Origin of the sequence: Virgibacillus sp. JSM 102003, from assembly GCF_041949995.1 — a bacterium.
In the GTDB taxonomy this organism is placed as follows: Bacteria; Bacillota; Bacilli; order Bacillales; family Amphibacillaceae; genus Lentibacillus.
On sequence record NZ_JBHFQH010000009.1, the window covers coordinates 57,672 to 115,342 of the forward strand.

Here is a 57,671-nt window from a genome sequence, read left to right on the forward strand (position 1 = left end):
CAATAATATCTTCATCTTCATGGACAATACGCATACCAATTAATGCGCTCTCTTTAACGGAAGCCTTATTTTTTAAAATAGTAACAGATTGTCCTGGGTGAAGTGCATAATTATACTGTGTTTCCATATGCTCATCGACAGTCACCTGGCCACGCGCTAGAATTGACTTAACCGAGTTCCTGCTGCGGTTGGGCATGACTTTTATCAAAAATTTTAAAAGCTCAATCGGCTCCTCCACTGTGTATACAAGTGATTTCTCGTCTTTCGTGGTTTGCTGGTTATTAGGCATATACATATGCTCCTCTAATGTAATTAATAGCTAATCTTCATCCTTCACATCGGGATCTTCCGGAAGTGGCTCATTCAGGTAATCCTGGAGCATCTTTCGGTATCTATCCATTTGCTCGAGATGTGTACTAAATTGTTCCTTGTTGATAAGGTATCTGTCTCCATCATAAACAGAACGTATCCTGCCTTGCAGTACGAACGTTTTAACCTTTGATTCTTCGATTGATAAATACTCGGCTGTTTCTTCGATGGTTAAGTACATATTATAATTTCCTTTTCAGTGATTTTATTTTTGATTAATCTTTTCATATGATATATTGAGCTCGTCCAGCCAATTGAAAATGGCTTCTTTTGCATCATTTTGTTCAAAGGTATACCATTCATCTTCAATTCCAAGTTCAATAATCTTGTCCTTAAAATTTCGAAATGGCTTTCTACGGTTCAGTACATCAATCAATTTCTCAGCTGCAGCGGTTTCCTGTTTTTTTGCAAATCTAACCATTGAATCATATGCTTCATCCGATTTAATCTGCGGGATTGGAAAAAGACTATCCGTTGCGTCCTCATCATCCCAGTCAATCTCTGGTTCTCCTGTTATTGATTCAGGGGCATCCATTAAAACTTGTCCGTTATTTGTATCCAATACATATCTAATTTCAAAGTCGTTATGCAAATACGCATCAATTAATTCGTCAATTAAATCCATGCTTTCTTCTCCTAACCCGCCAGCACATCATGATATTCAGGCGTTTTCTCCAATTTATCTTTGGCATATGAGCATGTTGGTTTAATTTTCTTTCCCTCTTCCCTTGCATACCTAACTACTCTATCTACAAGTTTCCCCGCCATACCTTGTCCGCGGAGCTCATCTGCTACATACGTATGGTCAATTATTAATACATTATCACCTGATGGCTCAAATGTGATTTCACCTAATGGATTCTGTTCATCTTCGCCAACAAAAAATTTATTACCACCTTTATTAATTGCAGTCATTAATTAGCCTCCTCTGAGTTATGTTCTTGTGATACTGATGGCTTCCTTTTTTTAAAATTATTAAATAGTATTTCTATCTTATTAAATGCCCACTGCAGTGCTAAACCTTGTATTGCAATCCCTATTATGGATATTCCTGTTAGGATCCATATTGAAACCTGACCTTCGATTTCAAAAACACGATTACCAAAAAACAGCAGATATCCAATAATTACATAAAGTGAGTCATAGTACGCGACAACCGAGCTCTCCAGATTCCAAATAACAAAAGATGCTGCAACCATTAATGAAAGGAGTATGGATACAATTACTGATTTGGATTGAAAAGTCAGCTTTTCGACAAATGGCGCAATGTAGTACTTTGCAATAGTTTTGATTCGGAATAAGTAGATGACCCTTACCACCCGGGCTACCTGGAAAAATTGATCAAATGGGATAATAGCTATTAGAAGAAATGGATTTTGTTTAATGAAGTCCCACTTCCTTTTTGCAGTCAGTAATCGAAAAAAGAAGTCAATAAAAAATACACCCCATACAATCCAATTGATTGTTGAACTATATGTGTTTTCAGTCCATAATGTGATGATTGTCAGCATAACAAGCAGGATCATAATACTCTCATATGCTATCTTCGCCATTTTCTGCATAACATATCCCTCTTCAAATTTCCTCTTAACCTATTATATTAGAAAAAACAAAGAAGTGTAACCCTGACAACTTTATGATGACAAACCTCAGGTCATAATAGAAAAAAACTTCAGTAAAACCTCCAGCAAAAACTGGATGCTTACCGAAGAATGAGCTCATCGCTGACATGTTGATGCTTTAAAATAAACGGAATCAGGATTGCTGTACCGCTCGTCCATTCCGAGTTGCTGGCATTTTTTATAATGCTTGAAACCAATCTCCGAAACCTCCAGTGTCCTACAAATAGTATCTAAAGAATATTGACCCTGAAGAGCATCAACCGCTTGATACCGTTCTTCAATACTATGGTGAGACATACCAATAAACTTTCTCAGTATGTCTAATTCTGACGATAACTCTTCAATTAATTTATCCGGTGATGCCGAACTTTGCTCGTTATGAGATTGACCAATATTCCGATCGAATGCAGAGGCACCTTCCTTATGGTACTTCTTAATCCAAACATAAATATTATCTCTGTGACGAATTCCTAAATCGTTCAACACTGCCTGAACAGGTTCATCTTTTTCAAGTACACGCCGAACTGCTTCAAGTTTAGTTTTCTTTGTATACCGCTGATATTTTTCCTGCTTTCCCATAGCTTCTACCTCCATACTATATAAGCAATTTGTACGTCTATATACTCATTCTAGTATGTATGGTATGCATTAAATTGTATAGCTTTAACCAAACGAAGGGACAGTAACGATGATCATAACAACAAAGATAATCATCAAATAATTCACGGAATACAAAAACATCTTGTTGGCCCAATTCAAATCGTCCCTGGTAAAAAAACCACTAATCCCAAGCGTCAGCCACCCAATATTTAACAAGGTTGCAATCACCATAAACGTTGTTCCCAATGAGGCAAGATAAAATGGTAACGGAAGTAAACAGGCAATGTAAATAACTGTTTGCCGCTTCGTGATAGCGAGTCCATGTACCACCGGAAGCATTGCCACCCCAGCAGCCTTATATTCATCATATTTTCGTATGGCGATAACAAACGTATGGGGGATTTGCCAGATAAACAAAATAAGAAACATGATAATAGGTACAGTATGATTAGCAGGTTCTAATGCAGCCCAGCCGATTAAAGGTGTTACTGCGCCAGAAAAACTCCCAATTACAGTATTAAGCGTATATTTACGTTTCGACCATATCGTATACAGAAACACATATATAAACCAGCCAATGAAGGCATATAAGACTGCTTCTATCGTTGTAAACAGTAACAGGATAAAACCAACTACCGAAAAAATAATTCCCATCGTCAAAACAGCTTTTAACGAAAGGTTCCCCGTTACTGTAGGGCGATTCTTTGTTCTTTCCATGATCGTATCAATGTCCACATCGTACCAGTTATTAAGAATAAGTGCGCCAGCCATCACGCATGTACTGCCAGCCATTGTTAACAGGAATACATCCCAATTTGCAGTAAATGTCGAGTTCGTAAAATAAAGTGCAAGCCAGAACCCAGCAAAAACAGGGAGTACATTGAAAATTAACACTACCGCCTTAAAAAGTTCTTTCAAATCAGACAGAAGAGTATTGGGATTTTGTTGAGGCGATATAACAGTCTTCTCATCTTTTTTCATTTGCAGTTTCCTCCCAAGCCTTCAATTACATCTAATTTATTTTAACATGTATCATAACCAATCACATGGATGAAAACTGTAATTTAAAAAACAGACAGGAATTCTGTCTGTTTCAGTATTTATAGTATTAAACCTAGTTTGATACCATCAAGCATTTTTTTGCAGATTAATACACAGCTGCTGATAGGCGTCCGATTCGTGATTTAAGCCTTTGTCCCGATAGACTTTAGATAACCATTGAAGTGGTTTTGGCTGAGTAGGTTTAAGTTCCATTTCCCAGCTAAAACATTCAATCGCCTTATCCAGTAGATTAAATTCATAATACAACTCTCCAAGCGTTTGCATTTGGTCCAGATCATCACTTAGCCTTTCCATGGTATCAATTTTTCTAATTATCTCCAGACTTCCATGACTTTCTTTAAAAGGTTTTAGTAATTCTTTTATATACGCTACTTCATGGTTTTCCAATAACGAGACAACGTATTTATTAAGAAGTTTTTCTGCTTTTTCAGGGGATGCGTTAATAACTGACTCTAATATAGTATTAAGCATTTCTGGATGTGAAGAATATGTTCTTGAATCAAGATGCTCAAGCAATTTTCCAAAGGTTTGAATCTGATCATTACTTAGTTTAAATTCACGATTCTGCATTATATGGAAAACTTTTTCGATTTGGTGGGTTTTTACATATTTATTAAATAAATCTTGCTGTAGTGGGAGGAAAGCTGGTAACTGGCTGTCTAAACGTTCTAAAATGAATTCTGCCTCATTTTCGTTTAAATGCTGCTCCAGTAAATTTGCAAGAATATTGTAGTAGTCAGTTGCAGGGGATATAGATAATTTGTAACAATACAAGGCAATCATATCCGTCCATCGTGATTCTTTTTCCAAATGGGCGATTAACTGCTGAAACCGCTGATCATCATCTTTTTGTGAGTAGAGCGTTTTTTCAGCAAAGATTAAGTCCTTCACTAATAGATCATCTGGCTGGCCGTTATACTGATCTTCATATTTTTTTAAAATAGGGTCATTGGAAATTTGTGTCACGAAACTGTGCTTCGGTGCAAAATCCATTAAAACACGAATAATCCGGTAACCCAGGAATCCTTGGCCATTACGGCGATAAACATAAAATATTGATTTAATTTCTTCAAACAGATGTTTTTTTGGAATAAATGATTCAAAGAAGGTGAGAATAAAAGCTTTTTCTTGCGGAGTATAGTTTGTTTCAAGTTTCTGTAGCAATGGTTTAAAACCGATAATTTTACATGGGTGATTGGATGAAAGCAGCTTGTTGATAAATGGGTGTGGGGCGTTATAAACAATACCTTTTGTAAATGCGCTCTCGATGAAGGATTGTCGACGCAGCCTCTTTGCTTTTGCTGCAGTGAGGAAATTGTTTTTATAAAAGAACAAGTAATACATCTCATTGTTCTCACTTATTGCTTCAATAATTTCACTTTGCATATATAACGAGATTCTTTCCGGCTGCACTCGGACCTGTTTCTGCTGATCATAAATTAAAAATTGATCCCTATCCATATCGCACACTCCCCTAATCGCTTTTTCCAATTATAACATATGAAGAGATTGAGGGACAGGTTCATCGTCCCAGGTTGTTGACACTTCAAACATGCCGCAACAACTTAAGCGACCACCCTTAGGATGATCGCCTGTTTATTTTACTTTTTGCCATCGTTTAATTTTTTGACTTCTTCAGGGCTTGCCATTTTTGTTGAGCCTTTATATCGAGTACCTACATCCCTGTCTGATTCGACACGTCCGCTTTGTTTCAACTTTTTTTCTTGACGGTCTCTTCCCATTTTTAAGCACCTCCTATACTTAAAATGAGATTAGTAAAGAAGATTTATTCATACGATTTAGCTCACAAAAATCAGTACTGTTTTCTCCTTCTGTTCTCTGACACCATCTCAGAAGCGATATCATACATCCTCTCAACACCCTTTTCGGAAGCTTCAAAGTTATATGCATTTTGTTCAACAATTCCAATATTATTTGCTTCTTTTGCAGCATCAATATTCGCACCCATAAAAATAAATTCCCAATTGTATTTATCCTGCTGGTGTTTTATCAGTTCTTTTACTTTTTTATAAGAAAACTCACGGCTTGCATTTTCCATGCCATCGGTTGTAATAACTACTATAACATTGTCCGGTTCCTGCTCTTTACAGGATCTCGATAACCTGTAACCCACATCTAAAATTGTCTTTCCCACTGCGTCCAATAACGCTGTCGTCCCTCTTACATAATACTCGTTCTCTGTAAGCCTTACGTTTTTGGCATCAACACCATTCCACAATACTTCATACTTGTTATCAAATAAGACTGAAGTGAGAATCGTTTCCCCTTCAAGTTTACTCTGCTTCTCAATGAAAGCATTAAACCCACCAATTGTATCACTTTCAAGCCCGGCCATTGACCCACTTCTATCCAACAGGAAAATAATTTCTGTTACATACCCATTCACACTTATCATCCCCTCAAATTTTTAATCTGTTATAATATTAACTGAGATTATCCGTGTTTTGGTCGCCTAATAAGCGACATATTTGGGAGGTGGACAGTGTGCTTGATGAAAAGTTCTTTCTGGAAATGCAGAAGTATGTAGAGGATCATATAGATATAACTCCAGTTGATGTTTGTGAATCCTCTGAGAAGATTGACTACAGTATTCATAAAGAAATAGAACTCGTTGAATTGGAAGATTTTATTGAAGATAACCGTAAGCCTACACTCAAAGAAGTATTGTTTAACTTAATTGATGAAAAAGATACTAGTGACGCTGAAATCTATAAAAAAGCCGGAATTGATCGCAGGCATTTTTCAAAAATTCGATCCAATCCCGAATATCAAGTAGGAAAAAACACCGTTATCGCCCTTGCTTTAGCACTTGAACTGAATAAAAAAGAAACCGACAAGCTATTAAGCTCTGCCGGGTACTCATTGTCCGAAAGTGACACCTACGATCTGGTTATTCAGTTCTGTCTTGAGAAAAAGGTATACAATATCCACGATGTTAATCAAGCATTAGACTATTTTAGTTTAAAACCATTAACGGGTTTGCACGCGTAGAAAGGACAAACAAAATGGGCTTATTTACGAAATATGGACAGGAACTTACCCAAAGTTCCTGCAGGTTTTTTCATCGATTCTTCTAAACGTTTATTAAAATCATTTTGTGATCGCCATTCTTTTTTCTGTTCATCCCGCATATTTTGTATTTCTTTTTGTAAGTATTCGGTTTTTTCTTTTTCCTGTTGCAGCAATGTCTCATAGTGGTTATTCTGTTGTTCAGTTAATTTTTCAATTCGTGCAGTTCTTTGTGCTGAGTTTCCGATACCAGAACTTATAACATGATGATCTTGCTGGAGCTGGGAAACCGTAGTTTTAAGTTGAGACATATCATTTGTCAGCTGGACATTCATTTCACGTGTAGCCGCTAGTTCATTGGCTAAAAACATTAAAGACTCTTTTAACTGATCGAGATCTTGGGGTGAACTCCCAGGTGAATCAGGTACCGCTATCTCTGTTTCATTGAATCCATCTAATCTTAATTTTTGTTGATTTACAAGGTATGTAGCTGTCTCGTCTAAGGGCTTGTCCGTATCGCGTATCGCTATAAGCGCTTCGATGTCAGAACGAACGAAAATACGCCGGTCACCATCTTTGAAAAACTCATATCCATTTCGTTCTAAAACTTGGCCATACTTTCTAACAGTAGGTGTTGCGATTTCCAATTCATCTGCTACTTCCTTCGAGGTGAAAGATCGTTCATTTGGCTGTATATCATGTCGCATATCGGATCTCCTTTCTAGTAGAATATGAAGTTTTTCGATAAAATTCAAAGGTATATCGCCTGGCGATATGCAGCACACACACGACAGGCTAATACATAAAGAGCATAATAAAGACTAACGCTATACTTAGCAGCTCCGACTCACATTTTTCTTGTCCATATCGCGTGCCGCTATAAGCGATACGAAGATATTGAACTTCCTATATATCATATATCGCCCTCAGATTCAACCAGATTTCTAGCAAATAAGGACTGTAACGACTAAATAACCACTTATACTAACGTATATATCATGTATTAAAATGAATCTCCTTATCTATCAAATATGAAGGTTTTTCGAAAAATTTGCAAGTATATCGCCTAGCGATATGGAGGGACAATAGGGACAGGTTCATTGTCCCAGATGATTAGTTTCGGGTGCATATATCGTGTTATATATCGGATATTAAATTATGAAGTTTTCTAAGAACTTATGTACCATATCGCCCGGCGATACGATACATATAAAAAATCAATTTACAAATTTCTTGAGGAATTTTAGAATTCAATCTTATTTTTCAAAGAGTCTGAACCACTCAGAACTCTTGCTTTACAGATGGATAAACTCATCCATATCGTGTGCCGCTATATGCGTTACCCCAGATGGTTACTTTCGAGTTTATCTAATTTGTTATATATCAGACTCCCTTATCTATTAAATTATGAGGTTTTTGAAGAGTTTGTATTCATATCGGGCAGCGATACGATAAAATTAGTCAATCAGTACGTTACTCCAGAAATTTGGAAACAATTTAACTTTGTCCATGAGTCCAGATCTTCCCGCACCTAAGGTTTACAAGGGGATAAACTCTTCCATATCGCATGCCGCTATACGCGATACGGTAAGGGACAAGAGGGAAAGGTTCGTCGTCTCAGATAATTAGTTTCGAGTGTAACTATCGTGTATATCGGATTTCCTTAATCATTAAATTTTGAGATTTTCGAAGAGTTGAAGTATCATATCGCCCGGCGATACGACACATATAAAAAGAATCAACCAGCACTTTTCTTGAGGAATTTTTAGAAGTCAGTCTTGTTTTGACCAAGAGTCTGACTTCCCCGCATCAAGGCGTTACAAAAGGATAGACTCATCTGTATCGCGGGTCGCTATAAGCGATACGATAAGGGCAAAAGATACAAGTTAATTGTCTTAGATGGTTATTTTCGGGTGTATCTACCATGTTATATATCGGATTGCCTTATCTATCAATTCATAAGGTTTTCAAAGAGCTTATGTACCATATCGCCCGGCGATACGATACAAGTTAATTAACACATTTCCTGAGGAATTTTAGAAATCAATCATGTTTCATCCAAGAGTCTATCCTTTGTAAAGCCTTGCGCTCAGGCTTTACAAAAGGATAGACTCTTCCGTATCGCATGCCGCTATAAGCAATACGGAGGGACAGGAGAGATATGTTCATCGTCCCAAATTGTTGTTTTGGAATGTGATATTCCCTTTCCACATGTCCCTTCTATTTTCCACAGCATTTTTTATACTTTTTGCCACTCCCACATGTACATGGCTCATTACGGCCAACTTTAATATTCTTTCTTATCGGGACCACATTTGACTCCTTGTCACTTCCTGAGGATTCAGACTTTAAATGCTTATGTTCTACTGGAGATAAGTCACTAGGTGTGTTACCTTTTAAAACCCACATAGGAGTGTTGTTATGTAATTTCATTAACTTCTGCATTAACTGATTCACAAAAGCAGCAGAAGTAAACTCGAGTTTACTTTCTAAATAATGAATCAACATCTCCGGCTTTTTATCTTCTTTAATCATATCTGTAATCTTTATAGCAATTTCATTCAATTCATCATTTGGTAAGTCATAGTAATCCAAAAGAAATTGAGTGAAACTGTCCATAGCCTGGGATCTGTGTATATACCCCAATTCCCCCGCAGCCACCAACTGTTTCTTAGTAAAAGGATAATAATCTATATCTTGTCTTTTTTCCTGTTCCGTTATTATCTCTTCGGCATTTAAAACTTTTTGATGCTTTAGCCCAAAACTGGAAAAAGAAAGTTGACGGTAATAATTTTTGGAATGGGAGATTACATTGATAAATTCTGATACCGCTACCTTTTGTCCTATTAATTCTTCTACCTTGTCAATCACAGCATATAAATCCATAACACCATAATAATAAAGTAGCCCTTGGGTTAAGCGTATCCATTCAGTATTCCGCTCTACAATATTTTGAATTTCATTTCTATCAATTTGGTCAAAAACAGTGATCAACTCCGAAGGCATGGACAGAACATACTGATTTTTATGAACACCGGGAAATAAAATACCATAGTCTCTTAGCGACTCTATCTTTCTAAACGGAAATGTATTATCTACCATGAATGCCCCTGAATTATTTATAGCTTCCGTAATAATATCGTAGCGTTCTTTATCCAGTATGTATAAGACATGCTCAAACCGTGATGGTATTAACTGAACTAACTCTTTGGCTAGTTCGCCTTTTTTCAAGGAACTTAAATTTTTAAGAACAAGATTTTTACGAATTTGATCCATCTCATGCTTCTTTAAATTTACTAGTGCATCAGTAAGTGTGCATGGAACCTCAATATTCTTCCAAACTTCTTTTTTCCTTTTATATTCACGCTCTTTTCCATGAGCCTGCATACTTTCTAGAGCTTGCAGTAAAGCTTTGCCCACCTTGTCATTATCCATTTAAAATCTCCTCTCAAGGAACGAATTAACAGTTTGGTCATCGCCTCAATCATTAATTATAAAACTGGATATATTCCCAATGCCCAGCCATTATTTCTGCCCCGAACAATTCTTTTAACCTTCTATTCTTTCAGTTATTATCTCGGATTTTAAATGCCGACTCTTCTTCATTCACAGCTACTTTTTGAGGGTATTTTCTATTAGAAGCAATCTCTTCATTAGTTGAAGGACAAGAGGGACAGGATATCGTCCCAGGTTGTGGTTATGAATGGGATATATCCCTTGCCCTCGTGTCTCAATGTTTTTTAATTCTTCACCCCTTTTGATAACCCTTTCTCCATTAACCGATAAAATAAGTTTCATATACTCATCATTCTAAGAATCGAGTGAAGCAAATATCTTTTCATATGTTGTTCTAAATTATCTATACAGCTTTTAAAGTACTCACTACCATAAGCTTCTAAGAGGGGCTCATTAGTGTACTAATTTCCAGAGGATTCACGGTTAGTTTTTTTCACTCTTGAACCCCCGTCACCTCAACATTTTTTCGTTCAAAGGCATTGAGCAATGCACGCACTTCATCTGTTGACTCTGTACTCATCAATTGATTTCTCAACTCACCAGCCCCTCGAATCCCACGGACATATACCTTGAAAAAGCGACGAAGAGGCTTGATCGGCCGTTGTTCTAATTCTGAATATTTATCATGAAAGTCCAGATGTAACCTTAAAAGATCAAGTAATTCCTTACTACTGTGATCTTTTGGCTGCTTCTCAAAAGCAAATGGATTTGTAAAAATACCACGCCCGATCATAACCCCATCAACTCCGTATTGATGAACAAGCTTTAAGCCGGTTTGACGGTCAGGAATATCCCCATTGATTGTCAAAAGTGTATCCGGTGCCACCTCGTCACGAAGTTTCTTAATCTCTGGGATTAGTTCCCAATGAGCATCTACATCACTCATTTCCTTTTTTGTACGTAGATGAATAGAAAGATTAACAATATCTTGTTTCAAGATGTGTGTTAGCCAGTCGCGCCATTCGTCTACATCTGTGTATCCAAGTCTTGTCTTCACACTCACGGGCAATCCACCCGCTTTTGCTGCTTGTACTATATCTGCAGCAACTTCTGGACGACGGATTAGGCCACATCCTTTCCCCTTCTTTGCCACATTATGCACAGGGCAGCCCATATTAATATCTACACCTTTAAATCCTTGTTTCGCCATACCAATACTCATTTGCCGAAAGTATTCAGGCTTATCTCCCCATATATGAGCTACAATTGGTTGTTCATCCTCTGTAAAAGTCAAACGCCCACGAACACTCTGGATCCCCTCTGGGTGACAATAACTATCTGTATTTGTAAACTCTGTAAAAAACACATCTGGCCTGGCTGCCGAGCTTACTACATGACGAAACACAACATCTGTCACATCTTCCATTGGTGCCAATATAAAAAACGGTCGTGGTAGATCCCGCCAAAAATTATCTTTCATATCTTAATTCAAATCCTTTCACTATGGAATACTAAGTCAAACCCTTATCCTGCAAAATTAAAAAGCTAAAAAGTCCTTACTTCTTTTATACTTATATCATGCTTAAGCACTTTATATCAAACTGATAAGAAATGTATATTTTAACCAGACACGTGCTGTTCACTAAATTAAACTCTCCCGAATCTCCATCTAAATATCTGCCTTTGGCGATAAAATAGAGTTTTCCAAATACCTATTTTAACACTTTTCTTTGTTAAAAAAATTGCCGATTATAAAATAACAAGAAAAGGAAATTAGAGAAAATCCTGATAAGACATTATTTGGGCACAAAAAGACCCGAATTCGTAAATGATCATTACTACGAAATTAGGGTCGGACTAGCAATTATTAATTTTTTTCAGCCAAATGTTTATTTGGTTACACTATTTCTGTTCCAACACTGTCATAAACTCCATGGAGTGGTGATCGCAAACATATTGATTATTTCCAATTTCCATCAGATTTGTGACACCGAGATGGCATAAATTAATCACTTAAATCAAGCTTTTTTATCCTCGCTCTGATTGCACTTTCTTTTCTACCATGTAATCTGGCTATCTCTTTTATTGGTACATTCTCATTTAACCGTTGGGTCAGCAATTTTTCTTCTTCTCGTGTCCACTGTAAATGTGAATTAACAGGTCGACCCAATTCTTCATTTCTTTTAGCTATTTTTTCATCAAAGGCGCCTAATGAATTTGAATTACTTCCTGCTTTAACATTATATTTATGATGACTTTTTTCACTCACTTTTAGTAAATCATTAGGTATTTCATCATAATAGATTCTCTTTTTCTTTTGAAAAGAATTTATTTCATTAGAGTTTATATTATGATTAGATTCTAATCGATTATTTAATTCCTGCGAAGTACTTTCGGATAACCATGATCCGCCTGCAAAACCCTTATTATTACTTTCAAATTCATCATGATTCTTATTTCTTTGATTCAATAATTCTCTATATTTCTGTTCATTCAAAATATCATATTGTTCAAGTTCTTTTAATTCAATTTTGTAAAGTAAAGTACTTCTTTCACTTTGTAATACTTCATGTTTAGCTAAGCCTTTCTCTAAACGTTTTTTCCTGATGAATTCTTTTATTTTTATGAACGGTTTATCAACATTTAACCGTTTGCCTTCCATCTCAGGATATTTCTCTTTTAACTCAGTAATAGAATCATCATACATGTGGAGCTCAGATTTTAGCACATTTATTTCAGTATCAATGTTATTTTGAAATTCGTTTAATTCATGACTTCCTACTTCTTTAAATTCAGGGTTCAAAAAATATTCTCTAACGAAATGTGAAATTTCCCCCGCTTGTGATGTAATTAATAATGAAGATTTTGGTCGTGTTACACCCACATATGCGACGCGTCTTTCTTCTTCCATTTCATCTTCAGATAGCCTTTCGTTTACTTTTCTAGACATATTAAAAATAGCTGCGTGTAGAAATTCATTTCCTTTAGTCTTATGAATGCTATTTAAAGTAACCAGATCTTGTACTTCCTCTAAATCATCTGTTTGTCCAGGTATATCATCACCATCATTTAACTGTTTATTTGTCCAAAAACTGTAAAATTCTTCAACCGTATCAAACTGTGCTGATAGAGTTAATATGATTTGAATAATTTGACTATCAGATGAAGAGTCTACTTGTGATATATGACTTGATTGATTATTATAGAAATCGATTAATCCAAACCCATCAACAATGGATGACACTAACTCATATGCACTGTGTTTTTCCACATTTTGATTCAATGCTTTAATTTTTAGTACAAAATTTTTATAGCGCTCTTTATTCATCTCTTTTATTCTATTCAATGATGTCTCAAGATCTATAAAGTCATCCCATGTATTTATGGTTGTAATGAATGAGTTTCTTATATATTTATTCGGTATATTTATAATCCGTTTAAAAGTGTCATTGTTACATTGATCAGGTTTGTAAATCGTTGTTAGATATGCAAAAATACATTTTCCCACTGATGAATTTAATATTTTATTATCGTTGAATGGAACTGGGATTCCCATTTTTGAAAGTTCAACATACAAATTAATTTCATATTCGTTGTATCTATACAAAACAGCAAAGTCTGACCATTTATTATTTTTATTTTTTAGCGCTAATATCCACCTGCCTATTTCTTCACACTGTTTTTTCAAATCTTGACCTACATAAAATGAAATATTTCCTTTATCATTAGCATCAGGTGTTATTTCTTTATATACCCTCGCAACGTTATGATCAATCAACCACTTGGAATGTCTTACTAAACTTCCTGTAGATCTATAATTAATATTAAGAACCTGATCCGTATTTATAGTGTAACGATGATTGAATTCCAAAATGTGTTTGATTTCAGCCCCACGAAATCCGTATATCATTTGATCATCATCACCAACAATAAATAAATTGTTCTCTGGTAAAGACAAAATTTGTAAAATCAATAATTGAACCTTATTCAAGTCTTGAAATTCATCCACTAAAATATATTTGTATTGACCTTGAATACTCTGTCGTAAAAACTTGTCTTCTAATAATATTCTTGAAGCTAGATAAAGCATGTCATCATAATTATGAAAATTATGGTTCTTCATTCCTGCTAGATAATCATCAAAAATCGGTTTGAAATCAATAACTTTGTCTTCATCTTCAACAAAAAATTCATCATAAGGTAACAACTCATTTTTAATTTTACTCAGCTTCTCTAAATAGGAGCCTAATGGATCTTTATTACGTATATGTTTTAACGTTACGTGATTCTTTATAGCTGATTCCAATAAAGACCTAGTGAGGTTTTTTTCTTTTTTTGAGTCAAATCTCCAGTTTAATTTTTCTTTAATGACTTGATTACCAAAAGAGTGAAAAGTTCTTACATTCACATTAGAAATACCAAATAAATTTTGAAGTCTATCTTTCATTTCTTCACTGGCCCTTTTATTGAAAGCTAAAGCTAAAATTTCGTCTGGGTTAACCCCACTGTTAATTAAGTTGGCGATCCTATTTATAAGAGTTTTTGTTTTACCTGATCCAGCTGGAGCTAGTAAACGCATAGGACCATCAATATGATTAGTAGCGTTTTTCTGTTCTTCATTTAATTCTTCTAATACATGTCGAGTTCGTGTGAATTTTTTAGAATTTAATATTAAGATTTCTATACATTTTTCAACATTGTTGTATAATTCTGAACCAGTGAACCTGAAGATTCTATAGCCTTCTACCTCCAATTCTTTATCTCTTTCCTTATCTTTCTCAAGTGAGTGGTAATCACGACCATCGCATTCTACAATAACTTTTTGTCCATTTATTGTGACTAAAAAGTCAACATAAAATCTTCCCAATTTAACCTGGGGTTCAAATGGAATGTTTTTCTCGATTAATTTATCTCGAAGTATAAGTTCAATTGGAGTATAAAGAACCCGCTCATCATATAAAGAAATCATATTAAAATCATGTATGTTTATATTGATTAAATCTAAAATATTTTCAAGTTGCTCTAAAGAAAGCAATTTTATCACTTTATTGTAATCAGAGTGAATTAATGTGGAAGAGATATCGTAAACACTGTTTTCTTTCTTTTCAAATGTACTTATATAAATGATAGTATTTTTATGGAACCAAGTAGGATAAATCAATTTATTTACTAACGGATCAACAACCTTTAGCATTTCTGCTCGATTAATATCTTGATAAATCACTAAAGGAGTTTCACCATTAACTTCATTTGTTGAATCATATTCAGATAAACGTATATATGTAACTTCATCAGATCCAAATGCTTTTTTAACCATCTTGTTTATGTTATTAAGATCATTTTCTGAAACATTATATACAGAAAAACCTTTTCCTCTTTGAACACATGATTCAAGCCCCAATAATGCTTTTTGAAAGTCAATATTCATATTTACTTCTCTATTACTTGATTCCATAAATAACACCTCATTAAGTATTTCATCAGTAGCATCTTCTATTTAAATTCAAGTTCTTAATAGAAATTTTCACTTTTTCTCCAACCAACAAACATTCTCAACATGCCCAGTCTGCGGAAACATATCAACTGGCTGAACCTCTTGTGTAGCGTATCCTCTATCCTCCAGCACACGTAAATCCCGTGCTAATGTTGATGGGTTACAGGATACATACACAATTCGCTTTGGCTGCATTTCAGTCATTGCTTTAAGAAGCTCTTCATCACAGCCTTTACGTGGTGGGTCAACTACGATGACATCCGGGTTTAGGCCTTGCATCTTCCACCATGGCATGACTTTTTCTGCTTCGCCGACGTAAAATTCTGCGTTTGTAATTCCATTAAGCATTGCGTTCTTCTTGGCGTCGCTGATTGCTTCTGGCACAACTTCGACACCATATACCTTTCTCGCTTTTTGGGCCATAAATAACGAGATGGTTCCGATACCGCAATAAGCATCGATTACAGTATCCTTCGTTCCAATATCAGCATATTCCAGTGCCTTATCATACAGTTTCTTCGTTTGTGACGGGTTTACTTGATAAAAGGATTTTGCTGAAATGGCAAATGTGATCTCACCAATCTTATCGTGAATATATTCATCGCCCCAGATTACTTTTGTTTTATCTCCCATGATGACATTAGTCCTTTTATGATTAACATTATGAACGACAGATTTTATATGTGGAAACTCACTCGTAAGCTCCTTCACCAACTCATCCTGATGTGGCAATTTATCTGTCCGCGTTACAAGGACAACCATAATATCCTTCGTTTCCTCACCTATTCGGACCATGATATGGCGAAGTACTCCTTTATGCTCTTGCTCGTTATAAGCTTGGATGCCAAGTCTATTAGCAATGTCTCTTACAGTCTTCACAACGTCATTTATCACTTCATTATGTGTCACACATGTTTCCGTGTTTTCGATGATCCGGTGGCTGCGTTTTTGATAAAATCCTGTAATGAGTTCACCATTTTTTTCGCCAACTGGAATTTGCACTTTGTTTCGATAATGTAATGGGTTCTCCATGCCGATAATTGGTAATACTTGCACATGTTCAAGGTGTGCAATTTTTTTCATCGCATTTTTCACTTGGTTTTGTTTCATTTCAAGCTGAAGCGAATAGCTCATATGCTGAAGACCGCATCCATTGCAATGGACATGACAGACAGGTTCGATCCGTTCTGAACTCTCTTTTGTCAGTTCAAGTAATTTTCCAAAACCGAAATTTTTATTTGCCTTAACAACTTTTACTTTCCCTTCTTCTCCTGGTAAAGCCTGCGGAACAAACAATGGATAGCCATTTATTTTTCCGACACCATTCCCTTCATGGGTGAGATCCTCGAAGTTGAGCGTAATTGTTTCATTCTTTTCCACTGGAGCATTTTGTTTAGCCATTGGTACCTTCCTTTACGTTCATGTATGTGGTTATTATCTTATCATATCCTGATTGCACTTTTACATTATAAAACCCTTGACGTCTTCAAAGGACATCAAGGGTCTAACCTTTTTTACTCAGTCTGTGATTCTACAAATTTATCCGGTACAAAAAACTCAATATGCTGTTGGAGATTCTTAAATTCCCCTGGCAGCATTCCACCAAATTCACCGTCTATATTTAATTGCATTTTTTCATCCGTATCGACTTTTACTTCTTTTGCCTTCACGTAAATTACATGGCTGTCCTCAAGGTGTGCACCGCGCAGGGCCAGGCTCGCAATCCGAATAAACTCCGCCAAGTTCGCCTTTTTCAAGATCAGCAAGTCAAAATAGCCATCGTCAAGCTTTGCGTCTGGGGCAAGCTTTTCGAAGCCAGCAACTGAATTGGAGTTGGAAATTAGAAACAGCATAATTTCTTCGTCAATAACATTTCCATCATATTCTATTTTTGCCCGTATCGGCTTCAAAGAAGGAAGCATCTCGATTCCCTTCATATAATAGGCCATCTGACCGAGCATCGTTTTTAATTTGCTTGGAACCTCATAGGTTAATTCAGTAAGCTTACCGCCACCTGCAATATTCATGAAGTATTGATCGTTTACACGACCAATGTCCAGCAGCATGGATTGATCGTTCAAAATAACTTCAACTGCTTTTTTGATATCACGAGGGATGCACAATGCCCTGGCAAAGTCATTTGTCGTACCCATCGGTATAATTCCAAGCTTTGGACGATATTCCTGTTCTGCCATTCCGTTTATGACTTCATTTATGGTACCGTCACCGCCTGCAGCTACAATTAAGTCATAGCCTCGTTCTACAGCAGTTCTTGCTGCTTTTATAGCATCACCCTCACTAGTTGTAGCGTGTGTGGATGTTTCATAGCCAGCGACTTCAAAGCGTTCTAATACTGGCGCTAATTCTTTTTTAAATGCTTCACGTCCTGATGTTGGATTATAAATGATTCGGGCTGTCTTCATTGTGGATCCCTCCCCCCTGCTGTTCCATAACTTATCTATATTTATGAGTACATTTTTAAAATACATCAACATTTATCATAGCCTTTTTTTACATTTTTGAAAAGGGGTTTAACGAAATATTATAGACTACTGTCACCCATTTGACAGTAGTCTATATGCAAATCGTATTATCTTTTATCCAATTCGGCTGCCAGAATTTTATTGACCATAGGTGGATTTGCCTGTCCTTTGGTAGCTTTCATTACCTGTCCAACAAGGAATCCCTTTGCACGTTCTTTACCGTTCTTATAGTCAATAATTGACTGTTCATTTTCATCGAGAATTTTCGTGATAATCTCAGTTAACTGACCTTCATCGGATATCTGTACAAGACCTTTCTCTTTTACAATCTTCTCTGGATCGCCGCCATTTTCAACTAACTCCGCAAAAACTTTCTTGGCGATTTTAGATGAAATCGTTCCATCCTTTATGAGTTCAATCATTTTAGCTAACGATTCTGGTGTTAAGGCAAGTTCACTTAATTCTTTTGCATGTTTATTCATATATCCTGACACTTCGCCCATCAACCAATTTGATGCTTGTTTAACATCTGCATTATGATCGACTGTTACCTGAAAGAAATCGGACATTTCCTTGGAATTGGTCAACACTTCAGCATCGTATTCCGGTAATCCAAGCTCATCTATATAGCGCTTTTTCCGTGCGCCTGGAAGCTCAGGAATCTCCTTTCGAATCCGTTCTTTCCATGCTTCATCAATATATAGTGGTACAAGATCTGGCTCTGGAAAATAACGATAATCATCCGAACCTTCTTTAACCCGCATCAGGACTGTTTCTTTTGATTTTTCATCATAGCGGCGTGTTTCCTGTAAAATTTCACCACCAGCTAAAAGAACCTTTTCCTGACGCTTTTCTTCAAATTCCAGTCCTTTTTGTACAAAGTTAAAAGAGTTCAGGTTTTTCAATTCTGATTTTGTACCGAATTCCTCCTGCCCTATTGGACGGATGGATAAATTGGCATCGCACCTTAGTGACCCTTCTTCCATTTTACAATCGGAAACACCAGTATATTGAATAATGTTTTTCAATTTTTCCAAGTATGCATACGCCTCTTCCGGTGATTGCATATCTGGCTCTGACACAATCTCTACTAATGGAGTACCTTGACGGTTAAAGTCAACCAATGAGTAGCCGTCATCCTGGTGATTTAGTTTACCCGCATCCTCCTCAATATGAAGTCGGGTAATTCCAATCCGTTTCTTTTCTCCATTTACTTCAATCTCAATCCAGCCATTTTCACCGATTGGCTTATCGAACTGAGAAATCTGATATGCTTTTGGATTGTCAGGGTAAAAGTAGTTCTTACGATCAAACTTTGTATCAGTTGCAATTTCACAATTAAGTGCAAGTGCAGCCTTCATAGCAAAATTTACCACTTCTTCATTTAAGACGGGTAGAACACCTGGATACCCAAGATCAATTGGATTAACATTTGAATTTGGCTCTGCACCAAAAGCATTTGGGCTTGGACTGAAAATTTTGGAATCTGTTTTTAATTCAACGTGTACTTCTAGGCCGATAATCGTTTCGAAATTCATTATTTTGCACCTCCAAGTTGAGGTCGTTTTGTGTGATGGTCTGTTGCTTGTTCATATGCATGTGCTGCACGATAAACGGTGCTTTCATCAAAATGCTTCCCTATAATTTGTAAGCCAAATGGAAGTCCTTTTTCCGAGAATCCACATGGTACAGAAATTCCGGGAACACCAGCAAGGTTTACTGGTATAGTCAGAATATCATTTGCGTACATTGTTAATGGATCATGGACATTTTCACCAATTTTAAAAGCAGGTGTTGGCGTAGTTGGTCCAATAACAACATCATAGTCTTCAAAAATCTTATCAAAATCATTTTTGATTAATGTACGTACTTTTTGTGCTTTTTTATAGTATGCATCATAATAGCCTGAGCTTAATGCAAATGTTCCAAGCATTATACGGCGTTTCACTTCTTCTCCAAAACCTTCACTACGGGAATTCTTGAACATATCAATCATATTATCAGCATTCTCAGAGCGTACACCGTACCTGACACCATCGAAGCGTGCAAGGTTTGCGGATGCTTCTGATGATGCTATTAGGTAATAAGTCGCAACTGCATATTTAGAATGTGGTAATGATACCTCTTCCCACTTTGCACCTAAGGATTCATATACTTTCAATGCGTTCATGACAGATTCCTTCACTTCAGGTTCAACGCCTTCAGCAAGGTATTCTTTAGGCACAGCGATTTTAAGTCCCTTCACATCACCGGTAAGTGCCTTGGTGTATTCAGGAACATCAATATCAGCGCTGGTTGAATCCTTCTTGTCGTGCCCAGAAATAACTTCCAGTACGCGTGCATTATCTTCAACATTTCGCGTGATTGGTCCGATCTGGTCAAGTGACGATGCAAACGCCACCAATCCGAACCGCGATACTCTTCCATATGTTGGCTTTAATCCAACAACCCCACAAAATGCAGCAGGCTGACGAATCGAACCACCTGTGTCAGATCCTAAAGAGAACAACACTTCTCCAGCAGCTACAGATGCTGCAGATCCGCCACTTGAACCACCTGGAACATGATCAGTGTTCCAAGGATTGCGAGTTGCCATGTAGCTGGAATTTTCATTTGATGAACCCATCGCGAATTCATCCATATTGAGCTTACCGACTGTAACGGTCTTTTCATTATTCAACTTTTCAACTACATTTGCATTATAAAGCGGATCATCAAAGTTTTTCAAAAATTGACTTCCACATGTTGTACGTAATCCTTTGGTCACAATATTATCTTTAATACCGCTTGGAATACCAAACAAACGCGCTCCGTCATCCGGGGCAGCATCCAATTGCTTTGCCTGACTGCGTGCATGCTCTTCATCCAACGTCAAGAATGCCTGTACCTTGTCATCGACCTCATTGATGCGATCAAACGATGTGTCAACGAGATCTTCTACTGAAATTTCTTTGTTATGTAACATTGATTCTAATTCTTTTATGCTATGGTCAAATAACGACATGCTGTTCCCTCCCTACTCCAAAATCGATGGTACACGAAAGTAACCATTCTGCTTATCAGGAGCATTCTTTAATGCATCCTCTTTTGAAATCCATTCTTTAGGCTCGTCCTTACGAAGAACATTTTTCAAATCCATAACATGTGTCGTAGGCTCCACACCTTCTGTATCCAATTCATTTAATTGTTCAGCATAATCTATGATTGAACTGAGCTGATCCGTAAACAGATCTGCCTCATCTTCTGTAACTGCAAGTCTTGCTAAGTGGGCAACATGCTTAACCTGATCCTTTGAAATATCCGCCATAATTGACACCTCCATAAAGGGTAGTTTTTATTATTTTAATCGATTTTATATTTTAAAAGACACTATTGATAATAGCAGAAATAGTCTTGTGTAATCAACCAAACAGAAAAACCACTTCCCTCATTAAGGAGGAAAGTGGTTTTTGACCTAATCAATTATTCGTTTAGTGTTGCCTCAGCTTTATCGAAATCAGCTTCAATTTCTGGTGAAGGCTTTCCTAATTTACTAACCAATACTGCAACAATTAAGTTGAGTATGAAACCAGGAACGATTTCATAAAGACCAAAGATATTAGCCATGTCAGCTGTCAGGAATTCACCCCAGATAACAACTGTAACAGCACCAACAATAATACCTGCTAATGCACCGTTTCGAGTAAATCCTTTCCAGAATAATGCCAGTATAACAGTTGGTCCGAAAGCTGCACCAAATCCAGCCCATGCATAACTAACGAGTTCTAATACAGAACTGTCAGGATTCATAGCAATGAGTGCTGCGATTAAAGCAATTCCAAGCGTGGCGAATCTGCCAATCCATACAAGTTCTTTGTCAGAAGCTTCACGACGGAAAAGCGCTCTGTAAACATCTTCTGCAACAGCAGATGATGATACTAATAACTGCGAGTCAATTGTACTCATAATAGCTGAAAGGATCGCAGCTAATAAGATACCAGCAATAATTGGGTTGAATAAAATTTGAGAAAATGCGATGAAGATTTTTTCTGGATCCTCAAGCATCTGGAATCCATTTTCAGTAATGACACTAATCCCAAATTCAGATAAAACCCCAACGTCTTGTGTTTGAATAAATGCCAATCCGACAAAACCTGTAAATATTGCGCCATAAAGCCCAAGGATCATCCATGTTGTCCCGATAAAACGTGCCTTTGGAACATCCTTATGTGAACGCAATGCCATAAAACGAACGAGTATATGTGGTTGACCAAAATAACCAAGTCCCCAAGCTAGAGAAGATATAATTGCCATAATACCTACACCTTGAACCATTGTTAAATGATCAGGGCTGATTTGTCCTACTGCATTCACTGCTGCATCCCAGCCGCCCATTTCATTAAGAGCAACAATCGGAACCAAAATTAGTGCTAAGAACATTAAGATACCTTGAATAAAGTCAGTCCAAGTAACAGCTAGGAAACCACCCAATAATGTATATGAAACAACTACTATTGTTCCTATCCATAATGCTGAATTGTATGATAAACCAAATGATGCTTCAAAAAGTTTAGCTCCGGCCACCATTCCTGATGAAGTATAAAAAGTGAAGAATAATAAAATGACTAAAGCAGAGATAACGCGTAGTACGTGAGACTTGTCTTTAAAGCGATTCTCTAAGAAGTCTGGAACTGTAATAGAGTCATTGGAAACCTCTGTATAAATTCGAAGACGTTTCGCAACAAATTGCCAGTTTAAGTAAGCACCAATTGCCAACCCGACTGCAATCCACGCTGATCCCATTCCTGATGCATAAACAGCACCCGGCAGTCCAAGCAATAACCAGCCACTCATATCCGAGGCACCCGCACTTAATGCTGCAACACCAGGGCCAAGTGAACGTCCGCCTAGTACATAGTCAGATAAATCGTTTGTCATACGGTACATGACAATACCAATAACTAGCATACCTATTAAATAAACAATAAACGTAATCAGTGTTTCAAGACCCATCTACTTTTTCCCCCCCTTCTGTAAACAAAGTAATAATTGATAGTAAAATTAGAATTGGCATAGGTATAAATAACCAAAGCCATGATGCACCCGAAATAGCATATTCCATTTCGTCCATTGGCGCACTCCCCTTTCTGAATTTTTTTAATTATGCCACATTTTAATAATAGCACAAATATAATACTTTCACACCATTATATTTTTTACAACAGTGCTAGGTTAATTCTAAACCTTTAGATAATTGTGTTATCTTTTTAATGCACTGCTACTATAGGACTTATAGAGCATTTTAAAATATGAAAAAATTACAGTTTTCGGATTGTTAAATACACGTTTTTTACGGAAAAAAGGGATTGATTGGGATACTTTGGGGTTATTTATTGTAGAATTTTATTGGCATGGTGAAGATGATGTTTCTTTTTTCTGTATTACTGTTTTCGAGCTAAATTTAATACCATCCCCCTTTCTGTAGATGTTTAGATGGGTTGTTTTCTAATGATATTCCTTGTCTCATGCAAATATGTTCAAATTCTTTGCAAACCAGAAAAACTTGGCTTATCGCGAAGCTCTATTATCGATAAGTATTAGTTTTTACTTTTATAGCAAGGTGGCTTCTTAACTGCAAAAAAAAGACCTGAAATAGCTTCCACACTATTTCAGGCAAGTTCATCATATAGTAATAGGGTAAAAAAATTACTTGCAATTCTTCAAAAATTTAGAAGAGACTTGAGTCATGGCTGATTGATAGTATACTAGGTTCTCTTTCCATAGTAGTGTCTGCTGGACTATCTTGTGCTACAGCGAAGCCCGCAACTAAGAGAGCCCCAAAAGCAACAGTTGCCATTAGCTTTTTCATTTTATCCCCTCCTTTATAAGCTTACTAACTCTTCATATGTTATATTAGCTAGTTTATAATACTTCACAGCATCTTTATACCTGTTATGCCCCTCGAAATGTTTTGCAACCATATTAGTATAAATTACTAAGTTGGCATAGTCTTTATGTTTCTTTAAGTAAGGTATAAATTCATCGATTACCAAAGATTCAAATTTATCCTTTTCCTTTTTAAGCGCATAATCGTATGTGTAAATAATGTAATAGAATAATTTATATTCTTCATTATTATTTTTTTCTTCAAGTAAATCTAAGCTTCTACCAATCATACGTTTAGCCTGATCAAAGTTGTATACATTATAGTACTCTTTAATTAAAGAAGTTGCTGCAGCTACCCTCTCTACTAAAACAACTTCCTGATCATCCACAACCTCTTCATAAAAATGAATTGCTTCTTTTGTGTCACCTTTTGTAGAGTGAAGATAGCCTAAATTTTGGTTAGCCAGTTGAATAATCTGCTTGTTTTGGCTAAGCTGACCTAAATGTTTAGCCAGGTTATAGTTTTTAATAGCCTTATCATACATTCTTATTCTGCGGTATGATATTCCCAAAACAATATGGCATTGGGCACAGCGGATAAAATTATACTGTTTACGAAATATATCAATAGCTTTCTCTGCATATTCAATTACCTCAAGGGTATTTCTTAATTTACTATGAGTTACGGCAATAGTATATAGTAAATCTGCAATTTTTTCTTCAGATAATTCAAGCTGATTCAATTTTTCCTCTGCAATCCGGTACATTCGCATTGCCTGGCTAAACTCACCATTTAGAGAACTGTAATTCCCTTTAAACTTATACCAATAGAACTGATGTAAACTATCAAAGGTTCCAGACATATCTGCAAGCCTATTAATCTGAGTTAATGCTTCTTCAAATTCTCCTAAGATTAAAAAATACCTTATCTTGTGAATTTCAAACAAAATTAAACTGTCTGAATGGTGTTCATACATTAAACTATTTAATTCTTTATATGTTTTAATGATTTCCTCTTTGTCATTAACCTCAAACAGCATTTCATACCATTGCTGGCACTTGTCCCTAATTGTCTCGTCTGTATCGTTGTTGAGCTGAATTCCAAGACGGGTACACAAAAGGCTTATTACATTTGAGCTTGCCTCTGTTTTTTGGTTCTCTATTTTTGATAAATATGCAAAAGAGACAATTCCCTCAGCTAGCTCTGCTTGGGTCATTTCCTGTTTAATGCGGTGTAATTTGATATATGGACCTATTTCCATCTTTATACCCACCTCACTAGCTGAATTTAATCACATTTTATTTAAAGTTTCTATATTTATATAATAACATATTTTCAAATAATTCATATTGGGAAAGTTGAGGGGATTTTATAGCATTAAACACCTAAAAAACTTGCTGACTTTCCTGAAATTAGGAAAGTTTGATATAAAAAGCCCTTTTTTGCACATCTAAGCGCAAAAAAGGGCTTTGTCGAAATTTGTAAGACTAATTACTTAGAACATTTCTGATGTAGTCTTACCTTGCATATGGTGGATTAGGTAGTCCGGACCACCTGCTTTTGAGTCTGTACCTGACATGTTGAAGCCGCCAAATGGCTGGTATCCAACAATAGCAGCTGTACAGCCACGGTTGAAGTAAAGGTTACCGACATGGAAGTCTTCACGTGCCTTCTCTTGGTGAACGCGGTTGTTGGTAATTACCGCACCAGTTAGTCCGTATTCTGTGTTATTTGCAATTTCAATTGCATGATCGAAGTTCTTTGCTTTTGTTAATCCAACAACTGGTCCAAAGATTTCCTCCTGCATAATGCGTGCTTCTGGATCAAGATCAGCAAATACGGTTGGATTTACAAACCAGCCTTTGCTATCATCGCCATCACCGCCAGCAAGAAGTTCACCTTCTTTTTTACCAATTTCAATATAACTCATAATTTTATCATATGCACCCTGGTCAATTACTGGACCCATAAAGTGTGAGTTATCATGCGGATCACCAGCAGACTTTTCTTTTGTTAATGCTGCTACACGATCTTTCACCTGATCATATACATCTTCATGTATTACAGCACGTGAACATGCTGAACATTTTTGGCCAGAGAAACCAAATGCTGATTGAACAATCGATTGTGCAGCAAGTTCAAGATCTGCTTCATTATCCACAACGATTGTATCCTTACCGCCCATTTCGATGATGGTACGCTTAAGCCACTTTTGGCCTGGCTGTACTTTTGCGGCACGTTCAAAGATACGGGTACCAACATCGCGAGAACCAGTAAAGCTTATGAAACGAGTTCGTGGATGATCTACAAGATAGTCACCAACTTCGCTTCCTGGTCCAGGAATATAGTTGATTACACCTGCTGGCATCCCTGCTTCTTCAAGTACTTCCATCAATTTATATGCAATAACAGGTGTTGAGCTGGCTGGTTTCAATAATACAGTATTACCTGAAACCATCGAAGCAACAGTTGTACCTGCCATAATTGCGAAAAGGAAATTCCATGGTGAAATTACCACGCCAACGCCTAATGGGATATAATTATATTGGTTATACTCGATTGGGCGGCTATTAATTTCAACGCCATCTTTAAATTTGAGCATCTGACGGCCGTAATATTCCATGAAATCAATTGCTTCTGCTGTATCAGCATCCGCTTCTTTCCATGGTTTTCCACCCTCTTTTACTAAGTGTGCAGTAAATTCGTGCTTGCGTCGTCTAACAATTGCTGCCGAACGAAACAGAATATCTGCACGAAATTTCGGATCTGACTTTCTCCAAGTTTCAAATGTTGTATCAGCAACTTTCATTGCCTGTTCAGCCAGTTCCTGATTAGCCTTTGAAACATAACCCACAACTTCATCTTTTTTTGCAGGGTTAACCGATTTAATCTTATCATTTGTTGTAATGCGCTCCCCACCAATGATCAGTGGGTATTCTTTACCAAGATCAGCTTCAACCTTTTTAAGTGCTTCCAGCATCGCACTTCTATTTTCTTCTACGGTAAAGTCTGTAAAAGGTTCATGCTTGTACGGTACTACCATGAAAAAACCTCCTTAAGATTCTGCATTTACTCCATGATTGCGTTTTCATATTTTATACAAAATAAGGGATGGAGCTTTCCCATCCCTTATTTTAACCGAATCACCTAAACACTTCAATGAATCTAGTTTATTTATCGAAAATGTGAACTTTCGGTTCTTCTGCTCCTGCATTCCGGTATATAACGCTTTCCATTTTACTATTTGACTTTATTTTGATTTCAAGATCATAATAGTTCGAAAACATTTCTGAAACTAACTGGTACGTATATTGGGTAAAACCAATAACCTCACCTTTCCCATAAAACTCAAGCGGAATTTCCAATGTTAATTTCTTCAGTTCTTCATTAATGTAGAAACCTTCACCGATAACACCAACATAATTCGGAAAATATTCTTCTATTTTACTACCGAAGTCTTGTACTAGTTGTTGCTGATCATAATATTTTTCTTTGCCTTCATCTGAAGGGAAAAGGATATTTTCTTCATTTACTGTTTCCCATTCACCTATGGACATGTCACTACCTTTTACACTTGTTTTTGCAACAAAGCTTCCAGGTACAGGTGATCCTTGGTCTTCTTCTCTGTACAAGGTGATAAGAATGGGGATTTCACTTAGACCCTCCATTTTACGAATTCGTTCAAGAACTGTTTGCGCAATTTTCTTTCCTTTTTTAATCATCGTTGACTTTGGGATTTCATGATGATAACTTGGCCCGCCAGTTTCTGTTTGAAATGTATACTCTGATTTCATTGCTATACCAATGGACATCCCTACTAGTTCAACAGAATTATCTTCATTTTTTTTCAGAAAGTTCTGCTCCAGAATATGGGTTAGATATTTTGGATTGTCTTTTTGCTGTTTTACTGATTTTTTATTTTTAATTGGTGGGTTAAGTGCCAACGTATTCTCATGTCTCATTTCTTCGATCTTACTCTTAGGTGCGTTCGGAAAACTTTCTTTATAGTTTGCGATTGTATCCTCTAACTGTTGTTCTGTCATTTCTCGCTCAAGCCAGTTGTACATCATATCCTTTTCTAAATACTGACCTTCTTCAAAAAAGTACTTCTCCGGGTCATAATATTCTTTAGAAAGTCGTCTTAAACCTTGTTCCATTTCATCTATATCCAGCCTGTTACCCATTTGGTTGACGATAACTCCGCGGGATGCGCTTGGTCGATATGGAAGTATTGTTCGGTAATTCTCTTTAGAGAATTGGTTGCTTGAGACGATTGATGTATTCTGTTCTGGTTCATCCTCTTGTTTGACAACCTCATCATCATTGATGCTTGGGCTGCAGCTCGTTAAGAACAATAGTGTGCCTAACAACCAAGCAATAATTTTTTTCACAACGTTCCACTCCCTTAACCATCTAAGACATCTTTAAGTTGCTGTTCATTCCAGATCGTGATATCGAGCTTTTGTGCTTTTTCTAATTTCGACCCGGCATCTTCCCCTGCTATAACAATGTCTGTTTTTTTACTTACACTACCAGTCACAGATCCGCCAAGTTGCTCAATAGCACTCTTTGCATCTGATCGTGTAAATAGTTCCATCTTTCCTGTGAGGACTACCGTTTTTCCAGAAAAAGGTGTGTCTTCTGCGATATCCTGTTTCTTCGGTCCTTTGTATTCCATATTTACACCGAGCGTATTTAATTCACGAAGGAGATCATTGACTTCTTCCTCGGCAAAATAACGGACAATCGAGTCAGCCATCACTTCGCCCATTTCATTTATTTCAATGATATCATCAAACGTTGCCTGTTGTAAGCCTTCCATCGTTTCAAAATGGGCTGCAAGTGTTTTTGCTGCTTTCGAACCAACGAAACGAATTCCAAGTCCAAATAGCAAACGTTCCAGCGAGTTATCCTTTGATGCCTCGATTGCTTTTAATAAATTATCAACTGATTTCTCACCCATCCGTTCCAATTCCAGCAGGTCAGCTCGCTCTAGACGATAGAGATCAGCAATCGTTTGGATCAATTCTTCCTGAAATAGTTGAATGATTACCTTTTCCCCTAGTCCATCAATATTCATTGCATTCCGGGAGACAAAATGGATTAGTCCTTCTTTTAACTGTGCAGGGCAGTTAGGATTAATACAGCGTAATGCTACTTCCTCTTCCAAGCGTACAAGTTCACTGCCACATGCCAGACATTCATCCGGCATATGAAATTCCTGTTCATGACCTGTTCGTTTATCTGCAACAGCACGAATAACTTCCGGGATAATGTCTCCAGCTTTTTTTATAACGACGGTGTCTCCGATGCGAATGTCCTTTTCACGAATTAAGTCTTCGTTATGTAACGATGCCCGCTTTACGGTTGTCCCTGCTACTTTAACTGGTTCCAATATTGCTGTAGGAGTAATCACACCAGTGCGCCCAACACTTAATTCAATATTATGAAGAGTTGTTACAGCTTCTTCTGCAGGAAATTTATATGCAATTGCCCACCGTGGACTTTTTGCTGTAAATCCAAGTTCCTCTTGTTGTGTCAGATTATCTACTTTTACCACAATGCCATCTATTTCATAATTTAAATTTGGCCGCTCATTTTCCCAATGCTCGACATATTCAATAACTTCATCGATGGTTTCGCACTTTTTCCATTCTGGATTTGTTTTAAATCCAAGCTTCTTTAAGTAATCAAGCCGCTCACTATGGGATTCTAATGTACCTGCATCCCACTCACCTACACCATATAAAAATATATCCAGATTCCGCTTTGCTGCTATTTTTGGATCAAGCTGCCGCAATGAACCCGCAGCAGCATTTCGTGGGTTTGCAAAGGGTTCTTCTTCCTTTTCATTGCGTTCATTATTTAATGCGATGAATGACTTATGGGGCATAAATGCTTCACCGCGCACCTCGATTGTTTCTTTTTCCTTAATCGTAAGCGGGATACTGCCTATTGTTTTAAGGTTACTTGTAATATCTTCACCAATTGTTCCATCACCGCGAGTAGCACCGCGAACAAACCTGCCATCTTCATATAATAATGAAATGGCAAGTCCATCTATTTTAAGCTCACATACATAAGCTATAGTTTCGTCCGTTCCCTGACTTGCACGTCGGGCGAAGTCACGCAAATCACTCGCATTAAAGGCATTACCCAGGCTCAGCATTGGCACATTATGCTGGACTTTCTGAAAAGCATCCAACGGTTCACCGCCAATACGCTGTGTAGGTGATTCAGGTGAAATTAGTTCAGGAAACTCTTCCTCCAAGTTACGCAGCTCCTGCATTTTTTGGTCATATTCTGCATCAGAAACACTTGGGTTATCGAGTACATGATATTCATGATTATATTGATGCAGTACTTCTGTCAGCTCATTAATTCTTTTTTGTGCTTGTGGTTTATCCATTGGCAAGCACCTCCTTATTCTTTCGTAATTGGAGCAAATTTGGCTAACACACGTTTAATTCCTGTCGGTGCTGGAAAGGCGATATCCATTTCCATTGCTTCTCCTTCACCTTGCACCTTAACAACAGTACCAACACCCCATTTGTTGTGTTTCGCTTTGTCACCTGGTCCCCATGATTCACTCTCGGCACCAGTTGTGCTCTGCATTTTTTCGGCACGTCGTTTTTTTACAGGTGATGGTTTATCTGGTGTTTTAGAAATAGAACCATACATCGTAGCACGTGCCTGCTCAATGCCGTCGATGAGCTCTTCCGGAATTTCATTGATGAATCGGCTGATTGGATTCATATTTGTCCGTCCGTACAGGGTACGCATTTTGGCGTGTGTTAAGTACAGCTGTTGTTCAGCTCGTGTAATTCCAACATATGCTAAACGTCGCTCTTCTTCCATTTCTTCATTATCAAACATCGACCTGCTGTGTGGAAACACATTCTCTTCCAAGCCAATTAAAAAGACAACAGGAAATTCCAGTCCTTTGGCAGCATGCAAGGTCATCATAGTAATTTTTTCTTCATTTTCGGAGTCCTCGTCATCATCAACACGATCTAAATCGGCAATCAAGGCCAAGTCAGTCAAAAATGCAACAAGTGTTTTATCTTCACTTATTTTCTCGAAGTCCTGTGTTACGGTTTTGAATTCTTCGAGGTTTTCGATACGGCTTTGTGATTCGATTGTTCGTTCATTTTTCAGCGCCTGTTCATAACCTGTACGTTGTAAAATTGCTTCAACCATATCTGTTGCCGTTAAAAACTCCTGTTGCTGGGTGAGTGTTTTAATTAAATTACCAAATTCAGCTAACGCGTTTGCAGCCTTTTTAGGTACACCGGTAAAATCCACTTCTTTTACCGCCTGATAAAATGATATATCATGCTGTGCAGAATAGGCACGCAATCTTTCTACCGAAGTTTTTCCAATACCGCGTTTTGGTGCATTAACCACACGTTCAAAGCTTAAATCATCATCAGGATTTGTAATTAGCCGTAAGTAAGCAACCATATCCTTAATTTCTTTCCGATCATAGAACTTTGTTCCGCCCACCATTTGATAGGCAATATTCGACTTCATAAAAGTGTCCTCAACAGCACGTGATTGGGCATTTGTCCGGTATAATATGGATATATCATTTGCTGAATAGCCTTCCTCACGTATTAACTCCTGGATTTTATCCGTTATGAACAATGCTTCCTCTTGTTCGGTTGCACCTTGGAAATAATGGATGTTCTTTCCCTCTGCATTTTCTGTCCAGAGGTTCTTCGGCTTCCTTCCTGAATTATGCTCAATTACTTTATTAGCTGCAGAAAGAATCGATTTAGTCGAACGGTAATTTTGTTCAAGGAAAACAGTTCTTGCTGACGGATAATCTTTTTCAAAGGACAGGATATTCGCAATGTCAGCTCCACGCCAGCCATAAATAGACTGATCAGAATCTCCAACAACACATAGGTTCTGAAAACGGTTTGCCAGCTGCTGTACTAAATAGTATTGAGCATGATTCGTATCCTGATACTCATCCACATGAATATACTGGAATCTGCGCTGGTAATATTCCAATACTTCCGGAACTCTTTTGAATAAATGGATTGTCTGCATTATCAAATCATCAAAATCGAGTGATTGGTTCTTTTGCAGGGTTTTCTGATACTTGTCATAGACCTGTGAGACTTGCCGTTCAAAAAAATCACCGACATTCCTGCTGTATTCCTCTGGCGTTATTAATTCATTTTTTGCTGAACTAATTGATCCTAGCATTGCACGCGGTTCGAATTTTTTCGGGTCAATATTTAAGTCTTTTAGTATTTGTTTGATAACTGATAGTTGGTCGCTGCTATCAAGAATCGTGAAGTTTCGGCTATACCCAATCCGGTCAATATCTCTTCGCAAAATACGCACACACATCGAGTGGAAGGTTGATACCCAAATCTGACCGCTGCCCATTCCAACAAGTTTATGTACACGTTCCTTCATTTCGCGTGCTGCTTTATTTGTAAATGTAATCGCCAGAACACTTTTTGGCGAAACTTCCTTTTCACGAAGCAAATAGGCTATACGGTGTGTAAGCACTCGTGTTTTGCCACTTCCCGCTCCTGCCATAATTAGTAAAGGTCCTTCTGTATGTTTAACTGCCTGTTGCTGTTCCTTGTTTAATCCACTTAGTAAGTCACCCATCATTTGACTCACAATGACACCACCTTAATCCATATCGTTAACTGCTTTAACAGTTTTTAATGCTTTTTTTATGTCTGTATAAATACCGTTTCCAACTATTATTGTATCTGCATGCTCTTTCATTTCACGAGCCTGAAAGTTGTTTTCAATGCCTCCACCGTAAAAGAGCTTTGTGTTGCTCAATTGATCCTTCACTTTTTTCACTAGTGACGGATCGCCATATATGCCGCTGTATTCCATATAAAAGATTGGCAAATGGAAAACACGCTCAGCCATGTAAGCATATGCTGTCACATCATCTTCATCCGGCATTTCGCAGTTTGTTTTCGAAAAAGCTTTGGATTCCTGATTTAAAATACAATAGCCTTCCACGAACATTTCATTCCAGTCCATAATATCCTTATATTCTTTAATTGCTTGATGCTGTAAATCCATCATCCATTTTTTCTCGGTACTGTTCACAACCATTGGTATAAAATAAAAGTCAAATCCTGGTGTGACAGCATCCATGTTGGATATTTCCAGTGCACATGGAACTGTATGACGGCGAATTCGTGAGAGTAAATCCAGCACTCCATCCAATGTAACATTATCAGTCCCACCTACAATAACCGCATCAGTCCCTGATTCACAAATCATGTCAAGATGCTCATCCGATATTTCTTTGGCAGGATCCAGTTTAAATAAATGCTTCCATTCGTTCAATGTATGATTCAACGTTAATCCTCCATTTTCAAAAATTGGATCGGTTCATTTAGCGTTATATTATTTCATTCTTAAAGTATACCAAAAATCAGGCAGGGAAATTAGGATAAAGTTTACTGTTTTTGGGGTTTTTTTAAGAAGAGGCTGATCATGGGGAATCTTGATTTGAAAAGACTCTTTTATTATAACTGTTTTTTTGATTACAATTTCATAATAAATAGCGGACGGGCGGGTTTTCTTTAACTTCTATAAAAGGTTAGCAGAATCTTAAATATATTTTTGCGGACACAGGAGACGCTATTTCTATAAATAAGTGACCTTTTCGAACTTATCCGGACACAGAAGCCCTTATTTTACATATATCATGGTATATGGGGACATTTGTGCCAAATAGGGTCCCTGGTGTCCGCCAACACTTCCATTTCGTGGATTTCCGCCAAATAAGGGCTCTGGTGTCCGCAAAATCTCAAATTGGATAAGTGAAAGCTCTAATTCGATTACAAATCTTTCATGATAGATGGTGACTGCACATTCTGTAGCCAAGTTGGTTTCTTACTATATAACTGCAGCTAAAGCTTGTACTCCTAAGTATAAGGAGTTTAGAGAAAAATGCCGCTACCTCAACGAGATAGCGACATTGTTATTCTTCCTCGTCCATAATGCGATCCAAAACAAGCTTATAACCATCACTGCCAAAGTTAATACATCGCCTGACACGTGATATAGTGGCGGTAGAGGCATTCGTTTCATTTTCGATAACATTATATGTGTGACCTTCTGTTAACATTTTTGCAACTTGCAATCGCTGGGAAATAGAGTGTATCTCTGACATTGTTGCAATATCATCAAAAAATTTATAGCATTCCTCACGATCTTTAAGTGACAGAATAGCATCAAACATTTGATCTAACTGTTTTCCGCGTAGTTTATCAATTTGCACAACGAACCCCCCTGATTCATACTAATTCGAAATAGTTACAGATTGCCCAATTCCCGGACTTGACGGCACAACATTTATCCATGTTTTACCAGGGACAAATTTAACTGGCTTCCCATCCTTCACAGGGATTATTCTCCCGTCACGGTTCTCCCATTTGACTTGCTGAACCTTTCCCTTTTGAATCAGGTATCCATTTCCTCCTGAAGTTATATCAATTTCACGTCGCCCTGCACTATCAATAACTTCATGATGCGTCTCTACAATAAATATATTGTCTACCTGTATCGGTTCTTCAGAGTTCAATTCGACTGTTTTTTCCTGATCGCTGTATCGTGTATATTTTTCACTTGTTTCGTCATATTCATATTCGACAATTTCCATCGGGCTGTTGTCAGAATACACGATTTCAACATGTTTTGCTGCATCACCTGAGATGTTTTTTGCTTCATCTTCTGATAAAAATGGCAGTGGCTCATAAGAATGTTTGACTTCATATCCTTTTTGAGATGCAACATCATATACTGCACCAAATTGCAAGTATGAGTTATGTGGTGCATTGCGGAAAGATTCACGTTTAAATAAGTGGCCATCGTTATCATAAATGGAGCCATTTAAGTGTTCAATACCGCGGTTCTTAACCATATCATTTATAAAGTTTGCTGCACCATGATAAATATATAACGCATCATACCCGTCTGCAATTTCAAAATAGTACTCACGTGCACTTCTTACTGGACCAACAACATCCGGTTTCTCACTTTGAAACATAGCCAGAAAACGGGTAATTTGTCCTTCTGCCAAGAATTCAAAAACAATATCCGCTTTCGAAAGTCCTGTTTGCGGGCGTGCTTTTGTATGGTTATTTACCATGACACTAACAATTCGATCATTTACTTTTTGATCTGTTTTAATACCTGTTAGCGGGAATGTATTTGGCTTTTTAGTGTCTTTGGGAGCTTGCGCTTGATCTTTTTCTTCTACTGCATTTTCTTTTGTTCCATTGTCCTCAGCTTCCTGCTTGTCGTCTGAGCAAGCTGCAAGTAGTACGAACATTATTAATAATACGATGTAAAATAATAATTTCCTCAAATTCCCACCTCTTTCAACTAATAAAATTTATCTTTTTTCCATTATACGCTATCGCATGTTAGCTGGAAAGAGGACTTCACGTTTCTTAACATCCATAATTCCTTGTTGTGTAATCCGAATGTATGGAAGATGGGTTGAAGACAGGAATAATATCGAATATATTGGGTCGGTAAAATGATAGCCAAATTCTTTCAGCAAGCTTTTAAGTTGTTTTTCTTTTTCCATTAATTGTTTCATTTCCCCGGCGAACATACTTCCTGCCAATTGAAGTGGTAATTCAAAAATAATATCACCTTCGTGCACCAATACAATGCCTCCACCAAGTTCCTTCATGCGTTCCCAGGCAATCAGCATATCAGGTTTACTTTTACCGATAAAAACCAAGTCACCTGTTGTTGAGAATGAGCTTGCCAGAGCACCCAGCTGGTTTGTGAATCCCTTAATTGCAGTGTTTACACGCCATTCCCCGTTCCTATCTACTAATAAAAGAAATGCGTCATCATATTTACTTGATATAACATCAAGCGTTACGTCCGTTTCAATGGGATACGGATTTATAATTACCTCATTTACCATCTCAAGGCCTATTGGAACAGAAAATTGCAAGTCCTCCATATTCAGATCCCAATCGAAAGTAAGTGGTTCTATATCATACTTTCCCCAGTTAATTTTAAACATATTGTGCTGTTCCTCATTATCTTTAACAATCCACTCTCCCTTTGCCAGAACACTAACTGGGTTTGGGTTATCCTTTTCGTTGATAAAGTTAATGTTTGCAATTCGGCCCGGTGCAATACTTCCTAGTTCTTCGTGCAGTCCATAATGCCTAGCAACATTAAATGATGCCATACGGTATGCGTCAGCTATAGGGACACCTTTTTCAATAGCGATTTCAATACAAACATTCATCACCCCATTTTCATAGAATGATGGTGTTGCTCCGTCAGTTGTCATGGTAATATTATCGAAGGTTTGCAGATCTTCTGCAAGAATGTCATCAATTAGACTTGGCAGGTCAGGGCGGATAGATGAATATCGAAGACCGACCTGGTAGCCAAGCCGTAACCGTTTAATTACTTCCTGTCCTGTCATTGCTTCATGTTCTGCTGATATACCCAGCAATTTTAGTTTCGTTAATGTCTTTTCGGAAGCACCCGGTAAATGACCTTCAATCGGTTTGCCTAACCTTCTCGCCTCTTGAATCCAATACAACAGACGGTCATCACCTGAAAGTAAGCTCGGCCATGATGTCAGTTCGCCGCCTTGTACTACTGATTCATGATCCAGCCAGGATAGTACATTTTCAGTACTGAAAAGTTCCCCCTCATCCTGCAGAGCTGTTTGAGAGTCAAATCTTGCCCACCAATACATTGAAACAGGAAATCTATTGAACTCCTCCAACAGCGAAAACGCTTTCTTTTTATCTAACAAAAAATTCCACATTAAATTATCATTTATCAATGTAGTTGTTCCGTATTTTGCAGCATGCATCGCAAGTGATTCAGGGTTATACAGCTGGAATGGATGTGCATGCGGTTCCATGTACCCAGGTACAATAAATAAGTCATCGCAGTCTATCACTTCGGTAGTTTTATTATTTTCAGGTAGTTTATCCCCAACATATACGATGCGATCGTTGAAAATCCAGATGTTCGCACGCAACCATTGCTTCGTATATGTGTTTAAATATGTTCCATTTTTTAAAAGAATTGTTGGTGCCACTTTTCCATCAAGAACAGCAACATGTTCTCTTAGTTCACGGTTTCTCCAGTAGTATCCATTTTGTAGCATATAGCAACGCTCCAATGTGTAATTTTTTCTATCTTAACATATTTTTCGCTTTAGTACTGTAAAGTTTTTGTATATTAAAATGAAAGTTTTGTGACAGTGAGGGAGGGCTGAGGAAAAATACAACCCAAGAGCTTATATATCGTCTCTTGGGCACATTCATTTTTTATTTTTTTCCGATATCTCTTCGGTAAAAAAATTCATCCGATAAGGCAAGAGTATCCAAACATTTATATGAGTCTTCTACTGCTCTCGATAAAGTCGAGCCTTTTGCACCAACCAATAGAACTCTTCCACCATCGGAAACAAATCCTGAGTCTGCCTGTCTTGTTCCAGCATGGACGACAAATTCATCACCATATGGCTTTAATCCTGATAACGGAATGCCTTTTTCATATGAAGCAGGATAGCCTTTTGCTGCAACCACTACTCCGGCACAGCACTTCCCTTCCCATTCGAGAGCTGGATTAATCCCATTCATTACATCCTGGAATACTTGCAGAAGATTATTTGTCAGCAACGGCAGAACTACTTGCGTTTCAGGATCACCAAAGCGGGTGTTGAACTCGATTACTTTCGGGCCATTATCTGTCATTATCAGTCCTGCATATAAAATTCCTGTAAATGGTCGTCCTTCATTCAATAGACCCTCGGCGGTCTTTTGAAGAATTTTATCAACTGTATAATCTAGGGTTTCCTGGGAGATATCCGGAACTGGGGCATAAGCGCCCATGCCTCCTGTGTTCGGACCTTGGTCATCGTCATAAGCACGTTTATGGTCACGGGCCGGAATCATCGGGTACACGTTATTTTCATGAACAAAAGCCATTAGCGAAAATTCTTTTCCGATTAAGCATTCTTCAATTACTATTGTAGCGCCCGCATCAGCAAAAGCCTTGTTGACCAGCATATCGTCTACAGTTTCATTTGCTTCCTGTTTGGTTTCAGCAACAACAACCCCCTTGCCAGCTGCAAGTCCATCCGCTTTAATTACAATCGGGGCACCTTTTACTTCAATATATTTCTTGGCATCATCCGCATCGGTGAAGCTAGCATGCTCAGCTGTTGGAATGTCATATTTTTGCATAAATGACTTCGCAAAACGCTTACTGCCTTCTAATAAAGCTGCTTCCTTTGTCGGGGCAAAAATAGTTAGATTTTCTTCCTGAAACCGATTAGCAATCCCTGCCAGTAATGGATTCTCTGGTCCGACAATCGTTAGGTCAATAGTGTTTTCTTTAGCAAATTCAACTAAACGATCGATGTCCATTTCTGAAATCTCCACACATGTGGCCATTTTGGCAATTCCTCCATTACCTGGTGCCGCATATAACTGGTTAGCAGTATTGCATTGGGCTAGATTCATTACGATACTATGTTCACGTCCACCTCGTCCGACAACTAATATATTCATTCAGAACACCCTTCAAGTTTAATGTTTAAAATGCCGTATCCCCGTATATACCATGGAAATTCCGTACTTATTACACATATCAATCGAGTCCTGGTCACGTTTAGATCCACCTGGCTGAATAATTGCTGATATACCAGCCTTCGCAGCTATCTCAACCGTGTCTGGCATTGGGAAAAATGCATCTGATGCCAGTACTGCACCTTTTGCCTTCTCTTCAGCCTGTTCTAGCGCAATACCTGCAGCCCCTACACGATTCATTTGCCCCGCACCAACACCAACCGTCTGCATTCCTTTTGCCAGAACAATAGCATTCGATTTCACATGCTTTACGGCTTTCCAGGCAAATAACAGATCCTTGATTTCATCTTCAGAAGGTTTTTTATCCGTTGGAAATGTAAGGTCCTTTCGATCGACTTCTGCGTCATCATTACGCTGAATTAACAAGCCGCCTTTTACCGTTGTCAGCTTGTGATAAGTTGACTGCTCATTAACCATTACCATTTCAAGCAATCTTATATTTTTCTTTTTCGTTAAAATAGCTAACGCTTCTTCAGTAAATTCCGGTGCAATAACAATTTCCAGAAAAATTTCACTCAATTTAGTCGCTAACTCAACATCAATTTTACGGTTGCAAGCAACAATCCCGCCAAAGATCGAAACAGAATCAGCTTCATATGCCTTAGAAAATGCCTGATTTATTCCTTCAGCAACACCAATTCCACATGGATTCATGTGTTTCACTGCTACTGCAGTTGGGCTTCCATATTCAGCGATTATTTCAAGAGCTGCGTTTGCATCCTGAATATTATTATAGGAAAGTTCTTTTCCATGCAACTGTTTTGCTGAAGCCAGACTCATTGTGGTTTCAGTTGGATTTTGATAAAATGCGGCAGTTTGATGTGGGTTTTCTCCATAACGTAAGGTCTGTGCTTTTTCATATGTTACGGTATAGTTCTCAGGAAAAGCATCCTCAGTAAAATAACTGGCAATCATTGAATCATATTGCGCTGTGTGGCGAAATACTTTTGCAGCAAGCTTTTTCCGTTCCGATTTGTTTAGACTATTTTCCTGTAATGAGCCCAAAATGCTGTTGTAGTCAGCTGGATCGACAACAACCGTTACATCAGCAAAACTTTTTGCCGCTGCACGTAACATTGTAGGACCCCCAATATCAATGTTTTCAATGATTTCTTCTTCCGTTACATCCAATTGATCAAACGTTTGTTTAAATGGATATAGGTTAACAACTACCATATCTATTGGATGAATGCCACTTTCTGCAAGCTGCTTCTGATGTTCAGTATTATCGCGTTTTGCCAGTAACCCCGCATGAATTTTTGGATGCAATGTTTTCACACGGCCACCAAGCATTTCCGGAAAACCTGTTACATCTTCTACTGCGATAGCTTGAACACCTGCTTCAGTTAATTTATTCAGCGTACCGCCTGTTGAGATAATTTCATAACCTAATTCAACAAGTCCTTCGGCAAACTCGATAATGTTAGCTTTGTCAGAAACGCTTATTAGTGCTCGTTTTTTCATGTGGAATACTCCTCACTATTTGGATATTGTGTTTGTTGCGGTTGGTCGGTTAGATGCTCGCTCGAGTTTCCGTGATGCTCGCTCGTGTTCCAGTGCTGCTCGCTCGAGTTTCGGTGCTGCTCGCTCGAGTTTCGGTGCTGCTCGCTCGTGTTCCAGTGCTGCTCGCTCGAGTTTCCCTGCTGCTCGCTCGAGTTCTAGTGCTGCTCGCTCGTGTTCCAGTGCTGCTCGCTCGAGTTTCGGTGCTGCTCGCTCGAGTTCCGCCGCTGCTCGCTCGAGTTTCCGTGCTGCTCGCTCGAGTTTCCGTGCTGCTCGCTCGAGTTCCAGCCCCTGTCGCTCGAGTTTACATCCTCACTTCATCAGCCGATTGATAACTACCGGATACAATCTATGCTCCACCTGCTGGATTCGCTCTTTCAACGTTTCCGCTGTATCATCGCTGAAAACTTCTATCGATTCCTGTGCAATTACTGGTCCAGTATCAATTCCGTCATCTATATAGTGAACGGTCACACCAGTAGTGCTGACACCTGCCTTAAAAGCTTGCCCAATTGCATCTTTACCTGGGAATTCCGGTAACAATGACGGATGAATATTAATTATCTTATTTTCATAGGCGTTTAATAGCGTTGGTCCGGCAATTCGCATGTACCCTGCTAAAAATATCCATGAGATATCTGCTTGCTGCAGCCTATGAACCAGCTCCTTCTCGTAATCTGATTTTGACGCATATTCCTTTGAATCAAAAACGAAGGTCGGGACACCAAACTTCTCCGCTTTCTCAAGTACACGGGCACCAGGTTTGTCACAAACGAGAAGCGCAACTTCACACAGGAGATCGTTTTCCATGATTGCTTGAAAATTACTGCCGGCACCTGATGCGAATACAGCCGCCCTTATTTTTTTCATGATGTAAAATGCACTCCTTCGTTTGATGTAACCTTCCCTATAACGGAGGCTGTTTCCCCTTGTTCCTGTAAGCAATTTAATACGTCATCAACATCTTCCTGGGCAATGACGATTGCCATCCCAATTCCCATGTTAAATACGCTGTACATATCCTCCTCGGGGATATCTCCCTGCTTTTGTAAAAAAGAAAATATCGCGGGACGTTGCCAGCTTGAATGATTAATCTCAACTCCATGTCCTTCAGGCAACATGCGTGGCAGGTTTTCATAAAATCCTCCACCTGTAATATGTGAGATTCCTTTGATTGAAACCTCCTTCATAACAGCAGAAACGGCCTTTGCATAAATCCTGGTAGGGGTTAATAGTGCCTCTCCGAGTGGCTCTAACAGTCCTTCATATGTTTTCGTTAAATCAAGATCCTCTACCAGTTTTCGTACTAATGAATAGCCATTCGAGTGAATTCCACTTGAAGCTAAGCCGATAACAGCATCACCAGCCTTAATTTCGTCCCCTGTAATTAAACGAGATTTTTCGGCGATACCTACTGTAAACCCGGCCAGGTCATATTCATCATCACTATACATACCAGGCATTTCAGCAGTCTCACCACCAATTAACGCTGCACCTGCATCAACACACCCATTGGAAATCCCTGCAACGATTTGCTCAATCATTTCGGGGTTGTTTTTGCCACATGCTATATAATCGAGGAAAAATAATGGCTGGGCACCTTGTGCAACGATGTCATTGACACACATAGCGACAAGATCTTCGCCAACTGTATCATGCTTTCCTAATTGGAAGGCCAGTTTCAGCTTGGTTCCAACGCCATCTGTCCCAGAAACCATAACAGGCTCTTTGTAATTGAATGAGGATAGCTCAAACAAACCCGCAAACGAGCCAATTCCGCCCAGTACTTCAGGCCGGGACGTTCTGGCTACATGCTTTTTCATTCGTTCAACAGCTTCATACCCCTTATCAACATCTACACCGGCATTTTTATAAACGTTTGACATGTTTGACACATCCTCCAGTAAAAATTGTTAAGATCTCGTATAAGAAATTTCAGTTTGTCCGTTTTCTTTTACAGGATAGTTCCCTGTCATACATGCAGCACAAATTCCTTGATGAAGTGTTTTGTCCTTTATGATTGCTTTTTCCAATCCATCAATCGATAAATAAGAAACACTTTCAGCACCAATTATTTCGCAAATTTCATCAATGGAGTTGTTCGCTGCAATTAACTCTTTTCGTGTTGACATGTCAATACCGTAATAGCATGGATTTTGAATAGAGGGTGAGGCAATCCGGACGTGAACTTCTTTGGCACCGGCGTCTTTTAGCATTTGAACAATTCGCCTGCTTGTCGTTCCCCGAACAATTGAATCATCTATCATCACAATCCGTTTTCCTTCGACAATTCCACGTACTGGTGCAAGCTTCATTTTCACACCTTGTTCACGCAGCTCCTGAGAAGGCTGGATAAACGTTCTTCCAACATAACGGTTTTTAATAATCCCCATCTCATAAGGAAGTCCGCTTTCTTCTGCAAAACCAATCGCAGCAGAAATACTGGAATCCGGAACACCAATTACCATATCCGCCTCTGCAGGAGATTCCTTGGCAAGCTCCATTCCCATCCGTTTTCTGGAAGCATGAACATTCACTTCATTTAAGTCACTGTCTGGTCTTGATAAATAAACATACTCCATCGCACACATTCTACGCTGCTCACGCATTGCAAAACGTGTTGATTCAATCCCTTTTTCACTGATTGTTACGAGTTCCCCTGGTAAAACCTCACGGACAAAAGTAGCGCCAATTTGGTCGAATGCGCAGGTTTCAGATGCAACAACGTAAGCGTCCCCAAGTTTTCCAATCGATAAAGGCCTGATGCCACTTGGGTCAAGCGCGGCAAACATTTTATCTTCTTTTAAAATTAAATAAGCATATGCTCCAACAACTTTATTAAGTGCGCTGGAGATAGATTCCTCATTCGTTTCCATACCGTTCCGTCTAATTAGATGAGCAAGTACTTCTGTATCGGAAGAAGTCTGTAAAATACTCCCCTCGTCCTCAAGCTCTCCTCGCAGTTTTTGTTCGTTCATGAGATTCCCATTATGTGCTAAAGCCATACTCCCTGTCTGCGAACGGAACAGTAATGGCTGGACATTTTCGAGTCCCTTTCCACCTTGCGTGGAGTAACGAACATGCCCAACAGCCACACTCCCTGTCAGTTCGGAAAAATTCGCATGCTTAAACACGTCATTGACTAAACCTAATCCTTTATGGGCTTTTAATTCCATGCCATCATTTACAACAATCCCGGCACCTTCCTGTCCGCGATGCTGCATCGAATGCAGTCCATAATACGTAAGTTCTGCTGCCTTTTCATGACCCCAAATTCCAAATACACCGCATTCTTCGTTTATGCCTTTGATTTCAGCAAGCATGGAATAGCTCCTTTCCATAATTCGTGAAGTGCTCTAGCATCTTCCTCAATAACAACCCTGTCATTGGTCCGGACAAAAAAATCATTATTACCCGTTACAAAGCCAATCTCTGTTGCATGATCAATTATGTTTTCAAACTGCTCTTTATCTTCAGCTTTGACCGTTACAAGAAATCTCGATTGTGACTCGCTGAATAATGCAGCAGTTGGATTTCCGGAGACTTTCACATCTACTCCGAGTCCTTTTCCGTTAAAAGTACCTTCAGCTAACGCTACGCCTAATCCGCCTTCAGCTAAATCATGGGCTGATTGAACAACGCCCTGACGGATGGCTTGCAGCAACTGCTTCTGACGTTCCGCTTCTATTTTTAAATCAATCGATGGCGCTTTCCCTTCGTATTTTCCTTGGATAATATTCTGCAGCTCACTGCCGCCAAACTCAGCCTTTGTTTCACCAATTAAATAAATAACATCCCCAGCTTCCTGAAAAAAGCTTGGCGTCAGATGATCAAGCGATTCGATTAACCCGACCATCCCAACGACTGGCGTCGGAAAAATTGAATTTCCTTTTGACTGGTTATATAATGATACATTGCCGCTTATAACTGGTGTATCAAGAATGCGAGAAGCTTCACTCATCCCCTCAACACTCTTTTCCATTTGCCAAAAGACTTCCGGATTAGTTGGGTTCCCAAAATTTAAACCATCCGTTAAACCCAGTGGCCGTGCTCCTGAACAAACTAAGTTCCGCGTCGCCTCTGCAACGGCAATTTTCCCGCCAGTTTCTGGATCCAGGTAAATATAACGGGAATTACAATCGGTCGTAATGGCTAAGGCTTTATCTGCCCCTTTAATACGTACAACTGCTGCATCCGATCCTGGCGTTACAACTGTATTCGTTTGAACCATTGAGTCATATTGGTCATATACAGATTCTTTGCTTGCGATAGTAAGCTGCTGCAGAAGTCGTTTTAGCATTTCGGCATGATTATCGACTACGGGAATTTCGTTTTCCATTTCCTGAAATGCTTTCACATATGCCGCTTCCTTTGATGGCATCTGATAAACTGGAGCTTCCTCTGCAAGTGCATCAACAGGAATATCTGCAACAAGTGAGCCATGCTGTGTAAGGCGAAACACCTTTTCCTTGATAACCTCACCAACTGCAGTTGCCTCAAGTCCGTATTTTTCGAATATATCAATAATCTCCTGTTCACGTCCCTGTTTCACAACAAGCAGCATCCGTTCCTGGGATTCAGAAAGCATTAATTCATATGCATTCATATTTTGCTCGCGCTGTGGTACAAGGTCCAAATTCATTTCCAATCCAGTACCAGCCTTACTCGCCATTTCGCTTGCCGACGATGTGAGTCCTGCCGCTCCCATATCCTGCATTCCTACCAATGCATCAGAATGAATAACTTCCAGGCAAGCCTCAATTAATAACTTTTCCATAAACGGATCGCCAACCTGTACTGCCGGACGATCTTGATCCGAATCCTCAGCTAAGTCACCTGAAGCAAATGTCGCGCCATGGATGCCGTCTCTTCCTGTTGCTGCTCCAGCATAAATCACTGTATTCCCAACACCTGCTGCGATACCTTTCTGAATTTCATCATGATTTATCAATCCGATACACATGGCATTTACAAGCGGGTTATCCTCATAGCTATCATCAAACTGTACCTCTCCACCAACTGTTGGTACACCGACACAGTTGCCATAACCCGCGATGCCATGAACGACTTCCTGGAACAGATACCTCACACGATCTGTTGTCAGGTTTCCAAAGCGCAATGAGTTCATCAAAGCAATCGGCCGCGCTCCCATCGAGAAAACATCCCGGATAATACCGCCAACTCCAGTGGCAGCACCTTGGTATGGTTCAACTGCTGACGGGTGATTATGACTTTCGATTTTAAAAACAACCGCCTGATTATCCCCGATATCTATAACGCCAGCACCTTCACCAGGTCCCTGCAGAACATGTGGACCTTTAGTTGGAAATTTACTTAATAGTGGCTTTGACGTTTTATAGCTGCAATGTTCAGACCACATGACAGAAAATATTCCAGTCTCGGTAAAGTTCGGTCTACGTTTCAAAATATTTTTTACCATGTCATACTCTTGGTCACTTAACCCCATATCCAGGTATAACTTTTCCTGTTCGATTTTCTCCGGGCTGATTTCACCTGTTAACAACATAGGATTCCCTCCAATTTTTGACTACTGACTGAAATAATCTAAGTCCATCATCACTGCCAAGCAGCTCTTCAACGGCCCGTTCCGGATGTGGCATCATGCCAAGGACATTGCCTTGTTTATTGATAATCCCGGCAATATCTTCAACCGAGCCATTTGGATTATTTTCGTACGTAAAGACGATTTGATCATTTGCTTTTAAATCGGCTAATGTTTGTTCATCGCAAAAATAGTTTCCTTCACCATGAGCAATTGGAAATCGAACAATTTCTCCCTTACCATATCCCGTAGTAAACTGTGTTTTATTGTTCGCCACAACCAATGGCTCCTGATGGCACATGAATGCCAGATTCTTGTTGCGGAGCATTGCACCTGGCAAAAGCCCTGCTTCGAGTAAAATTTGGAATCCATTACATACGCCTAAAACCGGTTTGCCTTTTTCAGCATGTGCTTTAATCTGCTGCATCACATTTGACGTAGAAGCAACCGCACCTGAGCGAAGGTAGTCTCCATACGAAAAACCACCAGGTAAAAGAACTCCGTCATAGTTTTCGAGATTGCTATTTTCATACCAGACTAAATCAGCATCTTCTTTCAGAACATCTTTTGCAGCATGATACATATCACAATCACAATTAGAACCCGGAAAAACGATTACAGCAAACTTCACGATTGGACAGCCTCCTCCACGTTAAAGCGATAATCTTCAATTACCGGATTTGCCAAAAGTTTGTCACACATTGCTTTGACACGTGCTTCAATATCAGCATCGTCGTCCATGGTCAATTCAATGTACTTACCTACCCGGGCTTCTTCTACTTCCGGAAACCCTAATGAATGTAACGATGTTTGAATTGCCTTTCCCTGAGGGTCAAGCACACCTTGTTTTAACGTAACGTGCACCGTAACTTTTTTCATGATTTTGCCTCCAATCGCTGATAAATTTCCTGATAAACTTCGAGCAAATCACCAGTACCTTGACGAAATACATCCTTATCCAATTTTTCATGTGTAGTACTATCCCAAAGCCTGCATGTGTCTGGCGAGATTTCATCTGCAAGCACAATACAGCCACTTGCTAAGCGCCCAAATTCAAGTTTAAAATCTATCAATTCAACATCTATTTCCTTGAATACTGCAGTTAACTGCTTGTTTATTTCCAATGCTTTCTCTTTAATTTCCTGTAATTCACTGGGTGTGACATTATTTAAGAAAAGCGCATGCTCATCATTAATTAACGGGTCACCCAATGCGTCATCTTTATAAAAAAGTTCGATAATCGGTGGGTTAAACGCTGTTCCTTCTTCAATTCCAAGACGCTTTGTAATGCTTCCTGTTGCCAGGTTACGTACAACAACTTCCAATGGAATGATTTCTGTTTGATGGACAAGCTGTTCTGTTTCACTTAATCTTTCAATAAAATGAGTCTGAATATTTTTGTCATGAAGAAGTGGAAAGATAAGTGACGATATATCATTGTTCAATTGCCCTTTGCCTGTAAACGATGCCTTCTTCTCACCATTAAAAGCTGTTGCATCGTTTTTATAAGCTAGCACTAGTTGCCCTGGTTTATCCTTTGCCTGGTAGACACGCTTTGCTTTTCCCTCGTATAACAAATCAGCTTTCATCATTTCACCTCAAGACCGATTCGATTAAAAATTGCATCCACATTTTTAAGATGGTACGTATAGTCAAAACAATCGTCGATTTCAGCTTGTGACAACTTCGTGTTAATCTGTTCGTCAGCCTCAACCAACTGTTTAAAATGAGTTTCAGTCTCCCATGCATGCATTGCCTTTGGCTGTACAATGTCATAAGCAGCTTCACGAGCCATACCTTTTTCAATTAATGCCAGGAGCACACGCTGTGAAAAAATAACGCCATGTGTTTTATCGATGTTCCGCTTCATGTTTTCCGGGAAAACGGTTAGCTTTTTAACAATGTTGGAGAAGCGATTCAGCATATAGTTCAAAGTGATTGTTGCATCTGGTAAAATAACGCGTTCTGCTGAAGAATGGGAAATATCACGTTCATGCCATAATGAAACATTTTCGAATGCTGTTACCATTTGACCACGTAATACCCTGGCCATCCCGGTCATGTTTTCCGATCCAATTGGGTTCCGTTTATGAGGCATTGCGGAAGATCCCTTTTGGCCTTTAGCAAAGAATTCTTCAACCTCGCGTGTTTCTGTCTTTTGCAGTCCACGGATTTCAGTGGCAAATTTCTCGATAGAAGTTGCAGCAAGCGTGAGTGCAGATACATATGCAGCATGCCGATCACGCTGTAATGTCTGCGTTGAGACAGGTGCTGGAGTCAGCCCAAGTTTTTCACAGACATACTGTTCAACGAATGGATCAATATTTGCATACGTTCCAACTGCGCCTGAAAGCTTCCCGAACTCCACGCCTTTTGCAGCCATTTCAAAGCGCTCCAAATTCCGTGTCATCTCCTCATACCAAAGAGCCAATTTCAAGCCAAATGTTGTAGGCTCAGCGTGGACGCCATGTGTTCTTCCCATCATGACCGTATGTTTATGTTCGATAGCTTTATTTTTCAGTATTTCAATAAATGCATGAAGGTCTTTTCGGATGATTTCATTTGCTTGTTTTAATTGATAGGATAATGCCGTATCGACTACATCTGTAGAGGTTAAGCCGTAATGGACCCATTTGCGTTCATCACCAAGCGTTTCTGACACTGCACGCGTAAATGCAACCACATCATGTCGCGTCTCCTGTTCAATTTCATAAATTCGTTCAAGGTTAAATGATGCATGTTGGCGAATCTTTTTCACATCTTCCGCTGGAATAACCCCTAACTCACTCCAGGCTTCACATGCTAAAATTTCTACCTCAAGCCATGCGTTGAACCTATTTTCTTCTTTCCAGATTACACCCATTTCTTCTCGCGTATAACGTTCAATCATTGTTTTGCCTCCTCGTATGCAGTAAGTCTTGCACGGATGTCTTCCTGTGTTTTTGCAATAAACGTAATGTGCCCCATTTTACGTTTGGCCTTTACGGCTTCTTTACCGTACAAATGAACAAAGCCGTTATCCAGTCCAGGCAACATTCGTAAAACATCATTCATATCGTCACCAAGAATATTTACCATTCCAGCAGGTTGCAGCAATGTAATTGGCATTAAGCCCAACCCGCAAATTGCTCGAATATGCTGCTGAAATTGCGAAATATTACATGCTTCAATCGTGTAGTGTCCAGAATTATGCGGTCTGGGTGCCATTTCATTTAGAAAAATTTCTTCACTCTTAACGAACATTTCAAGCGCAAATGTACCGACGATGTTCATTTTTTCTGCAAGTACTTTTGCAGCATTAACAGCTTTTTCATTAACGGTTTCACTAATTAACGCTGGGACCGTTGTTTGATATAAAATGTGATCTTGATGCTTATTCTCTGCAATTGGGAAAAAAGTAATATCACCTGACTTTGTACGAGTGAAAACGACTGAAATTTCTTTATCAAACGGTATCCACTGTTCGATAATGCATGTACTATTTTGATCAGCAAATTCACAAGCCGCTGGAATATCGTCTGTTGAATTTAGTTTAAGTTGTCCTTTGCCATCATAACCGCCGCTGCAAGTTTTAATTACTGCTGGAAATGTCATAGTTTTCAAAGCTTTATTCGCATCTTCACCATTTGACACTATTGAAAAATCAGGTACTGGCAAGTTTGCATCTTTCATAATTGTTTTTTCTTTTTCACGGTTTTGAGTGACTTCCAAAGGGTATGATCCTTGTGGCAGCTTACCTTGCTGCTCGATATGTCCCGCAGCAACAAGATCAACATTTTCAAATTCATATGTCACAACATCACTTAATTCTGATAACTTCTTAATACCATTCATATCATCGTAGGGCGCCGTAATTTGCTGATCTGCTACCTGAGCAGTCGGACAGTTTGGTGTCGGATCAAGGACCGCAATTTTATATCCCATATATTTTGCAGCAATTGCCATCATACGCCCAAGCTGCCCTCCGCCAATAATTCCGATTGTTTGGGGTGGGAGGATTAGATTATTCTTTTGCAAGATCTTCCCTCATTTCTGCTACATTTGCCTGTAATTCTTTACGATATAACTCCAGTCTTTCCGCTACTTTTTCTTCAAAAGACCCAATAATTTGGGCAGCAATAATTCCTGCGTTTTTCGCACCTGAATTGCCAATCGCAACCGTTGCAGTTGGCACCCCGCCAGGCATCTGCACGATAGAAAGGAGAGAATCCAGCCCATTTAGTGCTTTACTTTGGATTGGAACTCCAATAACAGGTAACGTCGTTTGAGCTGCTATCATGCCAGGTAAATGCGCTGCACCACCTGCTCCAGCAATGATCACTTTCAAACCACGTTCGCGTGCGGATTTGGCATACGTAAACATTTCATCTGGCGTGCGATGGGCAGAAATCACGTCCTTCTCATATGGAATGTCAAGCTTACTCAACATATCGCAGGCATGCTGCATTGTTTGCCAATCTGATATACTTCCCATTATCACTCCAACTTGAACCATCAAATCCCTCTCTCCCTGTTAAATAAAAAAGTCTATTCCTCTCCCTCAAAAACTTGAGAGAAGATGAATAGACTTTTTTCACGACATCTTAAAACGGACCGTTGCTATACAACGATTCATCCTCCCTCATAGTCCAGCATTTATGGTGCTTGGTAGAAACTTTTGAGCCATATTCTCAAAAATATATGAGGAACCGTATTTATTTGTTGGTTTCAGCATATCAAACCCGTCTTGATAATGTCAATAAATATCGAACGATAATAAAATAATTACATTTAATGTTCGGATTTTATTAGTAACTAACTTAGGAACTGACCATTTTTCCGCCATTAACATGAATAACCTGACCAGAAACATAAGAGGAATCATCAGAAGCAAGATATACATATGCAGGCGCTAGCTCATACGGTTGACCAGCTCGTTTCATAGGTACATCAGTGCCAAATTTCGTTGCAATGTACTCAGCCGAAAAGCTTGATGGTATTAACGGTGTCCAAATCGGTCCAGGTGCCACCGCATTCACCCGAATTCCCTGATTAATAATATTTTGTGATAAAGCACGCGTGAAGCCAACGATTGCACCTTTTGTAGCACTGTAGTCGATTAACTTTTCATTTCCTTCATAGGCTACTACAGATGCAGTGTTAATAATTGTATCACCTCCGCCTAAGTAAGGCAGAGAAGCTTTTGTCATGTAAAAAAATGCATAGATATTTGTTTGGAATGTAGCATCCCATTGTTCCGCTGATACATCTAGTAAACTATCCTGAGGAAACTGTACACCATGGTTATTTACTAAAATATCTATTTTGCCAAAATGGTCGATTGTCTGTTGTACAACGTTCTCGCAATGCTGCTGATCACGTAAGTCGCCTACAATTAAATGACACCGTTGTCCAAGCTGCTCAATCCGCCGTTTTGTTCTGTAGGCATCCCATCCTCATAATGATAGTAGTATGCAATAACGATATTTGCGCCTTCCTTTGCAAAAGCTATTGCAGCAGCTGCTCCAATTCCACTGTCTCCACCAGTTATAATGGCAACCTTTCCCGTTAACTTATTAGTACCAGTATAATCCGGGTCCTCTATAATCGGTTCAGGCACCATAAGTGATTCTATACCTGGCTGTTGTTCCTGATGTTGAGGTGGAAAGGTATTTCCATCTTGTTGATTGTTCATTGAAAGCACTCCTCCTATTGAATAGAACATGTGATGTACTATATTCTGTTCTGGAGGTAGATGTTCGCTGAATCTCCCTTCTGTATAACTAATATCGAATGAGCGACACAAAAAGTGGCATTAAAAAGCACTTTCCTTAGAAAACTTCTCTTATCGCTTATTTGCACTTTTGCAGTAAGAAAGTAGAAACTGTCTTAAAAAATAAATAATAAGATGACACTTTTTCCATTCTAGAATCGATTATCGTTATAGAAAGATAAATAGAACAGGCTGCAGCCTGTTCTATTATCTGCTTATTATTCTTTTAGTTCTTCATCATTTTGCTTTGGAGGCTGCTGGTCCTCTTGTGGTTTTGCTTCACCTGGATAATTCTTTTTTTGATTAAACAGCCGGCCTTTTCGTACTTGTTTGACCCAGAACCCACCGTTAATCTGTTTTGGTTCATATGAAATAATAAATGCTTTAGGATCTATTGTCTTAATTGTTTCATATAGTATCAGCTCATATTTTCTTGGTGTCAGAATTTGCATCGCAAGACGATCGCCTTCCATTCCATAGGCAAACCAGCTTGTCACGCCATACCCTTTATCCCGCAGCTTTCTTGTGAATTCGATATTCGGATCAGAAGAGATAACATTAACCGTAATATAGCCTAATGCAAGCTTTTCCTCAATTTTTGTACCGACAATAACGCCAATTCCAAAACCAAGCGCATACGCAATAAGGTTTTGTATTTCATTTAAATTATCCAAAACCAGTCCAAGACCAACTACATAAATAACCACTTCAAACATACTAACAAATGCAGCTATATACCGACGACCTTTTAGTGTTAGGATCATGCGAATTGTTGATAACGATACATACACTATATTTATGATAAGAATGATTGCCACCATGATATATGCATTTTCCAGCAACATTAACCCTCCTAGAACTCTTAGTGCAGAAATACGTTTACTTTCATAATACTCACCTAACGCCTAGCTAATGCATACATTATTACGTAATTCTATCCAACTTTAAACGAGGTGTCTTAATGGATCCTTTTAAGCAAATGGCTGATTGGCGAAAGAACATGGATCATTTTTTTGGTGAGCAATTCTGGAATGAATTTGAAGGGGTTATAAAACCCACGATTCCACAGATTAACATCTACCAGTATGATCATGAACTTATATGCATTGTTAATATCCCAGGTCTAACCGATTTAAACAAAGTTGATATCTATGTAGATTACGCAAGACTGGAACTTAAAGGTGCTATAGACATTTCCTATACAGGAGGTACTGTGGTCAAAGAAGAAATACTTCAAGGTGTGTTTAAACGTGAATTAACGTTACCATTTCCCGTACGAAGAGATAAAATTAAAGCAACATATAAAGATGGTTTAGTATTTATTCAGCTGCATAGACTTATATCGGATGAAAGTGGTCGGAATAAAGTAAATGTCCAAATAGTAGAAGAAGATTAGACTTTATTCGGCCCAAACACACGCTTTTCAACTGATGAATGCTTACCTCTCAGCCTCTTATTAAGAGTATTTTTCCAACTATAAGCTAATAACTCACATGAAGCAAGTTCATCAGCTGCTTTTAAGTCTTCTTTGTTAAAATGCATGACTTCGTTACAGGCAGCAATTGTCCACTGAGGATACGGCCGATCGATTAATTCAAGCTCCAGTCCTGCTTCAGCATATCCTTCCTGCAGCACTCGAAAATACCAGCCTGTCCGTCCACTTCTTTGTATACGTAATACAAAATCCATTACACGAAATCGACGTGCAGGCTTCCAACAGGGCTGTCGTGGTTGCGCAACCTGAATAATACTTTCACCGAATTGATACGTATCACCTATGCAAACAGTGAATTCATCTGCATTATTTAGTGACAGGTTTTCACCCATTGCACCAACTCCAATTGAATCTAATTCTAAATCCTTCTGCCAGTAAGAATAATGTTCTTTCGGATAAGCAAACACAGCTTTTTCTGGGCCACCATGGTTTTTCCTGTCCGCTACCTCATCCTCAGCAAACCCGGTGGTTCTAAGCCATATTCTGTCATCTGATCCACTCTTAAACATGCCAGTCTCCCATGGCTTATCCATTCGTTTTTCTGCATGAGCATCCCCTAAACGCTTTACTTTCCCAATTAATAACTTATCCACATAAGGTTTAGTCATAGCGCCCCGTCACCTCTTTCTTACTACATTGTATCTTTAATGAAGTGAAAATGAAAATAGCACGGAGTCCAAATTCAGGATTTAAGTAATTCAGTTTGTATGGTTGATTTGGAAGGATGTTCGTTTGCGTAATGTGAGGTGCAGTCCTGCAATCAATCAACATTTCTCTTCTTGCAATTTCACATAGAAAAAGCGGTTTAATTAAGGGTACAATTAGGCGTTGTACTCCGTAACTAAACCACTTTAATCAGGATTCCGTGTTATTTTCTAATTCATTTCCATTACTTTGCCTTTTAATTCCGCTTTGTTTATTTTCCCTACGTGGGTTTTGGGCAGCTCATCCAGCAGCACGAATTTCTTAGGTACTTTATATTTGGTCAATTTATTTTCACAGTACACTTTTAATTCTGTTTCAGTTATCTTTTCAGTGGGCACAACAAATGCTACTACGATTTCTCCCCACTTTTCGTCAGGTAAACCTAATACAGCAGCTTCACTTATAGTTTCATTAGATTCGAGCCAATGCTCTATTTCCAAAGGATAGACATTCTCTCCCCCGGTAATAATCATATCTTTCTTGCGCCCTACAATATACACATAGCCTTCTTCGTCCTGTCTTGCCAGATCTCCAGTATGCACCCAGCCATCAATTATCGTCTGGTCTGTTTGTTCCTGCTTATTCCAATAATATTCGAACGAATGATTTCCGCGTATTAGAAGTTCACCAACATCATATCCATCAACTTTATCCCCATTTTCGGAAATAATCTTTACATCATTGAAAAGCATAGGTTTCCCAACTGAACCCACTTTCCGTTCTGTATCTTCAGGATCTATATAAAAATTATTCGGTCCCGCTTCAGTTAAGCCGTAACCTTCCTTGAATGGAATTCCTTTTTTATGAAAAGCCTTATATATTTTGTGAGGACATGGTGCACCGCCAGAAAGGAAAACTTTCATATCCGGAAAGCTTGCTTGCTGAAATTCTTTCGTACGAATTATCATGTGGTACATCGTTGGTACACATAGAACAATCGTGCATTGATATGTAATTAGATCCTTGACTACTGTGGCAGCCTCAAATTCTGGCGTTATGACAACCTTTCCGCCAACAAGCATGAGTGGCAATGATAATACGTTTAAACCACCTGTATGAAACATCGGCAAACAAGTTAATGTAATGTCTTCGTTTGTTATATTCCAGCTTATGATCGTGTTCATTGCATTCCATAAAATTGATCGATGTGATAAGACGGCCCCTTTTGGCTGACCGGTTGTTCCCCCAGTATAAATCATAGCCAGAGCATCGCTTTCTTCAGGTTCGTATACACTTGATAAAGTACCAGAGGTGGGCAGATGATTGATATAGGTATTATTATCGATATCTATTAATATACTATCAGTCTGGACTATATTATCCTGAAATTGTGGATCAACACCTATTAAGCTTGGTGAACAATCCTGGATCACATAAGATAATTCATCGTTTGATAATCGCCAATTTAGCGGTACAAAAACAGTCCCTATTTTCATGCAGGCGAATACAAAGTCAAAATAACTGATATGGTTAGGGGCTAACAATGCAATTCTATCGCCCTTTTGAATGTCATTTTCGATAAGATATTGCGCTAACCGCTCTGCTCGTTCGTTAAGCTGTTTATATGTCCAGGATTGATTTGTTTTTGCATCAACCACGGCCTTTTTTTCTGGGAATAAATCTACCCGACTTTGAAACCAATCCAATGCACAATGCATCGCTACCCCTCCATTTGCATCTCTGAATATATTATTCTAAGTATAGAAGGCTGGAGTTACATGATGGTTACAGCTAGTCAATGCGAACTTCAGCTTTAGAAAAACCGGGCAAACCCTTCCAGTCCTAACCGCCTTATCTTCAATGAACAAATTCGTATCAGGTATAAAATGCGAATTAACTGCTAGAATAATCTCTAAAAACCTCTCGTCACGCCATCCGGGGGTCGCTACGGGCGGATGCTTTCCGCTGGCAACGCTTCAGCTTCCTCGGAAGCCAAAACCGCTTCCTGCGGGATCTTCAGCTGTTGCTTTTCCCGCAGGAGTCACCGCCCTCCGCTCGCCCGGACTAGTGTAGTGCTGTCACACATTTATTCTATAGCGATTCCTACTCCAGTCCCAGTGGAGGAAATACACGTAGACTCCTGTGGGAGCTGAGGCCTAGATGAGACTACGAAGCGACGTAGGAGCAAGGAGACTCATCAGCCGCCCTAGGTGCGCGTAGTGTATTTCCGCAGCGGTGTCCTAGACTGAAATTATTTTTCCACAGTACGTCGCCTCATCTATCTTTTGTGCATTTTTTAACTGTCTTACCTTATAAAAAAAAGTGCCCCAATACTGGAGCACTCCTAAATTTACATCATAATTCCACCATCAACATGCAGTACATGACCATTAACATAATTAGCTTCATTGGAAGAAAGGAACAGGTAGGCATTAGCGATATCCTCTGGTCGACCTAATCGTCCCATTGGTATTTGTTCTTTCATTTGATCAATAACTTTCTCCGGAACACCTTCAACCATTCCTGTTTCAGTAAACCCAGGGGCAACTGCATTGACGTTGATTCCTTTTCTTGCAAGTTCCTTAGCCCAGGTTTTGGTCATACCAATTATTCCGGATTTAGCTGCCGCATAATTTGTCTGCCCGACATTCCCGTAGGCGCCTGATACAGAGGAAGTATTAACTATTTTCCCTTGGCCCTGTGCAGTCATGGAAGGCAATACAGCTTGTGTACAATGGAACACACCATTCAGGTTAACATCAATGACCTGCTGGAATTGTTCCGGTGTCATTTTTGAAAGCATCGCATCTCTTGTTATTCCAGCATTATTAATTAAGATATCAATCTTTCCATACGTTGATAATACTTCATCAACCATTGAATCAACACTACTGCGATCTGCAACATTTACTTGAATGAATGTACATTTCATACCTTCTGACTGAAGTTCTCCTTCTCGTTCCTTACCGCTTGTTTCATCAAAGTCTGCAATAACTACTTGTGCCCCCTCATTAGCGAAAGTTCGGGCCGCCTGTAAACCGATGCCATTCGCTGCACCTGTAATAATGGCTACTTTATCTTGTAATCTATTCATCTATTTTCGTCCTTTCTACTGTGCTTTAGTCTGCTTAGAAAAGAAATCCTCCATGATCCCCAAAAGGTTATCGAGGTCATCAATCAGTGGTGAGTGTCCGCTTCCGGTTAGTTCTTTGTAGGTTGCTTTTTCTCCATAGTCCTCGATAAGCTCATCTGTCATTTGTTTTGTAACCACAAGGTCTTCATCGCCCCAAGCAATTATTACCGGGATACTTATATTCTTAATTTTGTCCTGACCTTCCGTAAGCCCATTATGAACATTACTTAGATTAAAGATATTTAACACTTGGTACATCTCAGCCAGATTTCGCTGTGTCGTCATGTCAGCCAAATATTTTTCGTATCTTGCTTGATCAGGCTTATCTTTTCGGTAAATCAGCATATCCCACGTTTGCTTAAGTAACTCAAAGTTCTTGGTGTCATATGCATTTTGAACAACTTTTGTTTTGCCATCCTGCTTAACCTGTTCCAAGGTTTCCAGACGATTTGATATGACTGGGAATCCATCTGCCCCGGTTTCAAAGTAAGCATATCCTCTTGATGATGCTGAAGCTAGCAAAAATAAATGTGTAGCATGCCCAGGATAATCAGCACAAAACTGTTGGGCGACAGCTCCACCAAGTGACCAGCCTACAAGCGAAAAGTCCTGCAATCCAATTTCATCAACAAAAAGTTTTAAGTCATTCGAGAAATCCATTATCGAATCTATCGGCTGATTATATGATGATTCACCAAACCCACGTAAATCAACAGCATATACTTTAAATTCTGGTGCAATATTTTCAATTACCAAGTCCCAATGAACGGATGATGTCATGTTCCCATGAACGAGTAACACATTCTTATCTCCACCTACCCGTTCACGATAAGCGATTTTTTCACCATTGGACAATAAAACACTGTTCAACAAAACTTCAGACATAGATTAGCCTCCCTTTATTTTCCCCACCGAATCACATTGGCTCCCCAAGCATAGCCGATTCCGGCAGA

52 protein-coding genes, 1 pseudogene and 1 riboswitch (2 of these 54 cut by a window edge) are annotated in these 57,671 nt (G+C 38.8%); of the genes and pseudogenes, 2 read left to right on the forward strand and 51 right to left on the reverse strand.

Annotated features, from left to right (window positions below; all coding sequences use genetic code 11):
• From ACE1TG_RS11365 to ACE1TG_RS11410, 10 genes are all read right to left on the reverse strand, one after another.
• Window positions 1-289: the beginning of an RluA family pseudouridine synthase gene (locus tag ACE1TG_RS11365; protein WP_375052507.1), read on the reverse strand. It extends 614 nt beyond the left edge of the window; only the first 289 of its 903 coding nucleotides appear in the window; its start codon is at window positions 287-289; its stop codon lies beyond the left edge, outside the window.
• 30 nt (window positions 290-319) lie between these two features.
• On the reverse strand, window positions 320-550 hold the full coding sequence (locus ACE1TG_RS11370; RefSeq protein WP_375052508.1) for an excisionase family DNA-binding protein: 231 nt from the start codon (window positions 548-550) through the stop codon (window positions 320-322).
• A gap of 24 nt (window positions 551-574) precedes the next feature.
• Window positions 575-994: a UPF0158 family protein gene (locus ACE1TG_RS11375; RefSeq protein ID WP_375052509.1), complete on the reverse strand. Its 420-nt coding sequence runs from the start codon at window positions 992-994 to the stop codon at window positions 575-577.
• A gap of 11 nt (window positions 995-1,005) precedes the next feature.
• Window positions 1,006-1,284 (reverse strand): GNAT family N-acetyltransferase, encoded by a 279-nt coding sequence (locus tag ACE1TG_RS11380; RefSeq protein WP_375052510.1) that lies wholly within the window; start codon window positions 1,282-1,284, stop codon window positions 1,006-1,008.
• Complete coding sequence (locus ACE1TG_RS11385) at window positions 1,284-1,931, reverse strand: transporter (RefSeq protein WP_375052511.1); 648 nt, start codon at window positions 1,929-1,931, stop codon at window positions 1,284-1,286. The genes ACE1TG_RS11380 and ACE1TG_RS11385 overlap by 1 nt, the downstream gene beginning before the upstream one ends.
• A gap of 156 nt (window positions 1,932-2,087) precedes the next feature.
• Window positions 2,088-2,570 carry a transposase gene (locus ACE1TG_RS11390; protein WP_375052512.1) on the reverse strand — a complete coding sequence of 161 codons (483 nt, stop codon included), beginning with the start codon at window positions 2,568-2,570 and terminating at the stop codon, window positions 2,088-2,090.
• A gap of 84 nt (window positions 2,571-2,654) precedes the next feature.
• Entirely contained in the window at window positions 2,655-3,572 is a 918-nt protein-coding gene (gene cyoE / locus ACE1TG_RS11395; protein WP_375052513.1) for a heme o synthase, read from the reverse strand.
• A gap of 147 nt (window positions 3,573-3,719) precedes the next feature.
• Entirely contained in the window at window positions 3,720-5,114 is a 1,395-nt protein-coding gene (locus tag ACE1TG_RS11400) for a hypothetical protein (RefSeq protein ID WP_375052514.1), read from the reverse strand.
• Between the two features lie 140 nt (window positions 5,115-5,254).
• Entirely contained in the window at window positions 5,255-5,395 is a 141-nt protein-coding gene (locus tag ACE1TG_RS11405) for a YpzI family protein (protein WP_375052515.1), read from the reverse strand.
• A 71-nt stretch (window positions 5,396-5,466) separates the two neighbouring features.
• Window positions 5,467-6,060 carry a vWA domain-containing protein gene (locus ACE1TG_RS11410; protein WP_375052516.1) on the reverse strand — a complete coding sequence of 198 codons (594 nt, stop codon included), beginning with the start codon at window positions 6,058-6,060 and terminating at the stop codon, window positions 5,467-5,469.
• 98 nt (window positions 6,061-6,158) lie between these two features.
• Between ACE1TG_RS11410 and ACE1TG_RS11415 the strand changes: the two genes are divergently transcribed.
• Complete coding sequence (locus ACE1TG_RS11415; RefSeq protein WP_375052517.1) at window positions 6,159-6,665, forward strand: hypothetical protein; 507 nt, start codon at window positions 6,159-6,161, stop codon at window positions 6,663-6,665.
• Between the two features lie 20 nt (window positions 6,666-6,685).
• Here the strand turns inward: ACE1TG_RS11415 and ACE1TG_RS11420 are convergent, their stop codons facing one another.
• The 36 genes and pseudogenes from ACE1TG_RS11420 to ACE1TG_RS11595 all read right to left on the reverse strand — a co-directional run bounded on the left by ACE1TG_RS11420 (window position 6,686) and on the right by ACE1TG_RS11595 (window position 52,287).
• Window positions 6,686-7,390 carry an SH3 domain-containing protein gene (locus ACE1TG_RS11420; protein ID WP_375052518.1) on the reverse strand — a complete coding sequence of 235 codons (705 nt, stop codon included), beginning with the start codon at window positions 7,388-7,390 and terminating at the stop codon, window positions 6,686-6,688.
• A gap of 1,513 nt (window positions 7,391-8,903) precedes the next feature.
• Window positions 8,904-10,118 carry an SEC-C metal-binding domain-containing protein gene (locus ACE1TG_RS11425; protein WP_375052519.1) on the reverse strand — a complete coding sequence of 405 codons (1,215 nt, stop codon included), beginning with the start codon at window positions 10,116-10,118 and terminating at the stop codon, window positions 8,904-8,906.
• 514 nt (window positions 10,119-10,632) lie between these two features.
• A complete protein-coding gene (locus ACE1TG_RS11430) occupies window positions 10,633-11,619 on the reverse strand; it encodes a tRNA dihydrouridine synthase (RefSeq protein WP_375052520.1) in 987 nt (328 codons plus the stop codon).
• A gap of 525 nt (window positions 11,620-12,144) precedes the next feature.
• Entirely contained in the window at window positions 12,145-15,594 is a 3,450-nt protein-coding gene (locus ACE1TG_RS11435) for a UvrD-helicase domain-containing protein (RefSeq protein WP_375052521.1), read from the reverse strand.
• Between the two features lie 69 nt (window positions 15,595-15,663).
• Window positions 15,664-17,034: a 23S rRNA (uracil(1939)-C(5))-methyltransferase RlmD gene (gene rlmD / locus ACE1TG_RS11440; protein ID WP_375052522.1), complete on the reverse strand. Its 1,371-nt coding sequence runs from the start codon at window positions 17,032-17,034 to the stop codon at window positions 15,664-15,666.
• A gap of 113 nt (window positions 17,035-17,147) precedes the next feature.
• On the reverse strand, window positions 17,148-18,056 hold the full coding sequence (locus ACE1TG_RS11445; protein ID WP_375052523.1) for a diacylglycerol kinase: 909 nt from the start codon (window positions 18,054-18,056) through the stop codon (window positions 17,148-17,150).
• A 167-nt stretch (window positions 18,057-18,223) separates the two neighbouring features.
• On the reverse strand, window positions 18,224-19,654 hold the full coding sequence (gene gatB / locus ACE1TG_RS11450) for an Asp-tRNA(Asn)/Glu-tRNA(Gln) amidotransferase subunit GatB (protein WP_375052524.1): 1,431 nt from the start codon (window positions 19,652-19,654) through the stop codon (window positions 18,224-18,226).
• Complete coding sequence (gene gatA / locus ACE1TG_RS11455; RefSeq protein ID WP_375052525.1) at window positions 19,654-21,120, reverse strand: Asp-tRNA(Asn)/Glu-tRNA(Gln) amidotransferase subunit GatA; 1,467 nt, start codon at window positions 21,118-21,120, stop codon at window positions 19,654-19,656. Before gatA ends, gatB begins: the two co-directional genes overlap by 1 nt.
• 12 nt (window positions 21,121-21,132) lie before the next feature.
• A complete protein-coding gene (gene gatC / locus ACE1TG_RS11460) occupies window positions 21,133-21,423 on the reverse strand; it encodes an Asp-tRNA(Asn)/Glu-tRNA(Gln) amidotransferase subunit GatC (RefSeq protein WP_375052526.1) in 291 nt (96 codons plus the stop codon).
• Between the two features lie 155 nt (window positions 21,424-21,578).
• The gene (gene putP, locus ACE1TG_RS11465) at window positions 21,579-23,108 is read right to left on the reverse strand and encodes a sodium/proline symporter PutP (protein ID WP_375052527.1); all 1,530 of its coding nucleotides are present in this window, start codon (window positions 23,106-23,108) and stop codon (window positions 21,579-21,581) included.
• Window positions 23,098-23,226, reverse strand: coding sequence for a hypothetical protein (locus tag ACE1TG_RS11470; RefSeq protein WP_375052528.1), 129 nt, complete (start codon window positions 23,224-23,226; stop codon window positions 23,098-23,100). The genes putP and ACE1TG_RS11470 overlap by 11 nt, the downstream gene beginning before the upstream one ends.
• A 597-nt stretch (window positions 23,227-23,823) precedes the next feature.
• The gene (locus ACE1TG_RS11475) at window positions 23,824-23,964 is read right to left on the reverse strand and encodes a hypothetical protein (RefSeq protein WP_375052529.1); all 141 of its coding nucleotides are present in this window, start codon (window positions 23,962-23,964) and stop codon (window positions 23,824-23,826) included.
• 13 nt (window positions 23,965-23,977) lie between these two features.
• Complete coding sequence (locus tag ACE1TG_RS11480) at window positions 23,978-25,243, reverse strand: helix-turn-helix domain-containing protein (RefSeq protein WP_375052530.1); 1,266 nt, start codon at window positions 25,241-25,243, stop codon at window positions 23,978-23,980.
• 234 nt (window positions 25,244-25,477) lie between these two features.
• Complete coding sequence (gene pruA, locus ACE1TG_RS11485; protein ID WP_375052531.1) at window positions 25,478-27,025, reverse strand: L-glutamate gamma-semialdehyde dehydrogenase; 1,548 nt, start codon at window positions 27,023-27,025, stop codon at window positions 25,478-25,480.
• Between the two features lie 127 nt (window positions 27,026-27,152).
• Window positions 27,153-28,373 carry a CamS family sex pheromone protein gene (locus ACE1TG_RS11490; RefSeq protein WP_375052532.1) on the reverse strand — a complete coding sequence of 407 codons (1,221 nt, stop codon included), beginning with the start codon at window positions 28,371-28,373 and terminating at the stop codon, window positions 27,153-27,155.
• 14 nt (window positions 28,374-28,387) lie between these two features.
• A complete protein-coding gene (gene ligA, locus ACE1TG_RS11495) occupies window positions 28,388-30,391 on the reverse strand; it encodes an NAD-dependent DNA ligase LigA (protein ID WP_375052533.1) in 2,004 nt (667 codons plus the stop codon).
• A 14-nt stretch (window positions 30,392-30,405) separates the two neighbouring features.
• Entirely contained in the window at window positions 30,406-32,619 is a 2,214-nt protein-coding gene (gene pcrA / locus ACE1TG_RS11500; protein ID WP_375052613.1) for a DNA helicase PcrA, read from the reverse strand.
• A 21-nt stretch (window positions 32,620-32,640) separates the two neighbouring features.
• Window positions 32,641-33,333, reverse strand: a complete 693-nt coding sequence (pcrB, locus tag ACE1TG_RS11505; protein WP_375052534.1) for a heptaprenylglyceryl phosphate synthase — start codon at window positions 33,331-33,333, stop codon at window positions 32,641-32,643.
• A 336-nt stretch (window positions 33,334-33,669) separates the two neighbouring features.
• Window positions 33,670-33,864: a hypothetical protein gene (locus tag ACE1TG_RS11510; RefSeq protein ID WP_375052535.1), complete on the reverse strand. Its 195-nt coding sequence runs from the start codon at window positions 33,862-33,864 to the stop codon at window positions 33,670-33,672.
• Window positions 33,865-33,961: 97 nt separating this feature from the next.
• The gene (locus ACE1TG_RS11515; RefSeq protein ID WP_375052536.1) at window positions 33,962-34,261 is read right to left on the reverse strand and encodes a YerC/YecD family TrpR-related protein; all 300 of its coding nucleotides are present in this window, start codon (window positions 34,259-34,261) and stop codon (window positions 33,962-33,964) included.
• 21 nt (window positions 34,262-34,282) lie between these two features.
• Window positions 34,283-35,350, reverse strand: coding sequence for a DUF3048 domain-containing protein (locus ACE1TG_RS11520; RefSeq protein WP_375052537.1), 1,068 nt, complete (start codon window positions 35,348-35,350; stop codon window positions 34,283-34,285).
• A gap of 48 nt (window positions 35,351-35,398) precedes the next feature.
• Window positions 35,399-37,141 (reverse strand): adenine deaminase C-terminal domain-containing protein, encoded by a 1,743-nt coding sequence (locus ACE1TG_RS11525; RefSeq protein ID WP_375052538.1) that lies wholly within the window; start codon window positions 37,139-37,141, stop codon window positions 35,399-35,401.
• Between the two features lie 163 nt (window positions 37,142-37,304).
• Complete coding sequence (gene purD / locus ACE1TG_RS11530) at window positions 37,305-38,552, reverse strand: phosphoribosylamine--glycine ligase (protein ID WP_375052539.1); 1,248 nt, start codon at window positions 38,550-38,552, stop codon at window positions 37,305-37,307.
• Between the two features lie 18 nt (window positions 38,553-38,570).
• A complete protein-coding gene (gene purH, locus ACE1TG_RS11535) occupies window positions 38,571-40,094 on the reverse strand; it encodes a bifunctional phosphoribosylaminoimidazolecarboxamide formyltransferase/IMP cyclohydrolase (protein WP_375052540.1) in 1,524 nt (507 codons plus the stop codon).
• Between the two features lie 348 nt (window positions 40,095-40,442).
• Window positions 40,443-41,000: a phosphoribosylglycinamide formyltransferase gene (purN, locus tag ACE1TG_RS11540; protein ID WP_375052541.1), complete on the reverse strand. Its 558-nt coding sequence runs from the start codon at window positions 40,998-41,000 to the stop codon at window positions 40,443-40,445.
• Window positions 40,997-42,016 carry a phosphoribosylformylglycinamidine cyclo-ligase gene (purM, locus tag ACE1TG_RS11545; RefSeq protein ID WP_375052542.1) on the reverse strand — a complete coding sequence of 340 codons (1,020 nt, stop codon included), beginning with the start codon at window positions 42,014-42,016 and terminating at the stop codon, window positions 40,997-40,999. Before purM ends, purN begins: the two co-directional genes overlap by 4 nt.
• A gap of 27 nt (window positions 42,017-42,043) precedes the next feature.
• The gene (gene purF, locus ACE1TG_RS11550) at window positions 42,044-43,453 is read right to left on the reverse strand and encodes an amidophosphoribosyltransferase (protein WP_375052543.1); all 1,410 of its coding nucleotides are present in this window, start codon (window positions 43,451-43,453) and stop codon (window positions 42,044-42,046) included.
• Window positions 43,429-45,657: a phosphoribosylformylglycinamidine synthase subunit PurL gene (purL, locus tag ACE1TG_RS11555; protein ID WP_375052544.1), complete on the reverse strand. Its 2,229-nt coding sequence runs from the start codon at window positions 45,655-45,657 to the stop codon at window positions 43,429-43,431. Before purL ends, purF begins: the two co-directional genes overlap by 25 nt.
• The gene (gene purQ, locus ACE1TG_RS11560) at window positions 45,641-46,324 is read right to left on the reverse strand and encodes a phosphoribosylformylglycinamidine synthase subunit PurQ (protein WP_375052545.1); all 684 of its coding nucleotides are present in this window, start codon (window positions 46,322-46,324) and stop codon (window positions 45,641-45,643) included. The genes purL and purQ overlap by 17 nt, the downstream gene beginning before the upstream one ends.
• On the reverse strand, window positions 46,321-46,572 hold the full coding sequence (gene purS / locus ACE1TG_RS11565; protein ID WP_375052546.1) for a phosphoribosylformylglycinamidine synthase subunit PurS: 252 nt from the start codon (window positions 46,570-46,572) through the stop codon (window positions 46,321-46,323). The genes purQ and purS overlap by 4 nt, the downstream gene beginning before the upstream one ends.
• Complete coding sequence (purC, locus tag ACE1TG_RS11570) at window positions 46,569-47,282, reverse strand: phosphoribosylaminoimidazolesuccinocarboxamide synthase (protein ID WP_375052614.1); 714 nt, start codon at window positions 47,280-47,282, stop codon at window positions 46,569-46,571. The genes purS and purC overlap by 4 nt, the downstream gene beginning before the upstream one ends.
• Window positions 47,282-48,583, reverse strand: a complete 1,302-nt coding sequence (purB, locus tag ACE1TG_RS11575; RefSeq protein ID WP_375052547.1) for an adenylosuccinate lyase — start codon at window positions 48,581-48,583, stop codon at window positions 47,282-47,284. The genes purC and purB overlap by 1 nt, the downstream gene beginning before the upstream one ends.
• Window positions 48,580-49,710 (reverse strand): 5-(carboxyamino)imidazole ribonucleotide synthase, encoded by a 1,131-nt coding sequence (gene purK / locus ACE1TG_RS11580; RefSeq protein ID WP_375052548.1) that lies wholly within the window; start codon window positions 49,708-49,710, stop codon window positions 48,580-48,582. The genes purB and purK overlap by 4 nt, the downstream gene beginning before the upstream one ends.
• Window positions 49,697-50,188, reverse strand: a complete 492-nt coding sequence (purE, locus tag ACE1TG_RS11585) for a 5-(carboxyamino)imidazole ribonucleotide mutase (protein ID WP_375052615.1) — start codon at window positions 50,186-50,188, stop codon at window positions 49,697-49,699. Before purE ends, purK begins: the two co-directional genes overlap by 14 nt.
• A 109-nt stretch (window positions 50,189-50,297) precedes the next feature.
• Window positions 50,298-50,397, reverse strand: a riboswitch (purine riboswitch).
• Window positions 50,398-50,492: 95 nt separating this feature from the next.
• A pseudogene (locus ACE1TG_RS11590) lies at window positions 50,493-51,397 on the reverse strand (SDR family oxidoreductase).
• 266 nt (window positions 51,398-51,663) lie between these two features.
• Complete coding sequence (locus ACE1TG_RS11595; protein WP_375052616.1) at window positions 51,664-52,287, reverse strand: DUF2179 domain-containing protein; 624 nt, start codon at window positions 52,285-52,287, stop codon at window positions 51,664-51,666.
• A gap of 119 nt (window positions 52,288-52,406) precedes the next feature.
• On the opposite strand from ACE1TG_RS11595, the gene ACE1TG_RS11600 reads away from it, so the two are divergent.
• Window positions 52,407-52,841, forward strand: a complete 435-nt coding sequence (locus ACE1TG_RS11600; protein ID WP_375052549.1) for an Hsp20/alpha crystallin family protein — start codon at window positions 52,407-52,409, stop codon at window positions 52,839-52,841.
• Here ACE1TG_RS11600 and ACE1TG_RS11605 read toward each other — a convergent pair.
• The 5 genes from ACE1TG_RS11605 to ACE1TG_RS11625 form a co-directional block, all read right to left on the reverse strand.
• On the reverse strand, window positions 52,838-53,548 hold the full coding sequence (locus ACE1TG_RS11605; protein ID WP_375052550.1) for an MOSC domain-containing protein: 711 nt from the start codon (window positions 53,546-53,548) through the stop codon (window positions 52,838-52,840). The genes ACE1TG_RS11600 and ACE1TG_RS11605 overlap by 4 nt on opposite strands.
• Before the next feature lie 267 nt (window positions 53,549-53,815).
• Window positions 53,816-55,303 (reverse strand): class I adenylate-forming enzyme family protein, encoded by a 1,488-nt coding sequence (locus ACE1TG_RS11610; RefSeq protein WP_375052551.1) that lies wholly within the window; start codon window positions 55,301-55,303, stop codon window positions 53,816-53,818.
• 632 nt (window positions 55,304-55,935) lie between these two features.
• Window positions 55,936-56,679: a 3-oxoacyl-ACP reductase FabG gene (gene fabG / locus ACE1TG_RS11615; protein WP_375052552.1), complete on the reverse strand. Its 744-nt coding sequence runs from the start codon at window positions 56,677-56,679 to the stop codon at window positions 55,936-55,938.
• 15 nt (window positions 56,680-56,694) lie between these two features.
• Window positions 56,695-57,603 carry an intracellular short-chain-length polyhydroxyalkanoate depolymerase gene (gene phaZ / locus ACE1TG_RS11620; protein ID WP_375052553.1) on the reverse strand — a complete coding sequence of 303 codons (909 nt, stop codon included), beginning with the start codon at window positions 57,601-57,603 and terminating at the stop codon, window positions 56,695-56,697.
• A gap of 14 nt (window positions 57,604-57,617) precedes the next feature.
• On the reverse strand, window positions 57,618-57,671 hold the 3' end of the coding sequence (locus ACE1TG_RS11625) for a 3-oxoacyl-ACP synthase (RefSeq protein ID WP_375052554.1). It continues 957 nt past the right edge of the window; 54 of the gene's 1,011 nt are visible here — the last part of the coding sequence; the start codon falls outside the window, past its right edge; the stop codon is at window positions 57,618-57,620.

Coding starts and splice junctions, on each gene's coding strand:
- ACE1TG_RS11445 (WP_375052523.1), bottom strand. CDS start 18,056: ATGAAGACAGCCCGAATCATTTATAATCCAACATCAGGACGTGAAGCA.
- ACE1TG_RS11605 (WP_375052550.1), bottom strand. CDS start 53,548: ATGACTAAACCTTATGTGGATAAGTTATTAATTGGGAAAGTAAAGCGT.
- ACE1TG_RS11375 (WP_375052509.1), bottom strand. CDS start 994: ATGGATTTAATTGACGAATTAATTGATGCGTATTTGCATAACGACTTT.
- ACE1TG_RS11380 (WP_375052510.1), bottom strand. CDS start 1,284: ATGACTGCAATTAATAAAGGTGGTAATAAATTTTTTGTTGGCGAAGAT.
- purS (WP_375052546.1), bottom strand. CDS start 46,572: ATGAAAAAAGTTACGGTGCACGTTACGTTAAAACAAGGTGTGCTTGAC.
- ACE1TG_RS11420 (WP_375052518.1), bottom strand. CDS start 7,390: ATGCGACATGATATACAGCCAAATGAACGATCTTTCACCTCGAAGGAA.
- purD (WP_375052539.1), bottom strand. CDS start 38,552: ATGAATATATTAGTTGTCGGACGAGGTGGACGTGAACATAGTATCGTA.
- ACE1TG_RS11385 (WP_375052511.1), bottom strand. CDS start 1,931: ATGCAGAAAATGGCGAAGATAGCATATGAGAGTATTATGATCCTGCTT.
- pcrA (WP_375052613.1), bottom strand. CDS start 32,619: ATGATGGGTGACTTACTAAGTGGATTAAACAAGGAACAGCAACAGGCA.
- ACE1TG_RS11610 (WP_375052551.1), bottom strand. CDS start 55,303: ATGCATTGTGCATTGGATTGGTTTCAAAGTCGGGTAGATTTATTCCCA.
- fabG (WP_375052552.1), bottom strand. CDS start 56,679: ATGAATAGATTACAAGATAAAGTAGCCATTATTACAGGTGCAGCGAAT.
- pruA (WP_375052531.1), bottom strand. CDS start 27,025: ATGGTAGTACCGTACAAGCATGAACCTTTTACAGACTTTACCGTAGAA.
- ACE1TG_RS11470 (WP_375052528.1), bottom strand. CDS start 23,226: ATGGACGAAATGGAATATGCTATTTCGGGTGCATCATGGCTTTGGTTA.
- gatB (WP_375052524.1), bottom strand. CDS start 19,654: ATGAATTTCGAAACGATTATCGGCCTAGAAGTACACGTTGAATTAAAA.
- purB (WP_375052547.1), bottom strand. CDS start 48,583: ATGATTGAACGTTATACGCGAGAAGAAATGGGTGTAATCTGGAAAGAA.
- purL (WP_375052544.1), bottom strand. CDS start 45,657: ATGTTGTTAACAGGTGAAATCAGCCCGGAGAAAATCGAACAGGAAAAG.
- purH (WP_375052540.1), bottom strand. CDS start 40,094: ATGAAAAAACGAGCACTAATAAGCGTTTCTGACAAAGCTAACATTATC.
- cyoE (WP_375052513.1), bottom strand. CDS start 3,572: ATGAAAAAAGATGAGAAGACTGTTATATCGCCTCAACAAAATCCCAAT.
- purN (WP_375052541.1), bottom strand. CDS start 41,000: ATGAAAAAAATAAGGGCGGCTGTATTCGCATCAGGTGCCGGCAGTAAT.
- ACE1TG_RS11525 (WP_375052538.1), bottom strand. CDS start 37,141: ATGCTACAAAATGGATACTACTGGAGAAACCGTGAACTAAGAGAACAT.
- ACE1TG_RS11435 (WP_375052521.1), bottom strand. CDS start 15,594: ATGGAATCAAGTAATAGAGAAGTAAATATGAATATTGACTTTCAAAAA.
- purE (WP_375052615.1), bottom strand. CDS start 50,188: ATGGTTCAAGTTGGAGTGATAATGGGAAGTATATCAGATTGGCAAACA.
- purM (WP_375052542.1), bottom strand. CDS start 42,016: ATGTCAAACGTTTATAAAAATGCCGGTGTAGATGTTGATAAGGGGTAT.
- ACE1TG_RS11475 (WP_375052529.1), bottom strand. CDS start 23,964: ATGAAAAAGCTAATGGCAACTGTTGCTTTTGGGGCTCTCTTAGTTGCG.
- gatC (WP_375052526.1), bottom strand. CDS start 21,423: ATGGCGGATATTTCAAAGGATCAGGTTAAGCATGTTGCCCACTTAGCA.
- ACE1TG_RS11430 (WP_375052520.1), bottom strand. CDS start 11,619: ATGAAAGATAATTTTTGGCGGGATCTACCACGACCGTTTTTTATATTG.
- ACE1TG_RS11405 (WP_375052515.1), bottom strand. CDS start 5,395: ATGGGAAGAGACCGTCAAGAAAAAAAGTTGAAACAAAGCGGACGTGTC.
- ACE1TG_RS11400 (WP_375052514.1), bottom strand. CDS start 5,114: ATGGATAGGGATCAATTTTTAATTTATGATCAGCAGAAACAGGTCCGA.
- ACE1TG_RS11370 (WP_375052508.1), bottom strand. CDS start 550: ATGTACTTAACCATCGAAGAAACAGCCGAGTATTTATCAATCGAAGAA.
- ACE1TG_RS11425 (WP_375052519.1), bottom strand. CDS start 10,118: ATGGATAATGACAAGGTGGGCAAAGCTTTACTGCAAGCTCTAGAAAGT.
- ACE1TG_RS11600 (WP_375052549.1), top strand. CDS start 52,407: ATGGATCCTTTTAAGCAAATGGCTGATTGGCGAAAGAACATGGATCAT.
- ACE1TG_RS11390 (WP_375052512.1), bottom strand. CDS start 2,570: ATGGGAAAGCAGGAAAAATATCAGCGGTATACAAAGAAAACTAAACTT.
- ligA (WP_375052533.1), bottom strand. CDS start 30,391: ATGGATAAACCACAAGCACAAAAAAGAATTAATGAGCTGACAGAAGTA.
- purC (WP_375052614.1), bottom strand. CDS start 47,282: ATGAAAGCTGATTTGTTATACGAGGGAAAAGCAAAGCGTGTCTACCAG.
- purF (WP_375052543.1), bottom strand. CDS start 43,453: ATGCTTGCTGAAATCAAAGGCATAAACGAAGAATGCGGTGTATTTGGA.
- ACE1TG_RS11480 (WP_375052530.1), bottom strand. CDS start 25,243: ATGGAAATAGGTCCATATATCAAATTACACCGCATTAAACAGGAAATG.
- phaZ (WP_375052553.1), bottom strand. CDS start 57,603: ATGTCTGAAGTTTTGTTGAACAGTGTTTTATTGTCCAATGGTGAAAAA.
- rlmD (WP_375052522.1), bottom strand. CDS start 17,034: ATGGCTAAACAAAATGCTCCAGTGGAAAAGAATGAAACAATTACGCTC.
- gatA (WP_375052525.1), bottom strand. CDS start 21,120: ATGTCGTTATTTGACCATAGCATAAAAGAATTAGAATCAATGTTACAT.
- putP (WP_375052527.1), bottom strand. CDS start 23,108: ATGGGTCTTGAAACACTGATTACGTTTATTGTTTATTTAATAGGTATG.